This window comes from Methylobacterium sp. AC832, from assembly GCF_979256025.1.
In genome coordinates this window covers 1385877-1441655 of record NZ_CEEDMV010000001.1, presented here as the reverse complement: position 1 = coordinate 1441655, position 55779 = coordinate 1385877, and the positions used below count along the sequence as shown (strand labels likewise).

The following is a 55779-nucleotide window of genomic DNA, read 5'->3' as shown; positions in this document are numbered from 1 at the left end:
ATGAAATGCAGGGCGGGTGCTTCCGTGAAAGGCCGTCGCGCACCCGCGACGAAATCGGCGAGGTCGTTGCCGGCGCTGAACGCGCCCGGCGCCCCGGCGAAGACGATGGCGCCGATGCTCTCCGATGAATCGGCCTGCGCGAGCGCGTCCCGCATGGCGTCGTACATCGCGCCGGTGAGCGCGTTCTTCTTGTCCGGCCGGTCTAGGCGGATCAGGCGGACGCCGTCCGATGTGTCGTGGATCGCGATGTGCTCGGTCATGTGTGTCCTCGCTTTCCGGCGATCTCTCTCCCGTCTGGCCGCTAGTCCCTCTCCCCTCTGCGGGAGAGGGTGGCCCGCGAATGCGGGTCGGGAGAGGGGAGCGCGCCGTCCCGAGAGGTCGTCCCCTTTCCCGCCTACTCCGCAGGCACCCTCCCCCACAGAGGGGGAGGGTCTTCGTACTCATCCCGCCAAGGCCAGCATACCGTCCTGCGTGAACCCACCGCCATCGACGACGCTCTGTTCCAATCCGCTCGCCGCCGGGAGCAGGTTCTCGGCGAAGAACCGCGCCAGGGCGATGCGGGCGCCGTGGGCGGGATCGGTCTCGCCGGTCTTGAGGGCGGCATTCGAGGCGAGCGCCGCAAGGGCGAGGCAGGTCGCGCCTTGTGCGAGGCCGAACAGGCGCAGATACGGCGTCGCTCCGGCCTGGGCCTCCTCCGGACGGTTCGAGGCCAGGGCCTTCAGCAGGAAACTCGTCGCCCGGTCGAGGCTTTCGATCCCGGCGCGCAGGCGCGGACCAAGATGGCCGAAAGCGGGTGTCGCATCCTTCTGGACCGCCTCGGCCACGCGACGCATGGAGGCCAGCTGCGCCCGCACGGTGGCCCCGCCATTCAGCGGCAGCTTGCGCGCCACGAGGTCGATGGCCTGGATGCCGTTGGTGCCCTCGTAGATCGCCAGGATGCGTGCGTCGCGCATGTGCTGGGCCGCGCCCGTCTCCTCGACGAAGCCCATGCCGCCATGGACCTGGACGCCCAGAGACGTGACCTCGTTGGCGATGTCGGTGGAGAAGGCTTTGGCCACGGGGGTCAGCAATGATGCCCGGTCGTTCGCTTGCTTGCCTTCGGGGCCGCGCGCGGCGTCGAGGGCTTCGGCCGTGAGGTAGCAGATGCCGCGGGCGGCCGCCGTATAGGCTTTCATCGTCAGCAGCATCCGCTGCACGTCGGGATGCTCGACGATGGGGCTTACGGGATCGGACGAGCCCGCCGCCTTGCCCTGGCGACGGTCGCGGGCATAGGTCAGCGCCTGCTGGTAGGACCGTTCGGCGACGCCCACCCCCTGCAGCCCGACATTGAGCCGGGCCGAATTCATCATCGTGAACATGCAGGCGAGGCCACGGTTCTCCTCGCCGATCAGCCAGCCCGTGGCGCCGCCGTTATCGCCGAAAGCCATCGAACAGGTCGGCGAGCCATGGATGCCGAGCTTATGTTCCAGCCCCGAGCAGCGCAGGTCGTTGTGGCTGCCGTCGGGAAGGATCTTCGGCACCAGGAACAGGGAGATACCGCGCGTTCCGGCCGGGGCGTCCTTCAGCCGGGCGAGGACAAGATGGACGATGTTGTCCGCCATGTCGTGCTCGCCATAGGTGATGTAGATCTTCGACCCGACGATGCGGTAGCTCCCGTCCTCCGCCGGCTCGGCGCGGCTGCGCAGGAGGGACAGGTCCGAACCCGCCTGGGGCTCGGTGAGGTTCATCGTGGCGGTCCACTCGCCGGAGACGAGTTTTTCGAGATAGCGCCCCTTCAGGTCCACGGAACCGTGTTTCGACAGCGCTTCGATCCCGCCGGCCGTCAGGAGCGGGCACAGCGCGAAGCTGATGCTGCCGGCATTCCACATCTCGCTGCAGGCGGCGTTGAGGAGCAGTGGAAGCCCTTGACCGCCATATTCGGGTTCGGCGCTCAGGCCGTTCCAACCGCCCTCGATCCAGGTGCGATACGCGTCGGGCCAGCCCGGCGACGTGGTCACGGCACCGTCCTCGAGGCGCGCGCCCTGCCGATCCCCGATGGTGTTGAGGGGCGCGATCACGGCGTCGGCCACCCGGCCGGCCTCGTGCAGGATCGCGTCTGCATCCTCCAACGTCAGGTCGCCATGGGCGCCCCAGGCGATGGCGGCATCGAGCCGAGCGACATGGCGCAAGGCAAAGCTGATCTCGGCAACCGGCGTGCGATAGCTCATGGACGTATCTCCCGCGTCGTCTCGAGCGACGCTTCACCCTGTGTTTGGCGCACGAGCCGACCCGGCGACAGGTCGGTCACGTCGTTCGCCGATAGGCATAGGCAAGACCGCATCGCGGGGATAGGCAGTCGCTGGAGCGGGACACCGCACGACGCCGCACGTCATCCGGGCAGGAGATAGTTTAGATATGAACGATCTCGCGTCAATCCCCGGCCAGACCTTGATGCTCGGTATCGACGAGGCTGGAATTGAGCGATCCGCGAATCTCCTTCGCGGGGGCGCTCTGGTCGCCTTTCCCACGGAGACCGTCTACGGGCTCGGCGCCGACGCCACCGACTCCGATGCCGTGGCGCGGATCTACACGGCGAAGAATCGCCCGAGCTTCAACCCCTTGATCGCCCATGTGCCAGGTCTCGACGCGGCCCGGCGCGAAGGCGTCTTCGACGAGATCGCCCTGCGTCTCGCGGCCGCGTTCTGGCCGGGACCGCTGACCCTCGTCGTTCCGGTCGGTCCGGGGGGGACGGTCAGCGAACTCGGCCGCGCCGGTCTTCCCAGCGTCGCCCTGCGCGTCCCGGCCAGTCCCGTCGCCCTCTCCCTTCTGGAGAAGGTCGGGCGACCGGTGGTGGCGCCCTCTGCCAACCGGTCGGGACGTGTGAGCCCGACGCGAGCCGAGCATGTCCTCGCCGATCTCGACGGTCGCATCGCCGCGATCCTCGATGGCGGGAGCACCTCGGTCGGCCTGGAATCCACCGTCATCGCTTGTCTCGACGGTCGGGCACGCCTGCTCCGCCCCGGCGGTGTGACGCGGGAGGTGGCGGAAGCCGTGTTGGGCTTTGCCCTCGATACCGGAGACCATTCTGGCGAGGCACCGATCGGCCCCGGTCTCCTCGCTTCGCATTACGCCCCTCGGGCGGCCGTGCGACTGGATGCGTTGCGGATCGAGCCGGATGAGGCGGTTCTGCTGTTCGGGCGAGATGTACCGCCCGGTACGGACGCAGCGAAAGCGCGCCTCAACCTCAGTGAGACCGGCAGCCTCGAAGAGGCAGCGTCCACGCTTTTCTCCGCTCTACGCCATCTGGACGCCGCCGGCACCGGGACCATTGCGGTCGCTCCGATCCCCCGGACGGGCCTCGGCGAGGCGATCAATGACAGGCTACGCCGGGCGGCGGCGCCCCGCTGAAATTATTTCTCGGTTTCAGGGAACCGAGTCGGCGCGAAGGCGTTCAACGATCACGAAGGTCAGTTCAGCCCCCAAATGACCTTCTCCCTTTCAAGGCTCGGATTCGTCCGAGCCTTTTTTCTTGCGTGCAATTGGTGAACGACCAAACGAGCCTCGCACCATGTGCGAGGCTCGTCCTGGACCCGACGTCGATCAGACGGCGAGCTTGGCGGCGATGCCGGCGACATGCTCGCCCTGGTACCGGGCACCATCGAGTTCGACACCGCTCGGCTGACGGCTTCCATCGCCATCGGCGATCGTCGAGGCACCATAGGGCGTGCCCCCCTTCACTTGCTCGACACCGTTCTGGCCGGGGAAAGAATAGGGCAATCCCACGATGACCATGCCGTGGTGCAGGAGCACGGTGTGGAAGCTGGTGAGTGTCGTCTCTTGGCCGCCATGCTGTGACGCTGTGGATGTGAAGACCGAGCCGACCTTTCCGACCAGCTTACCCTGCGCCCAGAGGCCGCCGGTCTGGTCGATGAACTGCTTCATCTGGGCAGCCATGTTGCCGTAGCGTGTGGGCGTACCGAAGATGATCGCATCATAATCGGCCAGTTCGTCCACGGTGGCGATGGGGGCCTGCTGGTCGAGCTTGTAGTGGAACTGCTTGGCGACCTCGTCGGGAACGAGTTCCGGGACACGCTTCACGCTGACATCGGCCCCGGCTTCGCGGGCACCCTCAGCGACGGCGTTCGCCATCTGCTCCACATGTCCCCAGGACGAGTAATAGAGGACCAGAACCTTCGCCATCATTCTCACTCCAGATCGAAAAACGCCGCAACGCAGTTTTGTGCAGTGGCCGATATCGGTGAGGACGGGCCTTGCGGAAATGCCCTACTCTGCAAAATTCGTCTTGCGTCAATGCAAGGTCGCAACGGTTCGATGGGGTGCTGCGTGGCCGATTGGGACGATTTCCGCCTCGTGCGCGCGATCGCCGAGCAGGGTGGCTTGACCCGTGCCGCCGATCATCTCGGCATCAATCATTCGACCGCGTTCCGCCGCCTTTCTGCCATCGAGTCGTCGATCCAGGCACGGCTCTTCGAGCGGCACCGGTCGGGCTATGCTCCCACTGAGGCGGGTCGCGCCATGATCCTCGCCGCCTGTCGGATGGATGACACTGTCGCGCAGTTCAACCGTGAACTTGCGGGCCAATCGTCGGAGCCTGCCGGTGATGTGCGCATCACCGCACCGGCGGGCCTCGCAACCGGAGTCCTGATGCCGATCTTTGCGGGGTTTCGACGACGCTACCCGCGTATCCGCCTTGAACTCGTTCTGGCCGAGGAATCGCTCAATCTCTGCAAGGATGCCGATGTGGCGATCCGAGCCAGTGATCGACCGCCGCCCAACCTCGTCGGACGACGCTTAGCGACCAGCAACTGGGCCATCTACGGGACACAGGATTACGTGGGTCGCGCTATGGCCGACAGTCCATGGGTCTATCCGAGCGCTGCCGTGGCAGGCGGTCGATTCGCCGCCTTCGCGAAGTCCCGCATCGCGGCGGGAAACGTCGCCATTTCGATCAACACGGTGCTGGGCCTGCGTGAGGCGATCGAGGCCGGGTGCGGTATCGGGCCGCTACCGCGCTGGGAGGCGGATACTCGTCCAAACCTGTTCCGCCTTTCAGAGAACGAACCCGAACTCGCGACCTCGCTCTGGGTTCTGACCCACGCCGAACTGCGTCATGCTCCACGGGTCAGAGCGCTCATGGATGTCATCGCCACCGAAATCGCGGCGATGCGGCCATTGATCGAAGGGATCGGTTCCTAATTCACCCGATGGCTTCGATTTCGATCTCGTGGCCGTTCACCTCGACGGTATCGCCCACGCTTTTCCCCGTCAGAGCCTTCGCCATCGGTGAAACGTAGGAAATCGAGCCCTTGGTCGGATCCGCCTCGTCTTCGCCAACGATGCGGAATTTCTGCTTGGCACCGTCCTCTTTCAGGATCGAGATCGTCGACCCGAAATGGACCGTCTCACCATCCATCGGCTCGACGAGTTCGGCCGAGCCGAGACGCGCGGTCCAATAGGCGAGCTCACGGGTGACACGGGCCTCATCGGCCTTGGCGCCAGGCGTCAGCGCGGAAAATTCCGACTGCAGCCGAGCCACTTCGGCTTCCATCTGGGCGAGACCCTGGGGGGTGACGAAATTGGTGTGGGGCGAGATGGGGCGATCGGGAAGATCCTCGAACGCTTCTCCGCCTTCACGCTCTTTTACAAATGCACTGCTCATGAAGACGGGAATGCTCCGCAAGCATAACGGTTCCGCTCCGGGTCACCCGATGGTGACGACGGTACGGCCACGCGTCCGCCCCTCGAGGATTTCCTCGGCGAGCGTCCCCACCTCCGAGAGTGGCACTGTGCTCGTCATTTTGGCGAGGAGGCTTCGGTCGAGGTCTCGCGCGATCCGCGCCCAGGCTTCCCTGCGCTTTGGCAACGGGGTGGTGACACTGTTGATGCCGAACAGTGTCACGCCGCGCAGGATGAAGGGGGCCACCGAGGTCGGCAGGTCCATGCCTCCGGCGAGGCCGCAGGCCGCGATAGCACCGTCGGCCTTGGTGGACGCGAGGAGATTGGCGAGCGTCGTCGAGCCGACGGCATCGATGCCCGCTGCCCAGCGCTCTTTCGCCAGAGGCTTGCCGGGATTCGCGAGCTCGCTCCGGTCCATGATCTCGGCAGCGCCCAGCGACGTCAGGTAATCCGCCTCGCCCGAACGACCAGTCACGGCGATGACATGCCATCCAGCCTTGGCTAGCAGCGCCACGGCGACTGATCCGACACCGCCGGACGCACCCGTAACGATGGCGGGGCCGTCGGCAGGGGTGAGGCCGTGGGAATCGAGGGCCATGACGCAGAGCATGGCGGTATAGCCGGCGGTCCCCACCGCCATCGCCTCTTCGGGCTTCAGCCCATCCGGCAACGGCACGAGCCAGTCGCCCTTCACCCGCGCTCGCTCGGCATAGGCGCCGAGATGGCTCTCGCCGACGCCCCAGCCGGTGAGCACGACGGCGTCGCCGGACTTGTAGTCGGGATGGTCCGAAGTCTCCACGATGCCGGAAAAGTCGATGCCGGGGATCATCGGGAAACGTCGCACGACGGGCGAACGGCCGGTCATGGCCAATCCGTCCTTGTAGTTGAGGGTCGAATGCGTGACCCGCACGGTGACGTCGCCGTCCATGAGATCTGCTTCGTCGAAATCCGTGAAGCGGAGATTCTGTCCCGCTTCGCTCTTTTCGATCACCCACGCCTTGAACGTCGCCATATCCGCCGGTCTCCTCTCGCCTCGAAGGTGACCTGTGTCGAGGGCGCCCTGAATCAAGACGGCCCCGGGCGGTGAGACGCCCGAGGCCGAGACGATGTCGCCTCGGATCAGATCAATAACCGTCGTAAATGCTGCCGGTGGAGAAGCCGAGGCCGACACCGACATCGGCCGAACTCGCACCGGTGATACCGAACGCATCGGGAATGGAGCCGATCAGAGGAGCGCGGGGGGAGCCGGCATAGCCGCTCCGATAGCCACCTCCATGAGCGGGCACCCAGCCCGACCGGCCGCGCGAGACCAGGACGGTGCGCTGGACGCTGGCATATTCCGCCGGGATCGTCTCGGGGATCGTCTGGCCGGGCTGGGCCAGGATCCGGCGATGGCGCGTTGCGAAGCGCGGCGGAACGTCGACCCAGCAGCCGATCATCTGGCCGTAGGCGTCCCGGCGTGTCTGCCAGACTCGGCCGCCCGGAGAGACCTGGACCTGTTCGGCGACAGTCTCGAACACCGGGGGAATGGAGCGGTAGACGGTCCGCGCCGGGCGGACGAGAACGCGCTCGGAGACGGTGTCGTAGACGGGCGGTGTAGTGACGTGACGGTAGCATTCGGCGCCGCCACAGCCTCCGGCCTGGGCCGATGTCGCGAGAATCGAGGTACCGAGCAAGGCGCCGGCAAGGGCGAAGGCGGACAGCGTGAAATGGGCGACCGGCGCGGTCATGATGAAATCCTCGACTCTAAAACGCGATGTGATTGGCGTGCGGCCCATGACGGCACACACCCCTCGACGTATTAGAGGCGGTCAAGTTGCGCTCGGAGCAAGCTGTATTGCAGATCAGGGTAAAATTAACCCTGGCTTAAGACTACGCAATTTTCACTCTGCTTAAGTAAAGCGTGCGATGTCGATTCACGGGGCGTTAAACCGGATTCAGGTCTGACCGCGCTTGAGCTGGTAGAAGATGTGGCGGCCGATCACGTCCATCTTTTTCAGGCGCCTCGACCAGCCCGGCTTTACGTAATCGGCGTGATAATGCGTGGCGCCACCGACCTCGCTGAGATAGGTCCGCCCCTCGATGACCGCGCTGGCGATGCGGCTGGCGCTCTGCCAGGACGGGCCGTCGGTGATGCGCAGCGATTTGCCTTCGCAAGCGAAGGAGAACTGGCAGCCCATATAGCGATGCCGGTTCTGGTAGACGACACCGCAGACATTCGACGGGTAGAGGCCGCTCTTGACGCGGTTCAGAACCACCTGGGCCACGGCGGCCTGACCGTCCTCGGGCTCGCTCCGGGCTTCGAAATAGACAGCCTCGGCGAGGCAGCGCTGTTCCCGATCGATGGAATCGGGGCCGATCAGGTCGGCATAGCGATGCCGGGCGTCCTCGGGGGTGGCGTCGGCGATGCCCGGTGCAAAGTCTTTCCTTGGCGAGAAGCCGGGGATCATCAGGCTCGCCGCCGCGACTTCGATGGGCGTGGCATCAGCCGGGGCCGGTGTCGTCGACGACAAGGCGACGGCGCGCGGGATGGCGGGTGTGGCACCGTCCGAGGGCTCATCGCCTTCGTCGTCGCTGGCCGCTTCCTGCGGGAGGGTGAAGCCGGAATTCGGCTCCAGGTCTGGCGACCAGATCGCGGAGCCGGGAACCAGCATTCCCGCATCGCTGCCCGAAAGGTTGACGTTGACGACGGGCGCTCTCCCAATCTGGCCGGCGCCTGCCTCGTGGTTCGGATAGAGCCGCTCCGTCGCCTTCGCATCGACACGGCGGCGGATTCCCGGCGTATCGTGGGGGAGCCGCAGGGCGATCCTGGCCACGCCCTGTCCCGTCAGACCGGAGGCGGAAGGGTCGGTTCCGGCGCTTGCCGTGAAGGAGACGATGAAGCCCAGGGCGAGGGTCCAGGGCACCATGGAGGCGCGAAACCAGAGCCGTTGGCTAGGGCGGCGAACGCGTTTCGTACTCACGACCAAACAACCCGGTTAAGGACCTGACCTCACTGTCGCCGCGCATGGGGGAGCAGAAGGTACGATCCAAACTATCGGGCGTTATGGTTGCGAGTGTCTTAAGATGACGCGCGGGATCGCGTGCCGCGAAGACCTTGATCGGCCCGCACGAAAACCTGCAACACGTCTCTTAAAGGCTTCCGGGCCGGCCGTGTGTGACCGCTAGGGCGCCTACGAGAGCATTGATGCTGGAGCGTCCCTTGGTTTCGGCGATGCGCTCTGCGTCAGTATTGCTTTGGGTCGCGACCGCGAAGACGAGAAGGGCGATGGTCGCAACGCCGCCGAGCGCCGAGATGACCCAAAAATAGGCCTGCTGGACGACCCGCGGTACCGGCACGGCATGCGAGGTTTCAGAGAGAAAAACAGGAGGTTGGCTCGAGTCGCTCATGGTCGGCGTTCCCGCGCGTTCAAAGCCATCCCACCCAGCCGGGAGCGTCGTCGCGCTTTGGTCTGGCACTAGCACTCAACGTGCCGAAGCGACATCGGTTCAAGGGGTATTCGGAGATTTATTCAACGACATTTCTCCTGGCGCAGCGCGACGAAAAAGGGCGGCCATCGGCCGCCCTTTCAGGTCTTCCTGTCCTGAAGGACCGGCACTCAGCCGCGAGTCTTGTCCCGCGTCGCGAGGGCTGCCTGGGCGGCAGCGAGGCGCGCGATCGGCACGCGATAGGGCGAGCAGGAGACGTAATCGAGCCCGACCTCCTGGCAGAAATGGATCGAGGCCGGATCGCCGCCATGCTCGCCGCAGATGCCGAGCTTGATGTCGGGGCGGACCGCCCTGCCCCGCTCGACGCCGATGCGAACGAGTTCGCCCACGCCTTCCTGATCGATCGAGATGAAGGGATCGGCGGACAGGATGCCCTTCTGGGTATAGGCCCCGAGGAACGTCGCGGCGTCATCGCGTGAGATGCCGAGGGCGGTCTGTGTCAGGTCGTTGGTGCCGAAGGAAAAGAACTCGGCGGTCTTGGCGATGTCCCCGGCGCGAAGGGCCGCACGCGGCAGCTCGATCATGGTACCGACCTGATAGGACAGCGTCGCGCCGGTCTCTTCGGTGACGGCTTTGGCCATGGCGTCGATGCGCGACTTGACGATGTCGAACTCCATCTGGGTAAAGACCAGCGGAACCATGATCTCGGCGGTGACGGGGGCATCCGTCTCCTTGGCGGCCTGGACGGCGGCCTCGAAGATGGCGCGGGCCTGCATCTCCGCGATCTCCGGGAAGGCGATGGCGAGGCGGCAGCCACGGAAGCCGAGCATCGGATTGAACTCGTGCAGCTCGGTCATCCGGCGGCGGAGCTTCTCCTCGGACACGCCGGTGCTCTTGGCGACGTCCTGCACTTCCGCATCGGTATGCGGCAGGAACTCGTGCAGCGGCGGATCGAGCAGACGGATCGTCACCGGCAGGCCCGACATGATCGTAAACAGCTCGACGAAATCCTGGCGCTGATAGGGCAGGATCTTTGCCAGGGCCGAACGGCGGCCTTCGACGTCGTCGGCGAGGATCATCTCGCGAACGGCGACGATGCGGTCCCCTTCGAAGAACATGTGCTCGGTACGGCACAGGCCGATACCCTCGGCCCCGAAGTTGCGGGCGGCGCGGGCATCGGTGGGCGTGTCGGCATTGGTGCGCACCTTCATGGTGCGGACCTTGTCGGCCCAGCCCATCAGGGTCGCGAATTCACCGGAGAGCGACGGCTCCAGCATCTTCACTTCGCCGAGGAGGACCTGGCCGGTGGAGCCGTCGATGGTGATCTTGTCGCCGGCCTTCAGCGTCGTGCCCGCCACCGTGAGGGTGCCGGCCTTGTAATCGACGCGGATCGTGCCGACGCCCGAGACGCAGGGCTTGCCCATGCCGCGGGCGACCACGGCGGCGTGCGAGGTCATGCCGCCGCGCGTGGTGAGGATACCCTCGGAGGCGTGCATCCCGTGGATGTCCTCGGGGCTCGTCTCGATCCGCACGAGAATACACTTGCGCTCGGCCTTGCGGGCGGCCTCGGCATCCTCGGAGTTGAACACGATCTCGCCGGTGGCCGCGCCGGGCGATGCCGGCAGGCCGGACGCGATGATCTTGCGCTCGGCTTTCGGGTCGATGGTGGGGTGGAGCAGCTGGTCGAGGGCGGCGGGCTCTACCCGGCCGATCGCCTCCTCCTCGGTGATCAAGCCTTCGGCGGCGAGATCCACGGCGATGCGCAGAGCCGCCTTGGCGGTGCGCTTGCCGTTGCGGGTCTGGAGCATCCAGAGCTTTCCGCTCTCGATGGTGAACTCCATGTCCTGCATGTCGCGGTAATGGGTCTCGAGCAGCCCATAGATCCGTACCAGCTCGGCATAGGATTCGGGCATCGCCCGCTCCATTGACGGCTTGTCGGACTTGGCCTCGATCCGTGCCTTCTCAGTGATGTCCTGCGGGGTGCGGATACCCGCCACCACGTCTTCGCCCTGGGCGTTGATGAGGAACTCGCCGTAGAGCGCGCGCTCGCCGGTGGAGGGGTTGCGGGTGAAGGCGACGCCCGTAGCCGAGGTGTCGCCCATATTGCCGAACACCATGGCCTGGACGTTGACAGCCGTGCCCCAGCTCTCGGGGATGCCGTTGAGCTCGCGGTACTTCTTGGCGCGCGGAATCATCCACGAGCTGAACACCGCGCCGATGGCGCCCCAGAGCTGGTCTTCGGCACCCTGCGGGAAGTCGGCGCCGTGCTCGTCGCGGACGATCTTCTTGTAGAGACCGATCATGTGCTTCCAGTCCTCGGCACCGAGTTCGGTATCGAGGCTGAAGCCCTTGGTCTCCTTGTAATGCTCCAGCGCCTCTTCGAAGGCGTGGTGCTCCACATCGAGCACCACGTTCGAGTACATGGTGATGAAGCGGCGGTAGGAATCGTAGGCGAAGCGCGGATCGCCGGAGCCTTCGGCCAGCGCCTCTACGGTGGTGTCGTTCAGGCCGAGATTCAGCACCGTGTCCATCATGCCCGGCATGGAAGCGCGAGCACCGGAGCGGACCGAGACGAGAAGCGGGTTCTTCGGGTCACCGAAGCCGCGGCCGGTAAGAGCTCCGACAGCATCGAGCGCGGCCTGGACCTCGGCCTTCAGTTCCGCAGGGTACTGACGATCGTTGTCGTAATACCAGGTGCAGACTTCAGTCGTGATGGTGAAACCCGGAGGCACTGGGAGACCGAGATTGGACATCTCGGCGAGGTTTGCGCCCTTGCCTCCGAGGAGGTTGCGCATGGAGGATTGACCCTCCGCCTTGCCGTCGCCGAACGAGTAGACCCACTTCGCCATCGCCAATGATCCGCTTGCAACAATCGGGGATGTCATACCCCTAGATGCCCCGTTGAACCATTGCATGCTGCAATGCAAGATGAACGGCCCTTAGGCGGTCATCACGCGTAACGGGCAGCCGGATTTGTCATGCGATCATGACACAGGGTTAAGACATCTTCCTGCCTATGTTCGACGAGCGGGAAGCTGATTCGCCGATTTGTCGGCTCTTGGCTGCTCGCTGACGCAACCCGAAGAGATCGGTTGGCATCATCGAATGACCCGGTGAACATCACCCGTCATTCGCACGAAACCGCATTCCAAAACTCCAGGAACGCGGGTCGAACCCGCCATGCCGACGGCTTGGCTTGGCATTCAGGCGCGATATTTTCCGTTGCGCTTGACCAGCACCCGCGTGCCGACGGGGACGCGCTCGAACAGATCAACGATGTCCTCGTTCAGCATGCGGACGCAGCCGGAAGACATCTGCTCACCGATGCTCCAGGGTTCGTTGGTGCCATGGATGCGGAACAGGATGTCCCGATTGTTCTGGTAGAGATAGAGGGCGCGGGCCCCCAGTGGATTGTCCACCCCGCCCTTGCGGGTCCTCGGCAGGGCGGGGTTGAGGGAGACCATCGTGGTGGTGGGGCTCCAATCCGGCCACACGCCCTTTCGTCCGACCTTCGCTTCGCCTTTCCAGGAGAAGCCGAGCTTGCCGACGCCGATGCCGTATTGCTGGGCCGTACCGTCCTCCTGCACCAGCGCAAGCTGGCGGTTGTCGATATCGACCACGATGGTGCCCGGCTTTTCCGCCCCGGTATAGCGAACGACCTGCCGACGATATTTCGGATCGAGCCGCGACGTATCCACCAGCGGCACGTCGTAAGGCTTATCCGGCATCGAACCCGTATACCAAGCGGCCTCGTCATCCTGCGCCACGGTCATGGGCCCACGAGAATTGCATGCGGCCAATGGAGCGATGACGAGCAGGCTGAGAAGGACACGGCGGATATGCATTGAGGGCTCCACGAAAGTGGTCGTCGGGCGGATCATTGCCCTCATGACTACCGTCCGATGGCCGACGATGTTGTGTCTTTCACGCCGCAGACGGAGGGAACATGCCCGCCATCTCCGCTTTACGAGAGGCAGTGCTCGCGGATTCAGCTCGTCTGGCTCAGCTGATCTTGATCGTTCGGCACGCTGACGCCGAGCCGTTTTCCGTCCCGCTCGCTCGTCTCAAGCTGTGTGCCGGCAGGAAGGCCTGATCACTGGGAATGTCGTTCCGAGCCCGGCCCGCAGGTTCGGGTCTTTCGCGACATCGACCGTCAGGCTGATCCCATCGCTATCGGCCCGCCCACCGAGGACGAGGCTGCGGAGCTACGGAATGTCGAAGGCTGGGCCGCTGTCCCATCTTCACGTTGCGTTGATATCGTGACGAACGATGGTCTCCGGGGCGCCGTACATGCGGACGACAAGCATCGCGATCTCGAGTGTGCCCTGAAACCGAACTTTCGGTTAGGGCTCCCATCCCATCGAGTGGTGTTCCCGGTTGAGTTGCCCTTCTCGAGCTCGATAACTTTATCTCAGGTTGAGTCTGGTCGATGCGGTGAGGCAAGCTGCGTTGCTCCGCCGGGCCGGGCGGGGCATGCTCGACCCCGATGCGGCAGGGCCGCCGGAAACCGAGACGACGCGATGGCCGATACGCAAACCTTCACCACGACCGAGGTCGACGAGCCCCTCGCCGACCTCGCGCCGGCGATTCATCTCGACCATTGCGTCATCCACGTCTCCGATTGGGAGCGCTCGACTGCCTTCTATCGCGACGTGCTGGGCGCGGAGGTGATCGCTCGCGGGAAGGGCTTCGCCTATCGGTTCGGCGGCGTTCAATTGAACGTCCACGGCCCCGGCCTGTCGCCGACTCCGCTGGCCGAACGTCCGGTGATGCCGGGCGGCAGCGATCTTTGCTTTCGGTGGTCGGGGTCCATCGACGACGCGCTCACGCATCTCGCGGCGAAGGGCGTCCCCGTCGAACTCGGTCCTGTCGAGCGCAATGGCGCCGCCGGTACGGGGATCAGCGTTTATTTTCGCGACCCCGATGGTTCGTTGATGGAATTCATCACCTATCCGACGGATTGACGGTGCCGACTCAGCTGCGCCGTTCCGCCAGCTGCTGGTTCGTATGTTCGAGACGCAGGGCGAGTTCACGCATCACCGCGATGCTGATTTGCGGAAACTGAGCCAGCAATTCGAGGAACACCGTCCTGTCGATCCGCAAGGCGGTGATCGCTGTGTCGGCCTGCACGGTGGCGGAGCGCGGCTGGTCGGCCAGGATGCCCATTTCGCCGACCAACGCGTTCGCCCCGAGAAGGGCGAGCCGGAATGGGCCGAACGGCCCGTCGATGGTGACGGCGGCGGAACCGTCGAGAATGAGATACGCGGCATCCGCCACATCGCCGCGGGCGAAGAGCTGTTGCCCCGCTTCGAAGTGCACCCGCTCACTGGTGAAGGCCAGGAGCTTCAGGCGGGACGGTTCTACTCCGCGAAAGAGCGGCACCTGTCGGAGTGACGAGACCTCGGTGTCGAGGGTCATGATGGGACGACCATTCTGAGCGCTCCGCTGGAAGACGCCGACCGATGGGCGCCTTCATCCCGCGCATCCATGCGGTTTGCCCAGGCATTGTCCAGCCCTGCGCATTCTCACGGCGAAGAGGGGCGGCCTCGGGCGCTGACATACGTCACCGTCGATGATTCGTTGCATCTGAGGCGGGTTGTCGCGGTATCCAGGCGCTTTCTCGCAATGACCAGCCGGCATGGATTAAATGGCGGCAGGCATTTGTCTTCAGCAAGGTTGGCCGAGGAACCATCGATATTGGCGAAGGTTGTCATCTTCGAGAACCACATGCTGAGGAGGCGCTGATGGCATCAGGAAATTCTACCTCAAAGCGAGGTTTTGCATCGATGGATCTGGAGCGGCAACGCGAGATCGCGAGCAAAGGTGGACGGAGTGTTCCGGCGGAAAAGCGATCGTTTTCTCAGGATCGCGAGCTCGCTTCGTCCGCGGGACGCAAGGGCGGTCAGTCGACCACACCCGGTCGGTCCGGCGAAGACTAAATTCCATTTATTGGAAGAGACAAGGCGCGTACCGGGATCCGGTGCGCGCCTTTCTTGTTTGAGGCGACCGAGTATTGAGTTCGTCCGCCGTTTTAGGCGCAACAGTAAAAAGCCCTCCGTCATCAACGAAGGGCTTGCGGGTCTCGACGTTCAGTTTCGGTCTGTCGCTTATGCGATGCAGCGGCCTGGGATCATGCGGCGTGCTTCGGGGCCGGCCAAAGAGCTGATTGCTCCCTCGCAGCCATCCCTCATGGTTCGACGAGGCTTCAGCACGGGCTTTTCCGTCGAGACGGTATCCTGGTCCGACGAGAACGCCGGTGCCCTGCGCTCATTCGAGACCGCCGTCGTCACACGGAGCACGGCGATGTCGCTTCCACCGATCTGCGCCGGTGAGTGAATGATGGCCGGCGTCAAGCTCGCGGGAGCCTGCTGGCTCGTCGCAACGGGATGCGACCAGCGGTCTGCTTCGCGCTGAACGACCGGCACGACAAGCATCGTCAGGAGGGCAGCCGGTCCACCGACACTCAGGATCAATCCAGACCGAAGCATTGTCGTAATCTCCAAGCGGAGCTTGACAGGATGCTGGACAACGCGACCTGATCGTCGCAAGTTCCTTGACTGGTCTAAAAACTTTACGGCGAGTAAACGACGGGCTCGTTGTTGCAAACATTTTTCCGGGACCAGGGTACCTCCCGTTAAGGCGCGTGGCGGGAAAACCACGCGCGTGGCAAAAATGGCCGAAGCCGCATTTTTTGGAACCCTGTTGCATCATGTTCGTTACCAAATCACCCGGCCGCCTGGTCCTCCCCCCGCATTCCCCTTGTGCATTGGCCGGAAACTTTTCACGGGTCGGACATTCCTCCGGCCCGTTTTTATTGATCGGTTGACCGAGCGAAAACGGAAAAGCCCCGATCGAGGATCGGGGCTTTCTGATTCACCGGTGATGTCTGTGACTGTCGGACGATCAGGCGGTCTTCTCGCGGCGACGGGCGCTCTGCTGGAAGAACAGGGCTTGGCTGATCACCGCCGAAACGTTGGCGGGCTGGAACGGCTTGGCGATCAGGAAGGCGGGCTCGGGCCGCTCGCCGGTGAGGAAGCGCTCGGGATAGGCGGTGATGAAGATCACCGGCACCTCGAACGTCTTCAACAGATCGTTCACCGCGTCGAGCCCCGAAGAGCCATCGGCAAGCTGAATGTCCGCGAGGATCAAACCAGGACGCGATCCCTCTGATGCGATCTTGATCGCTTCGGTCCGTGTCCGGGCGACGCCGATGACGTTGTGGCCGAGCCCTTCGACCAGGGCTTCCAAGTCCATGGCAATGAGCGGCTCGTCCTCGATGATGAGGATTTCCGTGGCCATGTCGGCCGCCAGTTCGCGTCCCGCTTCGTCGACGAGGTCACGCACCTGTGTCACGTCGACTTCGAGGATTACCGCAGCGTCCTCTTCGGAGAAGCCTTCGAGGCACGACAGCAGGAACGCCTGGCGCGGCAGCGGGGTGATCTGCCCCAGCCGAACTTCGGCCGGTAGATCATGCTGAACCTGATCGCTCTGGCCGTTGACCGAGAGGGAATTCCAGATGCGGGTGTAGACTCGGAAAAGGTCCGCCTTGACGTTGGTGCTGCGTCCGAGCGTGTCCGGCTCGTTGACGAGCGTTTCCAGCGTGGCGGCCACATAGGCATCGCCGGCGACCTGGCTGCCGGTCAGTGCCCGCGCGTAGCGGCGCAGATACGGCAGATGTTGCACGACGAGTTGAGCTGTCGACATTAGATCCCCTTGGCACTGCCGTTCTTTATGGTCGCCACCGCCATAACGCGGTTCGATGGGCTGTGTTCCGCGAGCCCGGAACCGTTTGTATCGCGCTGCGTTGCAGGTGCAGCCATGACTTATGTCAAGCCGCAAAACAATCGCGGCGATGCCACCGCGTGGCATCAAGGGGATAACCGAATGGACGAGGACGAAACGGTCCGCATCTCCCTGGCGGAGACGCGATTGGAGCTGGAACGTGAGCCGAAACTACATAGCCCCGAAACTCACAGCCTGAGTGACCTGACCCAGAAACGGATCGGCATGCATCTGCGGGCCATGTACGACACGATTGTCCAGCAACCCGTTCCGGATCGCTTTCGAGATCTGATCGCCCGGATGGACGATGCCTCCGGTCAGCCCTTAGATGAGAAATAATCTAGCCCACCTGCCTCAGCGCTAAAGTGTGCACCGGCACGGGTGGAGTGTGTGACGGTCTTCGCTCTGTAGAAAAGCCGCCGAAGCAATCCGGCGGCTTTCTTGGTGTCTGGGTTGTCGGTCTGACTGCACCGACACGTCCAATCGTCAGAGTGTCGGCGAGCGGCCGCGCATCAGGCCAATGACGGCCGAGATGGCGAACAGAACGATAGCGACAAAGAAGACGAGCTTTGCGGCTTCCATCGCGGTGCCGGCAATACCACCAAAACCAAGCAGAGCGGCCACGAGGGCCACGACGAGAAATGTTACAGCCCAACCAAGCATGGTCTCGATCCTTGTGAAGCTGGTGCGACCTGTGCCGCGACCTCATGACATCAATAACGCCAAGTTATCCGACCGGTTCCTGACTTTGACACAAAGCGGTCACGATTGGTTACCGAGGCGAAACCAGCGGGTCGCGGAAGCGCAGACAGACACGCCGACGCACCCTGGAAAATATCCGAACATCGTCCTGGCCCGGATTGCGCCGAGACGATCCCTTGCCCAGCGCAGTGCTCGCATGCGTCATATCGGCGAGACTCTTGTCGGTTTCGGGAGTGACGACCCACATAGTGGTTGACGCTGATGTGGAACCCGGTGTCCGATGTAGCGTTCGTCACCTGTTCCCGAACACGGATACATTCTGATGAGAGAGTCGCTGGCCGCATCCCTTGCACGACGCCTTCTCGATGCGGTCGCTGCGGCCGCTCGCGGAGTCGTAGAGGCGATCGAAAATGGGTCGCCCGCTCCTCAGCCCGTACCGGTCCGCGTCCGTCGCAACGAGCGGCGCTGATACAGTGCGCTCAATAGGTGAGTGTGGAGCGTAGTCCGAGCACCACGCCACCTTTGACCCGTTGGTTCGGGCGCGTGGGGTCTGCGATACCCCCGCCGGGATTGATGACGACCTGGATATCCGGTTGGATCGTCCAACCGGGCACCACCACTGCTTGATACGTCAGTTCGATAGAGGCTTCGTAGCTGTGGACCGGGTGGAAGTCAGTGTCGAAAGACAATCGATCCCGATCGTAGCGCTGGGCATGGTCGCCGATACGCGCGTAGATGAAGCTGAGGCCGAAGGTGTCTTCTGGCCGGCCGGGCACCATCCCCGAGAAAACGATGCCGCCATCCGCCCAAAGGCCGATGAGGTTCCGGTCCGACGGGCTGCCGGATAGGCGGGCATAAACGGCCACGCCGTCGGCCTGATCAGCGCCCTCCGGTCGGTAGAGTTGCGCGTCGATCACCGCATAGGCGCCACTCGTTCCACTATGTCGGCGCGGTGATCCGCTGCTATGGATGCTCGCCAGGGAAAGCCCGCTCCGGTCGTAGCGGTAATCGTCGAAACGCCCGAAATGCTGATATCCTCCGAGCTTCAGGCTCCTAGTGAGCCCGCTCGGGCCGGGTACTGCGCGAAGCTGGATCTCGCCCATCAGCAGCGGCGGATCGTTCAGGCGAAAATTCAATCCGGTCCGGTTGACGCTGGCCTGATCGCCGGGGTCGCCGTTGAACACCGCAATAAGCCCGCTCATTGAGGCATTGGGCGTCCAGCGCAGCCGAAGTCCGGGAGTCGATAGGGGATAGGCAGGGCCGCCACTCGGGAGGTTCGCTCCGGTGATGGTCGGCCAATCGTTGCTCAGGAAGATTTTTCCGGTGTCGGAGGCGAAGAACTCGCCATCCGCCACGAGTTGCCCCATCCGAAAGTTGAAGCGCTGGTCCTCCGAGGCATGCTCCAGCCAGAGTTCTGAAAGGCGTGTCGAGGGATAGGCTTCGATATTGCTCACCGTGATCAGGCGATGAAAACTGCGATCACGCAAGCCGCCCGTGTCGTGGATCTGGAAGACGTTGGCGAACGCGCTCCAGCCCCTCCAACCGGCAAAACGGTCGAGATCGACGCTGATCGCCGCCTCGAACTTGCCGGCATGGATCGGCCCTTGCCTCACCCCGCCGCTGACGTTGCCCAGAACCTCGTTCGTATAAAGCAGGTTGTAGGTGATGCCGCGCGGCGCCAGCATTCGGCGGAAGCCGCCGGGATCGCCGAATGCACCGAGTGAGGATTGGATCGAGGGCGGTCTGTCGTCCTCCAGAGCGGCGGACTGCGCCGGGCGATCGTCAAGGGCTCCTGTCGCCGAGGGTTGCGACCAAGCGGGCGAGGCGATCGGGTAAGTGAGGTTCACGGCGAAAGCGCCCGCCAATCCCACCCGCCACCTCCGAAAAGCCCTTCTGCTGATCATCGACGCCTGACCTCGATAGTATAGCCTATGCTATGTTCTTAGATAAAGTTCTCGCGTCCGGGCCCGCTGGGCGGCCCGGTCGGTAACGGTCGGAAACGCTGTACTCCGCCCTTCCCTCGGGAAGACCGGCGATGACTGACTTGGTTCAGGCGCCGCTGACGGTATCCACCAGAAGCTTGACGTTGAGGACCACGATGATCGCGGCGATCACCCAGGCGAGGATTTTCAGCCAAGCGGGAATGACGAGCGCACCCATCTTCTGCTTGTCCGATACGAAGCGGACCAGGGGGATGACGGCGAAGGGCAATTGCATCGACAGAACGACTTGGCTCAGCACCAGCAACCGGGCCGTGCCGTCTTCCCCGTAGAGTCCCGTCACGATCACGACCGGCACGATAGCGATGCCACGTGTGATCAGGCGCCGGGCCCAATCGGGAATCCGCAGGCGCAGGAAGCCTTCCATGATGATCTGGCCGGCCAGCGTCGCGGTGACGGTGGAGTTGAGCCCCGAAGCGAGCAGCGCCACGGCGAACAAGGTGGAGGCGATGCCAGCCCCCAGCAACGGCGACAGCAGCTCATAGGCCTGCTCGATCTCCTGCACGTCCGTTCGCCCGGTGGCATGAAACACCGAGGCGGCCATGATCAGGATCGCGGCATTGACGAAGAGCGCCAGCATCAGCGCGATGGTCGAATCCGTCACCGCGAACCTCAGGGCGCCGCGACGCCCCTCCTCGGTACGCGGATAGGCTCGCGTCTGTACGATGGACGAGTGCAGGTAGAGATTATGTGGCATTACGGTCGCGCCGATGATGCCGATGGCGATGTAGAGCGCGGCCGGATTGGTGACGATCTGCGACGAGGGGATGAAGCCCGCGAGCACCGCCTGGACCGGAGGCGCGGCTAGGGCGATCTGTATGCCGAAGCATACGAAGATCACCAGTAACAGCGCGATGACGAACGCCTCGAGGGCGCGAAACCCGCGGCGCATCAGGAGCAGGATCAGAAAGACGTCCAGGGCGGTGATGATCGCGCCGATGACGAGAGGAATGCCGAACAGCAGCTTGAGGGCGATGGCAGTGCCGATGACTTCGGCCAGGTCGCAGGCGACGATGGCGGCTTCGCAGGCGATCCATAGGACGAAGCTGACGGGCCGTGGATAATGATCACGGCAGGCCTGGGCGAGGTCGCGGCCGGTGGCGATGCCGAGACGGGCCGAGAGGGCCTGCAGTACGATCGCCATTAAGTTCGAGAGCAGGATGACGGCCAAAAGCGTGTAGCCGAACTGCGAACCGCCCGCGATGTCGGTGGCCCAATTTCCCGGATCCATGTAGCCGACGGAGATCATGTAGCCGGGGCCGAGAAAGGCCATCAGGCGTCGCAGCCAGCTCCCGTTCGTGAGAACCGGTACGCTGCCGTTCATGCGACCGAGGCTCGGCTGTTCCTGCGTGTCGCGGCTGAAGCGCCACGCCCGATCCTCGTTGAGCCTGTCCATACCGCGTTTTCCGATGAGCCGAATCACGAATGCCGCACTGCACCCTGCGAGGCATATAGCATCGGCTATAATGGAAAACAAAGGCTAAGATACAGGGGCGTCTCCGCCTCCACCGGTGTGGCAGCGTGTGTTCATGGCGTGCTCCAAAACGCCGTGCCGCGGGACGTCTTTTCGCGACCCGGGAGGTGTCAACTCAACCAAAGGTTTCATGCGGCTCGGTGGTCTGCCCCGTTGCGAAGCCCTTCTCCTCCAGCCTAGGCAGGACGCACGTCCTACCGGATGGTTACTGAAGGATGAGGAAGCGATGCGGGTCGCATACCCACATGTCGCGAGGACGGCCATTGCGCCGCGTCAGCGAGTCGTCGGCCCTCTTATGGCGGGCTTGATCCTCGGCATCGGCGGTGTCGTCGCCGGATCGAGCCTCGTTCGGGCCTCCGAGCAGGGGGGTATCTTCAGCTTCTTCGAGGACATCTTCCTCGGACCGGCCGTAAGGATCCGGCCGGAACCCGTTCCCGTGCCGCGCCCGGCGCGTCCGCGCTATGCGTCCCTGCCCGATACCAACCGTATCACGAGGCCCGCCCCGCCTCGTCACACGCCTCGCATGGTGCGCCTCGACCGGCTATCCGCTGATCGGAAGAGCCGCTCGTCATCGGCTGGCCTGGTCGCCTCGGCGCTCGGGGCCCGTACGGTCTGCGTCCGGGCTTGCGACGGTTACCTGTTTCCGCTCGGGCGGCTGGCCTCGCGCGCCGACATTCCTCTTCACGAGGCAGCCTGTGCGGCGGCCTGCCCCAACGCGGCAACCAGCCTCTACACGCTCGGCGCCCGGCAGAACGAACTGGACCGGGCCGTCAGCCTCGACGGGCAGCCCTACCGAGTTCTCAAGGTCGCCCTTCTCTACCGCAGGAAGCTCGTCGACCAATGCTCCTGTCAGCTCGAAGGCGTGGCGGCGACGCCGCTGCCGATCGAACGCGATCTGACTGCGCAGGTGGGCGACGTGGTCGCAACCCCATCGAGCGCCCGTGTGGTGGTCTCCACGCGGCCTGGTGGCTTCACGATGGTGGATTTCCGCGATGCGGGCATCCTGTCCCGCCATGAGCGTCGCCTGATCGGCCGCAAGATCGACGTCGTCCGGCGCGAGGCGGATGCCCGCGCCTCCGATGGGGATACTCGGCAGGCCGGGCGGGCGTTTGACGGCGCGCCGCGCGTCCGGGTGGCCCAGATGGGTACCACGGCTGGGATAGGCGGCTTCGGTGAAGTCCAGCGAAGACCGGACCGCGCGGAGGGCTTCGCCGACGTCCGCGTCGTGGTGTCCTCGCCTTTCACACGCTGAGACCGGCCTCGGGCACGGCTCGGGGTGCGTTGTGGCTCGGTCCGCTATGGCGTAGGGCCGGACGAGAGTGTGATCGTTCCGGGTGCCGCATGACCAAGACCAGTGACGACGGCGAGGCAGGAACGGATCCGCGTTTCGACGGCGCCGCGCCGGCAAACGGCGAGACGGTGAGCCTCTCGCCGTTGGTACGCCGGCGGATCTGTCCCAATGCCAGCCCGTTCACGTCCAGCGGCACCTGCAGCTATATCGTCGGACGGGGCGAGGTCGCGATCATCGATCCGGGTCCGGCCGATTCCGGTCACGTGGCGGCTCTGATCGCCTCCATCGCCGGGGAGCGGCTCGCCGCCATCGTCGTCACCCATACCCACCGCGACCACTCCCCCGGCGCGCGCCTGCTGCAAGCGGAGACGGGTGCGCCCATCGTCGGTTGCGGGCCCCATCGCGCCGCGAGGGATCTGGCGGAGGGCGAGTTTCCGCATCTCGACGCCAGCGCCGACCGTGACCACCGACCCGACCGTCAGATGGGAGAGGGCGACACACTCGAGGGGCCGGGCTGGACGCTTCAGGCGGTCGAAACGCCCGGCCACACCATGAACCATCTCGCCTTCGCCCTGCCGGAGGAAGCGACCTTGTTCTCGGGCGACCACGTCATGGCGTGGTCCACCACCATCGTAGCGCCACCCGATGGATCGATGCGTGCCTACATGGCGTCGCTCGAGGCGTTGCGCGGACGTGACGAGACGATCTATTGGCCCGGCCATGGCGGTCCGGTCCGCGATCCGCGGCGCTTCGTCCGGGGCCTCGCCGCCCATCGGCGCCAGCGCGAAAATGCGATCCGCAGCCGGATCGAGGCGGGCGACCGCGACATCCGCTCCATCGTCGGCACGATCTATCAGGGCCTGAGCCCGGCCCTGCAGGGCGCCGCGGCTTTGTCCGTCTTCGCCCATCTGGAAGACCTGGTTGAGCGCGGGCTCATCGTCACCGATGGTCCGGCCAGGCTAGAAGGTGTCTACGCGCCGGCCTGACCACTCACTTGACGGCGATGGCGAGGTTCGCGACCTCGTCGAGATAGGCCCGGATGGTGTCGGCATTGGCGCCGAAATCGCGGTCGCCGATGCGGGACGCCGAGCGCACGTCGATCCGGGCTCCGTCCGCCCGCGGTCGCACTCTCACCGTGATGTCGCTGGCGAGGTTGAGGATGAGGCCGCGCGTCACGGCCTCGATCCGGCCATTGCCGATCCTGCCACCGGGGCGGATCGCCTCGACGATCTGCCATTTACGGTTCACAGCTGCTTTGCGAGCCAGCTCGAACGCGGCGTTGGCGTCGAGGTCGAGGGTAAGTGGGGCGACCTGCAGATAGGTGGCGCGCTGTGCCGTTCGCGCTTCCGGCCCGGGATCGGGAGGATAATGCCCTTCGCGGGCGGCGAAGGCGGCATGCGAGCGCGAGAAGGCAGGTGGGTTCTCGGTATCGGTGGTGACGTCGGTGATGGCGGGAAGGCGCAGGCTGCGCAGCCCGACGAAGCCCGGATATCCGAGGAGTATCACCGCGAGGAAGAGACCCGCGATCGCTCCGCCCAAACCGCGCGCACCCTCGCGCCACACCCGGACGAAGGCGAAGAGGGCAAAGCCGATCGCCAGCACCGCCAGGAATAGGCCGGACCCGAGCGTGACCAGCGCGGGCCCTTCTTCCGCCCGCGGATCACGCACCAGAACGAGGGCGAACAGGGTGACGAGGACCGACAGGATCGCCGTGCCGCGCGAGAGCGGACCGGCGCGGGTGATGGGCTCCTCGATAAGCGAACGACGCATGATACGGATGAAATCGCTGTTCGGGAGATCGCCGCGCCGCAGGGGGGTCGTGCCCGCGCGCCTGAGCGATGAGCTTTACCGGGCCTCGCATGGCGACGCCACCCGCGAGTTACGTCGTGCTTTCGATGCCGCCTGCTTCTGCTATAGCGGCGTCGACATGAACTTTACCGCAGCGACCGGAAATCCCGTGACCGATGCTCGATCGGACGACCCGCTGCGGGTCTGGTTCCGCTTCATCCGCCTCAACCGGAGGGTGACCGCCGCGATGGCGACCGAGCTGCGCGGCCTCGGGCTCTCCATTCCGCAATTCGACGTCCTCTCGACCCTCACCGAACGCGAGGGGCTGACACAGCAGGATCTCGCCGCGCGGCTCTACGTCACCAAGGGCAATGTCTCGGGCCTCATCGACCGCCTCGTCCAGGCCGGTTTCGTCGAGCGCCACGCCATCCCGGGTGACCGGCGCTCGCATGCGCTCCACCTTACCCCGGCGGGTACGGAGATCGCAGCCCGTGGGATTTCCGCGCAGAAAGCCTATGTCGCCCGAACCCTCGGGACGCTGCCTCCGGACGATATCGCGGCTTTCGAGCAGCTCGTGTTGAAATGGCGCGACGTCGCCCGCGCCGATTCCAGCGGCTGAGTTACTTCGGTGTCCCTCCGTCAGAGCCTCTGACGGATCACCGGGCGGCCTTCCGCCTGGACCAGCGGGTCGATCTGCCGGGCCGCTCGCAGGCCCGCGTCGATCGCCCCCTCGACCCAGCCGGTCTTCAGGCTGGTGAAATCTCCGGCGAAAGACAGCGTCTTGCCGCCATCGCCGAAGTGGCCGGATAGGCCGGGCCTGTCGTCGGGAAGCGACACGGGCAGATGTGACGTTTCCGGGTAAATATTCCCCTTCCATCCCGGACGGCCGGATCGGTGAAGGCCTCACTTACCGTTCAGGTTGCGACCCGTCTGCACTCGCTCGTTCCTGATCGGCGATCCTGGCGAGCAAGTCGGCGAGATCGCGGATCGAGGCGACCACATGGTCGGCGAGCGGCGTCATGATCTCGCGGGCTGCCTCACCCATGGGCCCGCTCAGGACGGCGACGGTCATGGCACCGGCTGCGCGCCCGGCGACGAGGTCGTATGGCGAATCGCCGATCATGGCGATGCGGCACGGGGCGACGCCGAGTTGCGCGGCGAAGGCGCTGACCATGCCGGATTCCGGCTTGGACCCATGCCCGGAATCGTAGCCCGCGACGTAGGAGAGATGGGGTGTGAGGCCGAGGGCATCAGCCTGCGCCCGCGCCGAGGCTTCGGCATCGTTGGTGGCGATGCCGAGCGCGTAACCGGCACCGACGAGATGGCGTGCCATCCCGGCCGGATCACCGATCGGGCATAGATGCGCCAGCCCTTCGCGGCGAAACAGCCTGTCCATCTCTCCGTAGAGATCAGGTCCGGCAGGCCGACCGAGAACCTTTGCCCAGAGCGGGCCATAGGCGGCGGACGAGCCGGCGATGAGGGGCGAGGTCGACATGAAGCGTCGCTCCTCCTCGATGTAATGGCTCACCGCCATCAGGTCTTCCAAGCGAGTACGGTCGCCCCCGGACAGGCAATCCATGACCGCATGGACCGCTGGCCCCCAGGTCCGGTCGAAATCGATGAGCGTGCCGTCCTTGTCGAACAGGATGCCGGCGAGACGGCGGGGACGCGTCGCGCTCACGCGCTGGCTCCCACCTTCTCGACGTCGAAGGTTCCGGCGCGATCCCGCCGCACGATCCTGTCGCCGGGCTCGAACACCCCCAAGGCTACGTCACGGTCCGGCAGGATGACGGTGGTGGATTTGTTGAGATGGACGAGGACGAGGCGGTCCTGCGCCAGCGATGCGGCGGCCCAGCGCCGCAGCTGCCCGTAATACGGCTCGCGCCGCCACGCGTTCGGTTGGCCGGGATCGACCTGTACGTTCATGTTCTTCGTCACCGGATCGAGCGCCAGCACCATCTTGGCCTTCTCCGGCTTCCACTCGGCACCGAGCCAGGCTTCGGTCATCCAGAGGCAATGGAAGGCGCGGCAATGGTCCGGCCGCGTCGGATGGATGGCGCAGCCCCTGCCCTGCTTGGTGTGCCGGCACCATTGGCCGGCGACGCTCTCCACGGCGGGAACATCGTAGACCTTGCAGCACAGGGTGCAGGTTCCGCAAACGCGGCCTGGCGCCGGATGGGCCACGAAAGTAGCGGGATCGAGCATGCGCGGGACAATCGGTGCGGAAGACGGGGCGGCGATGCGTTGTGCGGACGGGTTTCTACCGACGGTCCGGGTCGCTAGTGTGGCATCGCATGAACACGGGGCCGAACCGGCCCGCTTCCACAGGTAACGGCAGGCCCATGCTCTCGAACCTCGCGACCCGCGACGTCGAAACGCTGATCCATCCCTACACCAACCTTTCCACCTTTCGCGAGACCGGCCCGCTGGTGCTGGAGCGCGGCCACGGTGTCTGGGTCTATGACAGCGACGGTCGGCCCTATCTCGAAGGCATGGCCGGCCTGTGGTGCACAGCGCTCGGCTATTCGAACGAGGAATTGGTGGAAGCGGCGAGCGAGCAGATGTCGCGCCTGCCCTTCACCCATCTGTTTTCGGGCCGTAGCCACGATCCGGCGATCGAGCTCGCGGAGACGCTCAAGGAGCTGATGCCGATCCCGACCTCGAAGATCTTCTTCACCTCGTCCGGGTCGGAGGCCAACGACACCCAGGTGAAGCTGACTTGGTATCTCAACAACGCCCTCGGCCGCCCGGCCAAGAAGAAGATCGTCTCGCGGATCAAGGGCTACCACGGCGTCACGGTCGCGACCGCCTCCATGACCGGCCTCACCGCCAACCATGCCGATTGGGACCTGCCGCTGCCAGGGTTCCTGCATGTGGGATGCCCGCACCACTATCGTTTCGCCGAGGCCGGTGAGACCGAGGAGGCATTCTCGCAGCGCCTCGCCGACGAACTCGAAGCCCTGATCCTGCGCGAGGGGCCGGATACCGTCGCGGCCTTCGTGGCCGAGCCGGTCATGGGAGCGGGGGGCGCCATCGCCCCGCCCGCCGGTTATTTCACCAAGATCCAGGCCGTCCTCGACCGCTACGACGTGCGCTTCATCGCCGACGAGGTGATCTGCGGCTTCGGCCGGCTCGGCACTTGGTTCGGTTCCGAAGCCCTGGGAATGCGCCCCGACAGCCTGTCTTTCGCCAAGGCGGTGACCTCGGGCTACATGCCGCTCGGCGGCATCAGCATCGACGAGCCGCTCTACAAGGCGCTGGTGACGCAGAGCGCCAAGCTCGGCACGTTCGGCCACGGCACCACCTATTCCGGTCACCCCGTCGCCTGCGCCGTCGCGCTGAAGACCATCGAAATCTACAAACGCGACCGCATCGTCGAAGGCGTTGCCGAGAAGGCCCCTCATTTCCAGGCCCGGCTCTCGGCCTTGGCCGACCACCCCATTGTCGGAGAAGCGCGAGGGATCGGTCTCATCGGTGGGCTGGAGATCGTCGCCGACAAGGCATCCAAGCGTCAGTACGAGCCGAAGACCGGAGTCGCGGCCCGCTGCGTCGCGTTCGCGCAGGCCGAGGGCCTGATCGTGCGATTCCTCGCCGGTGACCGGGTCGCGGTCTGCCCTCCCCTGGTCATCTCGCACGAGGAGATCGACACGTTGTTCGACCGCCTCGCCCGTGCCCTGGATCGAACCGAGGCCTGGATCGCGTCGGAAGGTCTGAGGCCCGTGGTTTAGGGCGGCTTCGCCACAGAAAAGTCTAGATCTTTCGCAGTGCGTGCGAGATTAGATTGCACTGCGGAATTGAATTTTTTATATTTCCACTATTCCTTGACTGTGTCGAAAGTCACTCAGCGACGATGTTGGACAACTCTATCCTGCTCATCTCTGGCTAGCCTTAAGCTCCCGTTCATGATCCTTCGCCGCATATGGATCTCGTGCCGCACAGCGTCGGTCCGGGTCGAACCTCTTGAGGGTGCCCGAGAGACCGGCGTGATCGCCAACCAGACAAACGAGGATCTGGTGGCGTTCCGACACCGTGAAACAGGACCCGTTCCCATGTCCCGCCCCGAACAGAACCAGCGCGCAGCCATTTCGTCGACGCCCCGTGCGTCCGGTCTGGTAACCGATCGCGAAGGTTTCCGCCCCGTGGCACTGCCCGCCCTCGCCGCAGCGGTTCACGTCTCGGCATCCGCTGCCAAAGAGGCGGCCCGGAAGATTGCCGCTCGTCGGCAGCTCTCCCGCTTCCAGCACGAGGATGCGCCCCTCGTCTGAGGCCAATCCTTCTTAAGACGAACGCCGTCCGGCCAAACATTGCGACCAAGCCTTCACGGGCTTGGTCACCGACGTCGAACCATCGGAACTTGGCTGCGCTGGATGTGTAGTCGCCCCGGGACGATGGATCCGCATCGACTCTGCCGCCGGGGACGATGACATGCTGATTCTGCCGACAAGACGGCAGCTCCTAACCGGGATCGGTGCGAGCACGGCCCTGGTGGCCTCGGCGGGCGCCTATGGCTTCGTGATCGAGCCGCGCCACCGTCTCGTCGTGACGCGATACGCTCCGGTTCTGCCTGGCTGGACACATGGGTTGAGCCTGAAAGTCGCTGTCCTCGCCGATTTCCATGTCGGCGAGCCGACCATGCCGCTCGACCGGATCGCCGAGATCGTCGATGCGACGAACCGGCTCGAACCCGATCTCATCCTGCTGCTCGGCGATTATCCATCCGGTCCCAGCGTGACGACACGCAAGGTGCCGCTGGTCGAGTTCGCCCGCATCGTGGACGGCCTGCGGGCGCCGCTCGGCGTTTACGCCATTCTTGGAAATCACGATTGGTGGGACGACACCATCGCCCAAACGACGCGGCGCGGGCCGGTCGAATCCCAGCGCGTGCTGGAAGCTCGCGGCATCCCGGTCATGGAGAACATCGCTCGGCGGCTGGAAAAGGATGGCTATCCGTTCTGGATCGCAGGGCTTGGGGACCAAGAGCCGTTCCTACTGCGCGGCGATCGCCGAGGACGGGACGATCTCCCCGGCACGCTGGTGCAGGTCACGGACGATGCGCCGGTCATCCTGATGGCGCACGAGCCCTACATCTTCCCGCGTGTGCCCGAGCGTGTCTCCCTGACCCTGGCCGGCCATACCCATGGTGGCCAGATCCGGTTTTTCGGTGCCTCGCCGCTCGTACCCTTCGTGCGTGGCAAGGACCTTTCCTACGGCCATGTGGTCGATGAGGGACGACACATGATCGTGTCCGGCGGGTTCGGCGTGAGCCGCGTCCCGATCCGTATCGGGGTGCCGCCGGAAATCGTACTGCTCGAACTTGGCCGAACCTTGCCAGATCCCGGCCCGAAAGCCACGCCAGGCGGCGTATAGCCGGCCTGACGGGGCTGTGGGTCTTACTTCTTGGCGCCGATGCTTACGGTGCCCTTGGTGGAGGGGGCAGCGGCGATCGTCTTGACGACGGGCTTCTTCGGCTTCTTCGCTTCGCGGCCACCGCGTGGTTTCTCAGTCGCCATCATCGTCTCCTTGGGTCGTAGGGCTGGGAGCATGGCACGAAATCCGCCGATGGCCCCATGAAATCGCGCGACCCACCGACGCGCCGATCGATCACCCGCCGGACAGCCGCGAAACCACGGCAATCGCTTCCGCGATGGTGACCTCGGTCGGGTCGATCCGGCAGCGATAGGCATGGATTTCGACTCCGCCCGCCATGGCAGCGGTGAAGGCACGGTCGAAGGCCGGATCGAGATCGCGGGCCACATCGAACCGGTCTGCCTGCATCTGCACCACGACGATCAGCATCGCGCGCCCGCCCTGAGCGACGACCTCCGTGAGATCGACCATATGCCGCGCGCTGCGGGCGGCCACGCAGTCGGGAAATTCGGCGAGGCCCGGTTGGCGCAGGAGGTGGCAGTTCTTCACCTCCACATGACAGGGTGGCACGCCCTCCCCGGTCGCCAGGAAATCGACCCGGCTGGCGCGTCCGTAACGCACCTCGGGGCGCAGGGAAGCGTATTCCGAAAGTGGTGCGAGGCGACCTTCGGCGAAGGCCTCCGCGACCAGCGCGTTCGGACGCATCGTATTGATGCCGACCCATTGCAGGCCGCCGGGCAAGTCGGCTTCCACCAGTTCCCACGAAAAGCCGAGCTTACGCGCCGGGTTTGTCGAAGCGGAAAGGAGGACGCGCGAACCGGGTTGGTTGAGGCCGAGCATCGCGCCGGGATTGGCGCAATGCGCCGTGACGAGGCTGCCATCCGCCACTTCGATATCGGCGAGAAAACGCTTGTAACGTCGGACCAGCCGGCCCTCGATCAGCGGACCGGGGAATCTCATCGGCAGGACCTCCTGACGGGAATGGCACGCGAAACGGCTACGACGCCGTGCGCCTATCAGCTGGCGCCGACGCAGGCCAGGGAGCCCGCCATGGTCAGTTCGGCATCGTCGCGCTAGGTCAGGGGTATCACCGCCTCGCGCTCGCCACGGACCACGATGACTTCCCCCACTTCCCCTACCATCACTGCCGCCATTCTGGTGATCGGCGACGAGATCCTGTCCGGCCGCACCAAAGACCGGAATATCGGCACCATTGCCGATTATTGTACGGCCATTGGCATCGACCTGCGGCAGGTCCGTATCGTCCCGGACGAGGCGGAAGAGATCGTCGACGCGGTCAATGCCCTTCGGACCCGCTACACCTACCTCTTCACCACCGGCGGGATCGGCCCGACCCATGACGACATCACCGCCGATTGCGTGGCCGCCGCCTTCGGCGTGACCATCGATGTCGATCCACGGGCGAAGGCAATGCTGCTGGAGCGCCACAAGCCGGAAGATCTCAACGAGGCCCGGCTACGCATGGCGCGCATTCCGGCGGGTGCCGATCTCATCGCCAACCCGATTTCGAAGGCGCCGGGCTTTCGCATCGGCAACGTGTTCGTCATGGCCGGCGTGCCGGCGATCATGCAGGCCATGCTCGACGAGATCGGCCCTACCCTCGAGACCGGCGCGCGCGTGCTGTCGGAGACGATCGAGGCCGGCAACCTGCCCGAAGGCAATTACGCTTCGGCCCTGGCCGAGATCGCCAAGGTCCATGACGGCGTATCCATCGGCTCCTATCCGTCGATGACGCAGCAGGGATTCGCCAATCGCATCGTAGTGCGCGGAAAAGATGCCGAAGCGGTGGCGAGGGCGAAGGCAGATGTCCATTCCCTCGTCGCCCGGCTCAAGGACGGAACCGTCGCCTGAGTCCATGGCTTCCTTGTCGAAGGCGGGAATAGAGCCCGTTTTCAGGAGGTCCCTCGAATGGGGCAGCGAGACGAAGGCTCCACGCGGGATGAGGCGGTCGAGCGGGAGGAATCCGTAGCGGAAGGCCTGCGGCCCGACGCCTTCATCCTACACGAGGTGATCCGCCGGGAGGGTGACGAGGAGCTTCGGCGCACGGGCGGGGCGCTGTTCCTCTCGGCTTTCGCCGCGGGATTGACCATGGGCTTCTCGCTCATCGTCCCCGGCGTGCTGAAGGCTCATCTCCCGGAGGCTCAATGGGCCGGACTCATCACCAGCTTGGGATACGCGACCGGTTTCCTCATCGTCGTCCTCGGCCGCCAGCAACTCTTCACCGAAAACACGCTGACGCCGATTCTGCCTCTGCTTCATGACCGGAGCGTCGCCACCCTCATGCGCGTCCTGCGCCTGTGGGGCATCGTTCTGGCCGGCAACATGGTCGCCACCGCTGCCATCGCCGCGGTCCTAGCCTATTCGGATGCGTTCGCATCCGAGATCCACACCGCCTTCGCCGCGATCAGCCACCATACGATCGAGTCGGCGTTCTGGACGACTCTGATCAAAGCTGTGTTCGCGGGCTGGCTCATCGCCCTGATGGTGTGGATGCTGCCTGCCACCGGCTCGGCGGCGCCGTTCATCGTCATCCTGATGACCTGGCTCGTGTCGATGTGCGGCCTCGCCCATATCGTGGCCGGATCCGTCGACACGTTCTATCTCGTCTTCAGCGGCCATGCCTCGATGGGCGATTACGTCTCGCGCTTCTTCATTCCGACTCTTCTCGGCAACGTGTTCGGCGGGACCGCCCTGGTCGCCGTCCTCAACTTCGGGCAGGTCGCGCCCGAGGTGGAGAAGCAGAAGGCTGCCGACGGCGAAAATTGAGCGTCGAGGTAAGCCGGTCGTTGGCGCCATCGCGGCACGCGTCCAGATGAATACTTTCCGAGTGGTGGCGTCTGCTCTGGTTCAGCGGTTCGGCTGCAGGATGATCCTGTGCCGCATACCCATGGCGGGGGCGGTCATCTCTCCGGAGACGTTCCGTGGCTGCAAACCCGTTCCTGTCCGTCGCTACGCGCCGTAGGCCGCCTATCTTCAGCGGCCTCCTAGCCCTGGCGCTCTGTGGCATCCCTGCGCTCGCCGCCGATTTCCCGGAGCCCTATGGAGCGCCGCGCGAATTCCCGGGAGGGCGCCGACCCCCTCCCCCGGTCGAGGATTTCCGCCCCGGACGCGAACCGTCCCGCCTCTCGGAGCCGTGCCGGACCGTCATCCGACGCCGGATCACGCCGGAGGGAGAGGAAATCATCAAGCGGGTGACGATCTGCGAGGAGCATCCGGACCGCTTCAGATCCGAGCGCGAGCCGGAGGGTGGATACGGTGAGCCGAGGCCTTACCGGCGGCCTCCGATTCCACCTCGGGAAGTTCCGTTTGCCGACGAGGCTCGTCCGGATCAGCGTGGTTACGTCGGCGGCGAGCCCCCTGCGGAGGGTCTCGCCGGCGAGGAGCGACTGTCCGAAGAGCCGCCCTTGGAGGGACGTGGACGCGATCCGCGCTACTGAAGCGGTCTCGCGTCCGACGCCATCGTGTCAGGCCCGTACGACGGGCCGGGCCTTCACGGCTGCGGCCAAGGCCTTCAACTGGCGGTTCAGATCCGCCAGTTCGTTGAGGGCGATGGTCCGGTGGCCGTCCTTGACCGCACGCTCGATGTCGGCGACCTGCGCATTGGCCATGCGCTTCAGTTCGGCGGCGAGTTGGTCCCGGGTCATCGGCGCTCCTGTCACGGCTCGGGGTGATGCGACCGTGATAGGGCGCGCATGCTTAACCGACGGTATTCATCGCGTGCGCTGCACCCGATGCGCGTCGTCGGTTTCGCCGGTTCAGGTCCGCCAGGGGTGGGCGGGCAGCTCGGTCGCGCCGACGGCGCTGGCGCCGGCCAGAGCCACCGCGTGGTCGTTTTCGACGCTCGAACCGCTGACGCCGATGGCGCCGGACATCTCGCCGTCCTTGTCGACGATCGGGATGCCGCCGGGGAAGGTGATCAGGCCGTCATTGGAATGCTCGATGCCGAAGAGCGGGCCGCCGGGCTGTGACAACTGGCCGATCTGACCGGTCATCATGCCGAAAAAAACCGAGGTCTTGGCCTTCTTCTGAGCGATGTCGATGGAGCCCACCCAGGCCCCGTCCATGCGGTAGAACGCCTTCAGGTTGCCGCCGGAATCGACGACCGCGATACACATCTGGGTATCCAGCTCGACAGCCTTGGCGCGGGCGGCCTCGATGGCCTTGTGAGCGTCTTCGATGGTCACATGCATGGTGGTTTCTCCCTGTCGATCGACGAGATCGGAGCCGTTTGGCTGTCCTGCCCTAGGGGGAAGACGTAGCCCCGGCGCCTGTTCTCCCGGCGATACGCTGCGGACGATAGGACATTTCAGGCCTAAAGCGAGGACGGCCGCCCCTTTCGGAAGCGGCCGTCCTGCTTAGCGATGTCTACGAAGCGACCCGATCAGCTGGCCGACATCGCGTTGGCCTTCTCGATCAGTGCCTCGGCCATGCGGATCGAGGCGATGTCGATGAGGCGGCCGTCCAGCGACACGGCGCCTTTGCCGGCCTTGGCGGCCTCTTCCATGGCTTCGAGGATGCGGCGGGCCTTGGTGACTTCGGCTTCCGAGGGGGTGAACACTTCGTTGGCGAGATCGATCTGCGAGGGGTGGATCGCCCACTTGCCTTCGAAGCCGAGAGCGGCGCAGCGGCGCGCAGCGGAGGTGTAGCCATCCGGATCGGAGAAGTCGCCGAACGGGCCGTCGATCGGACGCAGGCCGTAGGCGCGGCAGGCGATCAGCATGCGGTTCTGGGCGAACAGCCAGGGATCCTGCCAATGGGTCTCGCGGTTGCCGGCCTCGTCCTTGTCGGTGAGCACCGAGAAGTCCTTGTTGACGCCGCCGATGACGGTGGAGCGGGCGCGGGTCGAGGCGGCGTAGTCGGCGACACCGAAAGACATGGCTTCCAGGCGCTTCGACGACGTGGCGATTGCCTCTACGTTGGCCATGCCCAGAGCGGTCTCGATCAGCACCTCGAAGCCGATCTTCTTCTCGCGCTTCTTGGCCTGCTCGATCTGGGTCGTCAGCACGTCGATGGCGTAGACGTCGGCCGGCACGCCGACCTTGGGGATCAGGATCATGTCGAGGCGCGGACAGGCTTCGACGATGTCGACCACGTCGCGGTACATGTAGTGGGTGTCGAGACCGTTGATGCGGATCATCATGGTCTTGGTGCCCCAATCCAGGTCGTTGAGCGCCTGGATGATGTTCTTGCGGGCCTGCTCCTTGTCATCGGGGGCGACGGCGTCTTCGAGGTCGAGGAAGATCACGTCGGCCTTGGAGGAAGCGGACTTCTCCATGAAGGTCGGGTTGGAGCCGGGAACGGCAAGTTCCGAGCGGTGCAGGCGCGGGGTGGCCTGCTGGATCAGGGTAAAGCTCATTGGGGAATCCTTCCTTTGGGTTCGTGTTCTGGTCGTTGGTGAGAGACCGCAAAACGCGGTCCACCATACCGGTCGGGATACGCTTTCGCGCCTGTCCCAGGGCCGTGCCCGGCCCTCGGTATCCTTACAAAACCGTCAGCCCGTCGCACCGAAGCCGACGGCGATGCAGTTGATCGAGAGCAGCAGGGCAGATTTCACCGCCTCGCGCTTGTCCTCATCCTCTTCCGCGCGGAAGCGGCGAAGCAGCTCCACCTGTTCGCGGCTGACCTGGTTGATCGTGGGCAGGCGGCCGTTGAGGCGATCGCGGAACAGGGGAAAGCGTTCCGCGAGTTCGGTGCCGCCGCTGACGCGAAGCGCCATCTCGCGGGTCAACTCATACTCGGCCTGGATCAGCGGGAAGATGCTGGCGCGAGCCTTCTCGTCGGCTACGAGACCGGCATAGTCGCGGGCGATCTCGAGATCGACCATCAGCAGCGTCTTCTCGACCTCGTCGAGGATGAGGCGGAACGGCTTCGATTCGGCGAAAAGCCGCTTCAGCTGTTCCTCGCCCTGCGCGCCACGCACGTCGAGGAAGCTCTTCAGGCCGGACCCGACACCGTACCACCCGGTGATGACGTGCCTGTTCTGCGACCATGCGAAGACCCATGGGATCGCGCGCAGGTCCGCCAGGGACCGGGCGCCGAACCGCCGCGCGGGGCGTGAGCCGATGTTGAGGAGCGCGATCTCGTCCAGCGGGCTCGCGGCCTGGAAATAGGTCACGAGGTCGGGATGCTGGATCAGGTTGACATAGGCCGCGCGCGACGCGCCGGACAGGGCTTCCAGCGAGTCGTCGAACTCGTTGCGCGGGACCTTGATGGCTTCCCGCTCGGATTTCAGCGCGTGGTCGAACACCGACGACGCGAGAAGCTCCATCTGGTAGGCCGCCGTGCCCCGGTTGGCGTATTTGAACGAGACGACTTCGCCCTGTTCCGTGGTGCGGAAACGCCCGTTGATCGAGCCCGGCGGCTGGGCCGCGATGGCTCGCGCCGTCGGCGCACCGCCTCGGCTCACGGAACCGCCGCGGCCGTGGAAGAAAGCGATCGGCACGCCGGACGACTTCCCGAGTTGGGTCAGCTTGTCCTGCGCCTTGTAGAGCTCCCAATTCGAGGCGACGAAGCCGCCATCCTTGTTCGAATCCGAGTAGCCGATCATCACCTCTTGCACGCCGCCCTGCCAGCGGGTGGAGCGGCGGACCACCGGGATCGAGAACAGCTCTTTCATGATCGCGGGCGCGGCGCGGAGATCGTCGATGGTCTCGAACAGCGGCACGATCGGCAGGCAGCAGATTTCGGTGCCGGTGGCATCGAGGAAGTTGCCGGCTTCCTTGGCGAGGAGATACGCACCGAGGATGTCGGGGACCGAACGGGTCATCGACAGGATGAAGGAGCCGAAGGCCTCGCGGTCGAGCTGCTCGCGCATCTCGCCGACGAGGGCGAAAGTCTCCAGCGTCTCGCGGGCGTCGTCGGGCAGGCTCTCGAACGAGCGCTCGCCGTGCATAGGCCTCGCCAGTTCGGCCAGCAGCCAGTTCTTCCACTCCGCCGAATCGAGGGCGGGCGGCGTCTTGTTCTGGCCGTTGGCCTGGTGCCAGAGCGCGTGCAGGGTCTTCGTGGTGCGCGTGGTGTTCTCGCGCAGGTCGAGGCGCACCGTGGAGAATCGGAAGATTTCCACCATGCGGCGCACCGGGCGCACGAGGTCTGTGGCCAGCGACGGGCAATTGGCGTCGGCGAGCCCGGCCTCGAGGTGGCGCAGGTCGTTGATGAGCCCATCGGCGCTGGGATAGTCCGGGCCGGTCGAGCGTAAGCCTTTGTTGCGCGCGATCGTCGCCTCGATCTTGCGCAGGATGCAGGTGAGGAACTGGCGATAGGCCTCGCCGGGATTGCGGCTGGCGATGGCGCGCCCGTCGCCGCTTTCGGTGAGCAACTGGGCCAGTTCCGACTTGAACGATGCCGGCACGGGGAGCGAGCGCTCGGTGAGGGAGAGCGTGCGGCCGAGTGCGGTGACGCCATCGCGATAGCGCCGAAGGGAGGCGAGCGCATTGCGTTGAAGTGTGGCGCGCGTCACCGACGAGGTGACGTAGGGGTTGCCGTCGCGGTCGCCGCCGATCCACGAGCCGAACTGGAAGAAGGCCGGCACCTCGAACTTCTCGTCCGGGTAATATTCGGCCAGGGATTCCTCCAGCGAGTAGAGGACTTCCGGCAGCATCTCGAACAGGGTCTCATCGAAGAAGTGCAGGCCCCAGGCCACCTCGCGCTCGACGGTGGCCTTCTCCAAATGGAGTTCGCCGGTCATCCAGACGAGCTCGATCTGGTCCCGAAGCTCGTTCATCAGGCCGTTGCGCTCACGCTCGGTCCAGCGCGGCAGTTCGAGCTCGCGCAGGACGAGATAGATGCGGCGGAACTTCTCCAGCACTGTCACACGCTTTCCCTCGGTGGGGTGCGCCGTGATGGTCGGCCGAATGCGCAGGTCCTTCAGAAGGGCGTGGATCTCGGGCGCCTTGATGCCGTTCTTGACCGCATCCGCCAGGACCGCGCTGAAGCTGCCGGAGAGTTCCGCCCGCCCCTTGCTGCGCTCCACATGACGACGCCGGCGCATGGCGGCATTCTGCTCGGCGATGGAGAGGAGTTGGAACCAGATGCCCTGGACCTGAAGCGCGCGGGCAAGAAGCTCCGGCGAGAAATCCGAGATGTTGGCCGTGCCGAGGAGGACGGCTTCGAGTTCCGGCTCGTGGCGGCGGGCGACTTCGAGCAGGGCGTGGAAGAGTATGTCGAGCGCTTCCTTCGACGAGGTGCCGGTGATGACCGGCGGCGCGAAGGGGTGGTCGAGCGATCCGACCGGGGCGTGGAGAGTATCGGTCATCGGATGGCCACCTCGAACAGAGTTGAGCCGATGGCCGCCGACATCGTGCGGGCAACGGTGAAGAGCAGCCGCTTCGGCAGCATGGAACGCAGCGCCGGAGCGATCAAGGGGGTGGTCTGGCGGGTTGGGCGAGGCGAGCAACGCTTTACCGGAAGTGGCGGCGCTGCCCCTCACTTCCGCTCGCTCAGTGACCACCCTCCCCCGCTCAGGGGAGGGTTCGTCGGCTCACGCCGCGATCTTGCGCATCACCTGTTCGACCGTCGAACCGAAATCGCCGGGGCTCGGGGCGACGGTCAGGCCGTAGGTGCGCATGATCTCGGCCTTTTCGGCAGCGCTGTCGCCGGTGGCGGAGATGATCGCGCCGGCATGGCCCATGCGGCGACCCTTCGGGGCGGTGAGGCCGGCGACGAAGCCGATGACGGGCTTCGTCATGTTCTCCTTGATCCAGGCCGAGGCCTCGGCCTCCTGCGGACCGCCGATCTCGCCGATCATCAGCACGGCCTTGGTCTCGGGGTCCTGCTCGAACAGGGCGAGATGGTCGAGGAAGGACGAGCCGTTGATCGGGTCACCGCCGATACCCACCGAGGTCGTGATGCCGATGCCCCGCTCCTTCATCTGAGCGGCGGCCTCGTAGCCGAGGGTGCCGGAGCGCGAGATCACGCCGACATTGCCCTTGAGGTAGATGTGGCCGGGCATGATGCCGAGCATCGACTTGCCCGGCGAGATGATGCCGGCGCAGTTCGGGCCCACCACCATGGTGCGCTTGTCCTTGGGGTAGCGGCGCAGATACCGCTTCACCCGCATCATGTCCTGCGCCGGGATGCCGTCGGTGATCGAGCAGATCAGCGCGAGGCCGGCATCGGCCCCTTCCATGATCGCATCGGCCGCGAAGGGCGGAGCGACGAAGGTGATCGAGGTCGTGGCTCCAGTGGCCTCCACGGCCTCCTTGACGGTGTTGAACACCGGCACGCCGAGATGGGTCTTGCCGCCCTTTCCGGGGGTGACGCCACCGACGACGTTGGAACCGTAATCCAACATCTCCTTGGCGTGGAACGTACCCTTATCGCCGGTGATGCCCTGGACGATGATCGGGGTCTTCTCGTCGATCAGAATGCTCATGACGTATCCTCCCCTCGTCTCAGTGGCTGCGCTTGGCGGCGTCGCAGGCGGCGACGGCCTTGGTGGCGGCGTCCGACAGGCTGTCGGCGGTGATGAGGTCGAGGCCGCTCTCGGCCAGGATCTTCTTGCCCGCCTCGACATTCGTGCCGGCGAGCCGGACGATGAGCGGCACGTCGATCTTCACTTCCTTCGCCGCCTGGATCACGCCCTGGGCGACCCAGTCGCAGCGGTTGATGCCGGCGAAGATGTTCACCAGGATCGCCTTGACGTTGCGGTCCGAGAGAACGAGGCGGAAGGCGGTGGCCACGCGGTCGGGGCTGGCGCCGCCGCCGACATCGAGGAAGTTGGCGGGCTCGCCGCCCGCATGCTTGATCATGTCCATGGTCGCCATGGCGAGGCCGGCGCCGTTGACGATGCAGCCGATTTCGCCCTCGAGGCCGATATAGCTGAGGTTGTGCTCGGCGGCCTGGGCCTCACGCGGATCGCCCTGCGAGGGATCGTGCATGTCGGCAATGTTGCGGCGACGGAACATGGCGTTGTCGTCGAAGGACATCTTGGCGTCGAGCGCCAGGACGCGGTCGTCCTTGGTGACGACGAGAGGGTTGATCTCCAGCATGGTGCCGTCGCAATCGCGGAACGCCCGGTAGGCGTTCATGATCGTCTTCACGGCCGCCGAGACCTGCTTGATGTTCAGGCCGAGCTGGAACGCGATCTCGCGGGCCTGGAACTGCTGCAGACCGACGGCCGGCTCGACCACGACCTGGATCAGGGCTTCGGGCTCGTTGGCGGCGATCTCTTCGATATCCATGCCGCCGCGCTGCGAGGCGATGACGCGGACGCGCTCGGCCTTACGGTCGAGGACGTAACCGAGATAAAGTTCGCGCTCGAACGGATCGGCGGTCTCAATGTAGACGCGCTGAACCGGCTTACCCTCGGGGCCGGTCTGGAGCGTCACGAGGCGCTTGCCGAGGAGATCCTTGGCCGCGTCGCGGACCTCGTTGTAGGTCCGGCACAACTTGATGCCGCCGGCCTTGCCGCGCGCACCGGCATGGATCTGTGCCTTCACCGCCCAGAACGAGCCGCCGAGTTCGGTGGCGGCGTAGACTGCCTGGTCGGGGCTGAAGGCCACCGCGCCCTTCGGAACCGCAACGCCGAATCCGGCGAGCAGCTCCTTGGCTTGATACTCATGCACGTCCATGTGCGTTCTCCTCGGCGTTTTTCCCTGGGACAGACACTCTCGTAAATTTCACTTCACGGAAAGAGCTTCTGCTGTAATATTTTTTTACATTCTCTTTCACTCCGCCTTTAATGGCGGCTGGAATGTATTTTGTAGACAAAAAGGCCGGCTGAGTTTGTTCTCGCCGGCCTGTCGTCGATCTTAGTTCACCTTGGCCTTTACGACCTCGTAGATCTTTTCGTTCAGTGGTCCTGCCGGCCCGAGCAGTTCTTCGAGTTGCTTCAGGCGCTCGTCGGCAAATCCGCGATCGTCCAGACCCTTGGCGTTGACATAGACGTTGAGCGCGGCGCTGCGCAGGCCGGCATGAGCGGAGAGAACCGCGACCCCAGCATCGGAGATGACGTTGAGATTGCCTTTCTCAGCCACGGCCTCGGCTAGGTCGATGACCTCGCGGCAGGCGCGGCAGCAGGCGAGCGGCACGTCGGTGGCGACCTTGAGGGCCTCCTGGATCTTGGCGGCGCGAGCCGCTTTCTCCTCATCGGTGCCCTTGGGCAAGCCGTAGGCACCCATCACGGCATCGAAAGCCTCCACGTCATCGGCGATCATGCCGGTGAGTTCGGCCCGGAGCGCTTCCGACTTGCCGAGGATCTCCTTCAGCTCGCCTTCGACCTCGACGTATTTCTTCTTCCCGATGGTGAGGTTGCACACCATGCTGAGAAGTGCGGCACCCATGGCACCGGAGATGGCGGCGGCTCCACCGCCTCCCGGGGTCGGGGCAGAGCTTGCGAGCCCGTCGAGAAAGCTCTGGATGGTTTCGTTGGCAGGCGACGTCTTCTCGGTCATCGGTTAGGCCATCGTCTTGGCGAGGGCGTAGATCTCCTCAGCGTCGAAGACCTTCTCGGCGCTGTCGAAGAGCTGGCCGACGCAGGCGCGGTGCAGCTTCAGCTTTAGGCCGCCGATGCCAAGGGCGCCGAACACCTTCTTGCCATGGCGCTCCTTGCCCTTGTCCATGGCGTCGATACCGCCGAAGCCGAGGGGCGGCTGGGCGTTGTAATCGGCAATGAACTCGATGCTGGCCTCGTCCTTCCAATCGGCTTCGGCCAGAAGCTCGAGGCCGATGGCGCCGGCGGAGAAGACCAGGTTCTGGCCCTTGACGATGGCGGCGCGAGACGCGGCGTCCGGCGTGGCGGCGGCGCTGATCTGGACCTTGAAGCGCTTGTTGATGGAATCGGCGGCAGCCTGAGCCTTATCGAGAGAGCGACCGCACAGAACCACGGTGGCGCCTTCCTGAGCGAGGAGTGCGGCCGAGCGCATGCCCACCGGACCGGTGCCGGCCAGAACGACGGCCTTCTTCCCCTGAAGCGAGCCGGCAGCCTTCTGAACCAGAGCGACGCCTGCGGCGGCCGTGGTGTTCGAGCCGTTCGAATCGAGCATGATCGAAACGCGGAAGGGGCCGAAGAAGCGCTTCTTCACCGCCTCGAACACGGCCTCGCCAGCCGCCATGCTGCCGCCGCCCACGAAGATCGCCGTGGACTTCTTCTCGGAACCGCCGCGGGTGTAGATGGTCCCGTCCACCAAGGCGCCGACATTGTCGGGCGTCACGTTGCCGTAACCGGTGATGCGATCGGCGCCACCATCGTAGCCGACGACCACGTCGAACACGCTCGGAACGGTATCGGTATCGAATTGGAACAGCAGCTTCTTGGTCATGTCGTTTCCTCTGCCCGCGTCGCTGCGCGGCTGACGTATCGTTGTCATTGGCGCGTCTCGTCATATCGCGCGATGGACCGTCCCCATCGTCGTGGGGCGCCGCCGGCGAGACCGTAATTCCGGCTCGCCCTCGGTGCGGACTCGATCGGCGTCCGCATTCATGGTGTCCGGGGTATCGCCTTGCGACCCCCGAATGATTACGGCTCCGGGGAGCCGACTCGTCGTCGCGTTCAGCCTTCGACCACGTTCTGCGGTTTGCCCGCAACATAGGCCTCGACATTATCCACGAGCTGGTCGGCCAGGATCTGCATCGCTTCCTTGCTCGCCCAGGCCACGTGCGGCGTGACGATGAGGTTCGGCAGGTCGAGCTCGCACAGGATGTTGCCGTTCTTGGGCGGCTCGGTCATCACCACGTCGAATCCGGCGCCACCGATCGTTCCGGCCTTGAGCGCCTCGGCGAGAGCTTCCTCGTCGACGAGGCCGCCACGCGCCGTGTTGATCAGGATGGCGTGCTTCTTCATCTTGGCCAGCTGCTCGGCGCCGATCATGTTCCGGGTCTCCGGCGTCAGCGGCGCATGCAGGGTGATGACGTCGGATTCGGTCAGGATCGTCTCGAAATCCACGAGGCCTTCCTGCGGGAACACATCGTAGGCAATGACCTTCATGCCGAGCGCTTCCGCGCGCTTGGCGATCGACTTGCCCAGAGCCCCGTAGCCGACGATGCCCAGCGTCGAGCCGGCTATGTCGTGGATCGGATAATCGAAGTAGCAGAACTGGGTGGACTTCGCCCAATCGCCCCGGCGTACCGAATTCGCATAGGGCACGATGGCGCGCCGCAGGGCGAACATCAGGCCGATCACGTGCTCGGGGACGGTGTTGAAAGCGTAATTACGGATATTGACGACAGTGATGCCGAGTTCCTTGGCGGCCTTCTTGTCGACGACGTCGGTGCCGGTGGCGGCGACAGCGATGAGCTTGAGATCGGGCAGCTGCTTCAACGTGTCGGCGCGCATGGGCACCTTGTTGATCAGTGCGATCTCGGCACCCTTCAGGCGCTCGACGATCTCTTCCGGCGTCCAGGTCGACTCGTATTCGGTATATTCATGCGGGAAATTGAATTCGCGCACCTTGGCATCGAGGGATTCACGGTCGAGGAAGACGATTTTGTGCGCCATTGGAACCCTCAAGCGACGTTCCGCGCCAAGCGCGACGTTACGCGATACACACTTCTATAGACGATGCCCCGAGGCCGGCGAGAGGCCGGCCCCGGGAAATCACGGTGATCAGGACTTCGCGAGCGGGTTTTCGCGCAGGTAGCTGGAGGCAGCGGCGACGCCGGAGCCCGGCTGCACCTTCACGCCGTTGTCGAGCATGGCCATTTCCGCGCCCGCGATGGCGCCGAGGAGCGAGAGCTCGTTCAGGTCACCCACGTGGCCGATACGGAACACCTTGCCGGCCACCTGGCTCAGACCAGCGCCGAGGGCGAGGTTGTAGCGCACGAAGGCGTGCTTGATGATCGCGGCGGCATCGACGCCTTCGGGAACGAGGATCGCGGTCACCGTGTCGGAGTTCCACTTGGCTTCCTTGGCGCAGGTCTTGAGACCCCAGGCCGCCACGGCCTGACGGGTCGCCTCGGCGAGCACGGCATGGCGGTGGTAGACGTTCTCGAGACCTTCTTCCCGCAGGCAGGCGAGTGCCTCGCGCAGGCCGTAGAGAAGCGGCAAAGCGGGGGTGTAGGGGAAGTAGCCGGCGCCGTTCTGCTTCTGGTGGTCGGCCCAGTCGAAGTAGACATGCGCGAGGCGATCGTTCGGACCCGACGACGACTCGGCAGCCTTCAAAGCCTTCTGGCTGACGCAGATCACGCCGAGGCCGGCGGGGAGCATCAGGCCCTTCTGCGAGCCCGCGATGGCGCAATCGACCTTCCACTCGTCGGCGTAGAACGGCAGCGAGCCGATCGAGGACACGCCATCGACGAAGAGAAGTGCCGGGTGGCCGGCCGCGTCGATCGCCTTACGCACGGCACCGATGTCGCTGGTGACGCCGGTGGCGGTCTCGTTATGGACCGTCATGACGGCCTTGATCTCGTGGTTCGTGTCGGCGCGCAGCGCCTCCTCGATCCGCTGCGGGTTCGCACCCGTGCCCCACTCTTCTTCCTGAACGATCACGTTCAGGCCGAGGCGCTGGGCCATGTCGATCCAGAGGTGGCTGAACTGGCCGAAGCGCGAGGTCAGAACCTTGTCGCCACGGTGCAGCGTGTTCGTCAGCGCGGATTCCCAGATGCCGGTGCCGGACGCGGGGAACAGGAAGATGGTGCCTTCGGTGGAGCCGAAGACCGCCTTGGTCTCTTCGAACAGGGGCTTGGTCAGCGTCGGGAAATCGACCGAACGGTGATCTTCCGAGGGGACGATCATCGCCCGCTGAACGCGGTCAGGAATGTTCGTCGGGCCCGGAACGAACAGATGATTCCGACCCGGTCGTCTCGTTGCCGCCATGTTGTGTCTCCGGTTCTTCTTTGGTTCGCGTGCACGCAGCGCACGACGCTGGGTTCGAATACGGTGGTCTAAGGTCGCGATCCGGCTTGGGTCGACGCCAGTGCGGTTCCTAAGCTTTGGATGAGGATACGACAACGTTGCCGAACGCCCGGCTCACGTTTTTCCGGCCGGATGCGATGGCATGGTCCGCGTCAATCGACGGGTGGCGTGAGGCCAGCCCCGAGGCATCTTCGATGCCCGCGAGATCCGGAATGCTCGACGCAACCGCCTTCGACTGAATCAAGCCTCTCTCCGTTGGCCGGGGCGCGCGGTGTTCGCACACTCCCATGGCCGTGGACGTCGTTTCTCACCTCGTCGGCGACCTTGATTTTGCCTCGTGCGGGCTCCGGACACACGCTTTCCAGCGCGATCCGGTGGGTCACCTTGGACCTGACTATGCCGAGGTTCGCGGTCGAAGGAAAATGCAAAAAACTTCGTCGCCACTCAAAAAATTTGTGGAGCAACGCAGCATCTCTGCGCCTTGCTTGAAAGGGGTCCGCTGCGAAGCGAGCAGAGGTCGCGTCATCAAACTGATACGGGAATCCGGTTTGGCTCAACGCACCGAAGCCATTCGGAGTGGGTCGTGGGCGAAGATACAGAGAAGACGATCCGCGTGAGGACGCTCTTCCTGTCCGATATGCATCTGGGCACGAAGGGCTGTCAGGCAGGGTTACTGCTGGAATTCCTGCGGGATTACGACGCCGATGAGATCTACCTCGTCGGCGATATCGTCGACGGCTGGCAGCTCAAATCGGGCTGGTTCTGGCCGCAGAGCCACAACGACGTGGTGCAGAAGCTGTTGCGCAAAGTGCGCAAGGGCTCGACGTTGATCTACATCCCCGGCAACCACGACGAATTCCTGAGAGATTATCTCGGCATGACGTTCGGTGGGATCGAGGTGGTGGACGACCGGATCCACGTTGCGGCAGACGGCAAGCGCTACCTCGTCATCCACGGCGACCAGTTCGACATGGTCGTTCGGCATGCCAAATGGATCGCCTTCCTGGGCGACGGAGCCTACACGTTCGCGCTCTTCATCAACACGCATCTGAACACGATCCGGCGCCGCCTCGGCCTCGCCTACTGGTCACTCTCGGCCTGGGCGAAGCTGAAGGTGAAGAACGCCGTCAATTTCATCGGAAAGTTCGAGGAGCTTTTGAGCGCGGAGGCGAAGCGCGTGGGCGCCGACGGCGTCATCTGCGGACATATCCACCATGCCGCTCACCGCCAGATCGCCGGGCTGACCTATCTGAACACCGGGGATTGGGTGGAATCCTGCACCGCCATCGTCGAGCATTACGATGGCACCATGGAGGTGCTGCATTACCCGAGCGTGCTGCGGGCACGCGCTGCCGCCGAAGAGGCGGAACGAGGCGCGGTCCTCTCGAATCCGGCAAGGGCGGTCGCGTGAGGCTGCTGATCGCCACCGATGCTTGGCACCCGCAGGTCAACGGGGTGGTCCGTTCGCTCGAGAACATGGCCAGCGCCGGCCGCGAGCTCGGGTTCGAGACGGTGTTCCTGACCCATCAGGATTTCGCTTCGGTGCCGCTTCCGGGATATCCCGAGATACGGCTTTCCTATGCCACGAAGGGCAAGGTCGCACGCCTCTGGGCCGATCTTGCGCCGACCCATGTTCATGTGGCGACCGAGGGGACCGTCGGCTACGCGACACGCCGCTATTGCCTCTCGCATGGCCGCCCGTTCACCACGAGCTACCACACGCGCTTTCCCGAATATCTCGCCGCCCGCGCGCCCGTTCCGGAGAGTTGGAGCTACGCCTGGCTGCGGCGTTTCCACGGCGCAGCGAGCGGTACGATGGTATCGACCCCATCCCTCGAGCGTGACCTCGCCTCCCGTGGGTTCGGTAACCTGATGCGCTGGACGCGGGGAGTCGATACCGACCTCTTTCGCCCCGTTGGGCCGGATGACGTCCTGCCGGATACCCTGGTCGGGTTGCCCGGACCGTTCTTTCTTTTCGTCGGCCGGCTGGCGGTGGAGAAGAACGTCGCGGCCTTCCTCGATCTCGACCTGCCGGGCACGAAGGTTGTGGTGGGAGACGGACCGGACAGGGCGCGTCTCGCCGGCCTGTATCCGCAGGCGTGCTTCCTCGGCACCCTCACCGGGGCGGCGCTCGCCCGGATCTATGCGGCGGCGGACGTCTTCGTGTTTCCGAGCCTGACCGACACGTTCGGCATCGTGCTGCTCGAAGCCCTGGCCTGTGGCGTACCGGTGGCGGCCTACCCGGTGACCGGACCACTCGACGTCATCGGTGGCACCGGCGCCGGAATTCTCGGGCCCGACCTGCGCGAGGCCGCGCTTGCCGCCCTGTCGATTCCTCGTGAACGCTGTCGCGCGGAAGCCCTGCGCTATACCTGGAGCGAGAGCGCGCGCCAGTTCTTCACCAACATCTCGTTGGCGCACGGCACCGGCCTTCCCGTCCCCCGGCGCCGATCGTTCCGGGCCGCACCGGCCGTGTGATCAGGCGACAAGGGATGGCTCCGTGATCCCGCTGGTAGAAGAGATCGGCCTCCCACACGTTTCTGCCCGTCCATCCCGTGACCGTCGGACGGGACGGGTGTAGGCAGACGGCCTGATGCCCAGACCGTTCACCGATTCCGTCGCCCGCACCCTCCCCGCTCTCATCGGTTGCGACGAGGTCGGGCGGGGCGCTCTATCCGGCCCCGTGGTCGTGGCGGCGGTGTGGTTCGATCCGGCCGTGTTCCCGGCCTCAGTGCTCGCCTGCCTCGATGATAGCAAGAAGCTCGACCGGGCGACGCGGGAGCGCCTGACTCCTTTGATCAGGGAACATGCCGAGGTTGCGGTCGCCGCCGGCTCGCGCGCGCTCGTGGACCGGATCAATGTCCGCGCCGCGACCCTCGACGCCATGAAGAGAGCCGTCGAGAAACTCGGGCTCGATAAGCCCGTGGCCGTCGATGGCCGCGACAGCATTCCCGGCCTTGCTCTTCCGTGCCGGGCGGTGATCGGTGGCGACCGGCTCGTACCGCAGATCGCCGCGGCCTCCATCGTCGCCAAGACCCTGCGGGACGATCTCATGCGGGCCCTGGCCACCCGTCATCCGGCCTATGCCTGGGATCGCAATGTCGGATACGGGACCGCTTCCCACCTTGCCGGCCTGGAGAGAATGGGCCGTTCGGCCCATCACCGGGTGAGCTTCACCAAGCGTTTTGCTTCATCACCCGCGGTAGTCACAACAGGCTGAGCTGAGCCCCGGTCGCGGCCGTGCGGTCGAAGAGATCCGTGCGCAGGGTGATGCGTGCATCTGCATAGCCGAGACGCTGCTTTGCGAGCCGCATGCGTTGGGCGATGAGGTCGGCATAGGCGCCGCCGCCGGTCATCCGCCGGCCGAAAGTCGCATCATAGGCTTTGCCGCCGCGGGCCTCTCGCACGAGCGACATCACATGGCGCTGGCGTCCAGGATAATGTTCGGCGAACCAGTCGTTCACGAGGTCGTCGAGTTCGAGAGGCAGCCGTAGAAGGACATGCCGCGCCTCGACGGCACCGCATTCCCGCGCCCGCTCCAACACCGCCTCGATCTCATGGTCGTTCAGCGACGGAATGACCGGTGCCATCATCACCATGACCGGGATGCCGGCGCGGCTCAGCTGGCGGATCGCATCGAGGCGCCGAGCCGGATGGGGGGCGCGTGGCTCCATGCGCCGGGCGAGGACCGGGTCGAGAGTGGTCACCGACATCGCCACTTTGACGAGTCCGAGTTCGGCCATCGGCGCCAGAATATCGATATCGCGGGCGACGAGATTCGATTTGGTGACGATACCGACGGGATGGCGGAAACGCGCCAGCACGCCGAGCACGGCGCGGGTGATGCCGTGGTCGCGTTCGATGGGCTGGTACGGGTCCGTTGCCGTCCCGAGTGCGATCGTTTCCGGCATGTAGCCCTGCACCGAGAGCTCCCGCTCCAGCAACTCGGCCGCGTTCGCCTTGTGGAACAGCTTCGTTTCGAAATCGATGCCCGGCGAAAGGCCCACATAGGCATGGTTGGGCCGGGCGAAGCAGTAGACGCAACCGTGCTCGCAGCCGCGATAGGGATTGATCGAGCGATCGAACGGCAGGTCCGGCGAAGTATTCCGTGTCAGGATGCTGCGTGCGCGCTCGGGAAGATCTTCCGTCGGCAGGCGCCGGACCGCGTCATCCGAAGCCCAGCCGTCGTCGAACGTCTCGCGCCGCGCCGGCTCGTAGCGACCGCTAGGGTTGGCCGTCGCCCCACGTCCCTTGCGTGCGCTTGTGGGGAAGGTGCTTCCCGCGAGCCGCCGAGCGGGGACGGCGATTGGGTCATCGCATTCGCCGCCACCATCCTTCACCGCTCGGACCACGCTGCGAGTTCCGTCCCGGCCGGGTCCGTGAAATGAAAGCGACGGCCGCCGGGAAAGGTGAAGATCGGCGCTACGATCGTGCCACCTGCCGCCTCGATGCGGGCCTGCATGGCTTCTAGATCCTCGGCGTAGAGCACGGGCAACGGCATCGCTCTCGGTGCATCGGCATCGAACCCGCCATCGAGGCCCTGTTCGAAGGCGGCATAGCGAGGGCCGTAATCGACGAAGCTCCACCCGAAAGCCCTCCCGTAGAACGCTTTCACCCGGTCGAGATCGCCGCCCGGCAATTCGAGATAATCGATCTTACCATCCTGTCGCATCCGTGACCCCCAATTCGCCCTGACGCCAAAACCATACAGCGACTTTAGCCTTCGCTTTCGCCACCCGTCCTTACGATCCGAACATATCAGGAACACGACGGCTGGCGCTGCCCTTATTTCGAGCAATCGCCGGCTTATGACGCCCCGGAACGGTTTCTTGCGGAGCTTTCGCGGCCACCTGGCTTTTCCCACGCTGAAAATACGCTATGCGCGCGCATGATTTCGGCTCTGATCCATGTGGCGAGGCCGGCCGACCCCTTGGCGGTCGACCAGCTCGCCGACACCCTGGGGGCTCTCGTCGAGGGCGTTGCTGCCGGGCTCGTCGGCGATGCGGTGATCATCGCCCCAACCCATAACGCAGCGATCGATGCCGTCGCCGAGGCAACCGGCGCGACCTTCGTGGTCCGTTCGGGTGGTACGCCCCCTTGGTCGGCTGGCGCGAAGGCCGCGCGGCGGGAGTGGGTCCTCTGCCTCGAAGCAGGCGACGTTCCGGCCGAGGGCTGGATCCGCACGATCGATCGGTTCATCGGCACGGCGCGGCCGGAAATGGTCCTCGGGCGATTGCGCCGGCCGCATGCCGGGCTGCCGTCGCGTCTTGCGGCGCAGGGTGAGTCCGTGATCGGTGTCCGTGCGCCCCGCGCAGGGGACCTCGTGCGCCGCGACCGCCTGATCGCAAGCGGCGTCTTCTCGACCCGCCTGCATCCGCGACGGGTGAATGTGCGGCTCAACCGAGGGTGATCAGACCGGGATCGAAGCGCCGCGTCGAAGGTGTTCGTCCAGGCGTGGCATGATCTCGACGAAGTTGCAGGGCCGGTGCCGATAATCGAGCTGAGCCGAGAGAATGCCGTCCCAAGCGTCGCGGCAGGCACCCGGCGATCCCGGCAGGACAAAGACGAAAGTCGCGTTCGCGAGTCCTGCCGTGGCCCGCGACTGGAGGGTGGACGTCCCGATCTTGTCGTAGGAGATACGGTGAAAGACCGCCGAGAAGCCGTCCATCCGTTTCTCGAATAGCGGCTCGATCGCTTCCGGCGTCACGTCGCGTCCAGTAAAGCCGGTGCCGCCGGTGGTGATCACGACGTCGACCAACGGATCCCGCGTCCAGGATTCCACTTGTGCCCGGATCGCAGCTACTTCGTCGGGCACGATGGCTCTGCCAGCGAGGCTGTGGCCGGCCGCGACGAGTCGCTCACACAGCGTGTCGCCGGAGCGGTCGTCTTCGGCGACACGTGTGTCGGAGACGGTCAGCACCGCGATGGAAAGCGGGATGAAGCTACGGGTCTTGTCTGCGGCGACCATGGCTAGGTGCTCTCGGCTCGGCGATAACGCTACGTTCTACCCGTGAATGGGCCCGATGGTCGATCCCGACATATGAGCGTCCTCGGCCGCTGCCCAGTGCGGACACGATACCGTGCCCGGCTCTTGTCGCAGCTGCCGCCTCAGTTCCGCGCCGCGCGGAACGTATCGCAGGACTTGGTCTGGCCGCTCTTGTAGCCTGTCATGAACCACCGCATCCGCTGGTCCGACGAGCCGTGCGTGAAGGAATCCGGCACGGCGTAGCCCTGCGACTGCTTCTGGAGCTTATCGTCGCCGATGGCACTAGCTGCCTGCATGGCTTCCTCGATGTCACCGGGCTCCAAAGAGTTATACTTGTCGTTTGAGTTCTTGGCCCAGACGCCGGCGAGGCAATCGGCCATCAACTCCACGCGTACCGACAACTGGTTAGACTCGGCCTTGCTGGATGCCGCCTGCTGGCGACCCTGGACCTTGCCCAGAATGCCCAGTTCGTCCTGCACGTGGTGGCCGACTTCGTGAGCGATCACATAAGCATAGGCGAAATCGCCTTTGACCCCGAACTTCTGCTCCATTTCCTTGAAGAACGACGTGTCGAGGTAGACCTTCTTATCGAGCGGACAATAGAACGGCCCCATCGCGGCCTGCGCCGATCCACAGCCGCTGCGCGTGCCTCCGGTGTAAAGCACCATGCCGGTTGGGCGGTACTGCTTGCCGGTCTGGTTCGGGAGAATCTCCTTCCAGACGTCCTCGGTATTACCGAGGATCGCAGCCGCGAAACGTCCGCTCTCGTCCGCCGGCTTTGTCTTGCGCTGGGCCTGGGTCTGCGGATCGACACGCTCCTGGCGCGGTTGTCCGCCGCCGCTCATCTGCTCGGCGCCACCGATCAGGATCGCGGGATTGATGCCTGTGACCCAGCCGATGATGCAGAGGATGACGATGGTGCCGATGCCGAGCCCGCCGGCACCGCCACCCGGAAAGCCTCCGCCGCCTCCACCGCCCTCGCCACGGCGGTCCTCGACGTTGTCCGAAGAGCGGAAATCTTCCCAGCGCATGATCTCGTCACCCTTCGTGGCGTAGCCCTACCGGAACCCGGTCGCCACGCGCATCACTGTCTTCGGTCCCGTGTGCCCGAACTAATCCCGCGGTGAAAGATACGGTTCCGCTTCCACCCCGGCTTTCGCCCTACGCCTTGCCGTCGAGGGTTGCCCTCAGCAGGCGGAAATCCCGCCACGCGAGACGTTTTTGAAGTGGCTGGCGTAGGAGATAGGCCGGGTGGAGGGTCGCCAGAGCCTTCACCTCCCGGTCACCCACCCGATAGGGATAGAACCGTCCTCGCACCTTCAGGATACCGTCTTTCGTGCCGGTGATCGCCTGTGTGGCCGGACTGCCGAGGCAGACGATGATGTCCGGGTCAGCGAGTTCGATCTGGCGTTCGATGAAGGGTTTGCAGATCGACACCTCTTGTGGTGTCGGGTTGCGGTTTCCCGGTGGTCGCCATGGCACGATGTTGGTGACGTAGGCTTTTGTCCGGTCGAGACCGATCGCCGCCATCATCCGGTCGAGCAGTTGACCCGAGCGGCCCATGAACGGCTTGCCGACGCGGTCCTCGTCCGCTCCCGGTGCCTCACCGATGAACATGAGTTTCGACGCCGGGTTTCCGTCGGCGAAGACGAGATTCTTGGCTGTGAACTTGAGGGGGCAACCATCGAATGTGGCAAGCAGTGCCTCAAGCTCTTCGAGGGAGGCGACGTCGCGAGCCCGCGCCCGAGCGTCGCCCGCAGCCTCTCCGGGTTTCGCTGCCGCGGATTGTCCATAGGTCCGCGCCGGCGGGGCCGACGGCGCCTGCCCTCGCGCCGGCAACTCGCGGCGAGGCGGCACCGGATCGGCCTGCGGCCCCTCGTGAGACAGCTCGGCCCGCTGCGACGATACGGGGGATGGCGATCCGCGCTGTATCGTCGCCGGGCGCCAGGGCGCGGGATCGTCGGTTTCGGAGAAGCGATCGTGCGGGCGTTCGTCGAGACAAAGATCGACGCCGGATTCCACATGGAAGTCCAGTTCGGCGATCACGTCGCGCTGGTGGTCGGGGCCTTGGCTCATGGTTCTCGATGTGGCTCTTGCGGAGCCTGTGGACAACACTTCGCGGGGCGGGATCTACCATCGTCTGCATGGCTGCGGGACGGCCAGAACAAAGCTGAGACCATCCGCAGGCTTGCGTTCCCAGCTTGGAATGGGTTGAGAGTGTTCGCAATCATAACATCGCGCATTCGACGGCTGGTCTCGATCGGTTTCGGGTCGCGCGGCAGGAGGAGTTTATAGGATGGCGTTGCCCGAGCGCGAGGGTATGGATTTCGACGTGGTGATCGTCGGTGCGGGGCCCGCTGGCCTTGCCGCCGCGATCCGCCTCAAGCAGATCGCCGCCGATCTCACCGTCGTCGTGGTCGAGAAGGGGTCCGAGGTCGGCGCGCATATCCTGTCCGGCGCCGTGATCGATCCGCTCGGGCTCGACCGACTGCTCCCCGATTGGCGTCAGGACGAGGCCCGGCCGCTCAAGACCGAGGTCGAGCGCGACGAGTTCCTGTTCCTGACCAAGAACAGCGGCATCGCGCTGCCGAACTTCGCTTTCCCGAAATTCATGTCGAACCACGGTAATTTCGTCGGCTCGCTCTCGAACATGACGAAGTATCTCGGCGCCAAGGCCGAGGAACTCGGCGTCGAGATCTATCCAGGCTTTCCGGCCTCGGAAGTGCTCTACGACGATGCCGGTACCGTCATCGGCGTGGCCACCGGGGATCTCGGCATCGGCAGGTCCGGCGAACCGCGGGACGACTACACCCGCGGTATGGAGCTGCGCGGCAAGTACACGATCTTCGGCGAGGGCGCGCGCGGCTCGCTCACCAAGACGCTGATCGACCGCTTCCAGCTCAACCGGGACAGCGATCACCAGAAGTATGGCCTCGGCGTCAAGGAACTCTGGCAGCTCAAGCCGGAGACGTTCGAGCCGGGTCTCGTGCGCCACACCATGGGCTGGCCGCTCTCGAACAAGACCGGCGGCGGCTCCTGGCTCTATCATTTCGACGATCACCTGCTCTCGGTCGGCTTCGTCACGCATCTGAACTACGAGAACCCGACCCTGTCGCCGTTCGAGGAGTTCCAGCGCTTCAAGACCCACCCGATGATCCGCGACGTGTTCGAGGGCGCCAAGCGCATCGGATACGGTGCCCGCGCGATCATGGAAGGCGGCTGGCAATCGGTGCCGAAGCTCGTCTTCCCCGGCGGCTGCCTCGTCGGCTGCTCGGCCGGCTTCGTCAACGTCCCGCGCATCAAGGGTTCGCACAACGCCGTGCTCTCCGGCATGCAGGCGGCCGAGGCCATCGCGGCCGCCCTCACCGCCGGCCGGCAAGGCGACGAACTCACCGATTACGAGACGGGCTGGCGCGACAGCGACATTGGCCGCGACCTCAAGCGCGTGCGCAACGTCAAGCCGCTCTGGTCGAAATACGGCACGCTCGTCGGCGTAGGCCTCGGCGGCCTCGACATGTGGTCGCAGACGATCCTCGACGCCTCGCCCTTCGGCACACTCAAACACGGCAAGCCCGATCACCTCGCCACGAAGCCGATCTCGGACGTGACGCCGATCGTCTATCCGAAGCCCGACGGTAAATTGACCTTCGACCGGCTCTCCTCGGTCTATCTTTCGAACACCAATCACGAAGAAGACCAGCCGCCGCATCTCAACGTCAAGGACGCGGCGCTCCAGAAGTCCTCGGAGCACGACGTCTATGGCGGCCCCTCGGCGCGCTACTGCCCGGCGGGCGTCTACGAATGGGTGCAGGAGGGCAATGGCGTGCGCTACCAGATCAACGCGCAGAACTGCGTCCACTGCAAGACCTGCGATATCAAGGACCCCAACCAGAACATCAATTGGGTGACGCCGGAGGGGCCGGGCGGGCCGAACTATCCCAACATGTGAGGACGCACCGGACCCTAAGTGCCCGCCATCCTTTCGCCTTGCGAGGATGGCGGGAAGAGTTCAGTGTCCCCGCCCGATCGGCATCGGTCCCTGACGGACGATGCGCTACAAACGCGACTGGTGCCCATGAACGGAAACGCCGCGACCCGCCGGACCCTCTCGGCTCTCGCCCTGTGCCTCGCCGCCTCCGTGGCGACGTCGGTCACGGCCCTGGCCGCCCAGCCCCGGGAATCGGCTCCGGTGACGGAGTACGAGCCGGCCGAGTCGCTGGAGGGCAACTTCCTGTCCGCCTATATCGCCGGCGCGTCCAAGGACACCTCCGCCGCCGCCAGCTTCTACCGCGAGGCCGTGAAAGCGGACCCGCGCAATGCGGAACTGCTCGAGCGCGCCTTCGTGTCGCTTCTCGCGGACGGAGCACTGCCAGACGCCTTCCGCGCGGCCGAGCGCCTCACCGCCCGCGATGGATCGAACGGCCTCGCCCAGCTCAGCCTTGGGGTTCGCCAGATCAAGGCCGGCCAGTTCGCGCAGGCCCGCCAGAACTTCGCCCGCAGCGGACGGGGTGCTGCAGCTGATCTCACCAGCACCCTCCTGACCGCTTGGGCCTATGCCGGTGCCAATGACGGAAAGCGCGCGCTCGAAGTGGTGAACAAGCTGAAGGGCGAGCGCTCCTACAACACTTTCCGCGACTTCCATGCCGGGTTGATCGCCAACCTCGTCGGCGATCAGGCGGAAGCGGAGCGCCGGCTCAAGGCCGCCTACGACGCCGACCAGAATACCCTGCGCATCGTCGATGCCTATGCCCGGTTCGAAGCGCAGGCCGGGCGGACGGACCTCGCGATCCAGGCCTATACCGCCTTCGACCAGCTTCTGCCGCGCCACCCGATCGTGCGTGACGCCCTCGACAAGCTTAAGGCCGGCAAGCCCCTGACCCGCCTGGTCAACACCGCTCAGGAGGGCGCCGGCGAGGTACTCTACGGGCTCGGCTCGGCCGGATCGACCCAAGGCGACGAGTTGCCCGCCGTGGTCTATCTGCGCCTCGCCCTCTATCTCGCCCCCGAACACGCCCTCGCCCGCCTGACCCTCGCCGACACGCTCGACCGGATGAAGCAGACCGAGCGCGCCAACGATGCTTATGCGCAGATGCCGGCATCTTCGCCGCTGAAGCTCAACGCCGATATCCAGATCGGCCTCAACCTGGAGCAGATGGGCAAGGGCGAGGAGGCGACCCAACTCCTCGACGCCGCCATGAAGGAGCATCCCGACAGCATCGACGTCGTGACCGCCCTCGGCAACGTGCAGCGCTCGCGCAAGAAATACGAGGAAGCCGCAGCCACCTACAGCCGTGCCATCGAGCTCATCGGCAAGCAGCCGGCGTCCAATTACTGGACGACCTTCTACTTCCGCGGCACCGCCTACGAGCGGGCCAAGCAATGGCCCAAGGCCGAGGCGGACCTCAAGAAGGCGCTGGAACTGGTTCCGCCGAACCAACCGGCGGCGCGGGCGCAGGTGCTTAACTACCTCGCCTA

57 protein-coding genes (2 of these 57 running past the window's edge) are annotated in these 55779 nt (G+C 65.0%); 20 read left to right on the top strand and 37 right to left on the bottom strand.

Annotated elements, in window-relative coordinates:
- Positions 1-260, bottom strand: partial view of an enoyl-CoA hydratase-related protein gene (locus AC0IXR_RS06725; protein WP_471760134.1) — the 5' end (the start) only. Its footprint begins 499 nt before the window's first position; 260 of the gene's 759 nt are visible here — the first part of the coding sequence; it begins with the start codon at positions 258-260; its stop codon lies beyond the left edge, outside the window.
- A 180-nt stretch (positions 261-440) separates the two neighbouring features.
- A complete protein-coding gene (locus AC0IXR_RS06720; protein ID WP_471760133.1) occupies positions 441-2207 on the bottom strand; it encodes an acyl-CoA dehydrogenase in 1767 nt (588 codons plus the stop codon).
- A gap of 187 nt (positions 2208-2394) precedes the next feature.
- Between AC0IXR_RS06720 and AC0IXR_RS06715 the strand changes: the two genes are divergently transcribed.
- Positions 2395-3387 (top strand): L-threonylcarbamoyladenylate synthase, encoded by a 993-nt coding sequence (locus tag AC0IXR_RS06715; RefSeq protein ID WP_471760132.1) that lies wholly within the window; start codon positions 2395-2397, stop codon positions 3385-3387.
- A 192-nt stretch (positions 3388-3579) separates the two neighbouring features.
- Here the strand turns inward: AC0IXR_RS06715 and wrbA are convergent, their stop codons facing one another.
- Positions 3580-4179 (bottom strand): NAD(P)H:quinone oxidoreductase, encoded by a 600-nt coding sequence (gene wrbA / locus AC0IXR_RS06710; protein ID WP_471760261.1) that lies wholly within the window; start codon positions 4177-4179, stop codon positions 3580-3582.
- Positions 4180-4323: 144 nt separating this feature from the next.
- Here wrbA and AC0IXR_RS06705 point away from each other — a divergent pair, with 144 nt between their 5' ends.
- Positions 4324-5196, top strand: a complete 873-nt coding sequence (locus AC0IXR_RS06705) for a LysR family transcriptional regulator (RefSeq protein ID WP_471760131.1) — start codon at positions 4324-4326, stop codon at positions 5194-5196.
- Position 5197: 1 nt separating this feature from the next.
- On the opposite strand, the gene greA is transcribed toward AC0IXR_RS06705, so the two are convergent.
- The 7 genes from greA to AC0IXR_RS06670 all read right to left on the bottom strand — a co-directional run bounded on the left by greA (position 5198) and on the right by AC0IXR_RS06670 (position 12986).
- Positions 5198-5659 carry a transcription elongation factor GreA gene (greA, locus tag AC0IXR_RS06700; protein ID WP_471760130.1) on the bottom strand — a complete coding sequence of 154 codons (462 nt, stop codon included), beginning with the start codon at positions 5657-5659 and terminating at the stop codon, positions 5198-5200.
- A gap of 42 nt (positions 5660-5701) precedes the next feature.
- The gene (gene acuI / locus AC0IXR_RS06695; protein ID WP_471760129.1) at positions 5702-6688 is read right to left on the bottom strand and encodes an acrylyl-CoA reductase (NADPH); all 987 of its coding nucleotides are present in this window, start codon (positions 6686-6688) and stop codon (positions 5702-5704) included.
- Positions 6689-6800: 112 nt separating this feature from the next.
- On the bottom strand, positions 6801-7406 hold the full coding sequence (locus AC0IXR_RS06690) for a hypothetical protein (RefSeq protein ID WP_471760128.1): 606 nt from the start codon (positions 7404-7406) through the stop codon (positions 6801-6803).
- A gap of 207 nt (positions 7407-7613) precedes the next feature.
- Positions 7614-8585 (bottom strand): cell wall hydrolase, encoded by a 972-nt coding sequence (locus tag AC0IXR_RS06685; RefSeq protein WP_200919155.1) that lies wholly within the window; start codon positions 8583-8585, stop codon positions 7614-7616.
- Positions 8586-8808: 223 nt separating this feature from the next.
- Positions 8809-9066, bottom strand: a complete 258-nt coding sequence (locus tag AC0IXR_RS06680) for a hypothetical protein (protein ID WP_471760127.1) — start codon at positions 9064-9066, stop codon at positions 8809-8811.
- A 209-nt stretch (positions 9067-9275) separates the two neighbouring features.
- Positions 9276-11954: a pyruvate, phosphate dikinase gene (gene ppdK, locus AC0IXR_RS06675; protein WP_471760125.1), complete on the bottom strand. Its 2679-nt coding sequence runs from the start codon at positions 11952-11954 to the stop codon at positions 9276-9278.
- Positions 11955-12308: 354 nt separating this feature from the next.
- Entirely contained in the window at positions 12309-12986 is a 678-nt protein-coding gene (locus AC0IXR_RS06670; RefSeq protein ID WP_471760260.1) for a L,D-transpeptidase, read from the bottom strand.
- A gap of 639 nt (positions 12987-13625) precedes the next feature.
- On the opposite strand from AC0IXR_RS06670, the gene AC0IXR_RS06665 reads away from it, so the two are divergent.
- The gene (locus AC0IXR_RS06665) at positions 13626-14069 is read left to right on the top strand and encodes a VOC family protein (protein ID WP_056430142.1); all 444 of its coding nucleotides are present in this window, start codon (positions 13626-13628) and stop codon (positions 14067-14069) included.
- Positions 14070-14079: 10 nt separating this feature from the next.
- Here AC0IXR_RS06665 and AC0IXR_RS06660 read toward each other — a convergent pair whose 3' ends face one another.
- Positions 14080-14523 (bottom strand): cyclic nucleotide-binding domain-containing protein, encoded by a 444-nt coding sequence (locus tag AC0IXR_RS06660; protein ID WP_056430138.1) that lies wholly within the window; start codon positions 14521-14523, stop codon positions 14080-14082.
- Positions 14524-14849: 326 nt separating this feature from the next.
- Here AC0IXR_RS06660 and AC0IXR_RS06655 point away from each other — a divergent pair, with 326 nt between their 5' ends.
- A complete protein-coding gene (locus tag AC0IXR_RS06655) occupies positions 14850-15044 on the top strand; it encodes a con-10 family general stress protein (protein WP_082470393.1) in 195 nt (64 codons plus the stop codon).
- A 964-nt stretch (positions 15045-16008) separates the two neighbouring features.
- On the opposite strand, the gene AC0IXR_RS06650 is transcribed toward AC0IXR_RS06655, so the two are convergent.
- Positions 16009-16809: a response regulator gene (locus tag AC0IXR_RS06650; protein ID WP_056430130.1), complete on the bottom strand. Its 801-nt coding sequence runs from the start codon at positions 16807-16809 to the stop codon at positions 16009-16011.
- A gap of 9 nt (positions 16810-16818) precedes the next feature.
- Between AC0IXR_RS06650 and AC0IXR_RS06645 the strand changes: the two genes are divergently transcribed.
- A complete protein-coding gene (locus AC0IXR_RS06645; protein ID WP_471760124.1) occupies positions 16819-17226 on the top strand; it encodes a NepR family anti-sigma factor in 408 nt (135 codons plus the stop codon).
- A gap of 147 nt (positions 17227-17373) precedes the next feature.
- Here AC0IXR_RS06645 and AC0IXR_RS06640 read toward each other — a convergent pair whose 3' ends face one another.
- The 3 genes from AC0IXR_RS06640 to AC0IXR_RS06630 form a co-directional block, all read right to left on the bottom strand.
- On the bottom strand, positions 17374-17550 hold the full coding sequence (locus AC0IXR_RS06640; RefSeq protein ID WP_003599466.1) for a DUF1328 domain-containing protein: 177 nt from the start codon (positions 17548-17550) through the stop codon (positions 17374-17376).
- 518 nt (positions 17551-18068) lie between these two features.
- Positions 18069-19460, bottom strand: coding sequence for a carbohydrate porin (locus AC0IXR_RS06635; protein WP_471760123.1), 1392 nt, complete (start codon positions 19458-19460; stop codon positions 18069-18071).
- A 178-nt stretch (positions 19461-19638) separates the two neighbouring features.
- Positions 19639-20985, bottom strand: a complete 1347-nt coding sequence (locus AC0IXR_RS06630) for an Nramp family divalent metal transporter (protein ID WP_471760122.1) — start codon at positions 20983-20985, stop codon at positions 19639-19641.
- 373 nt (positions 20986-21358) lie between these two features.
- Here AC0IXR_RS06630 and AC0IXR_RS06625 point away from each other — a divergent pair, with 373 nt between their 5' ends.
- Both AC0IXR_RS06625 and AC0IXR_RS06620 read left to right on the top strand, forming a co-directional pair.
- Complete coding sequence (locus AC0IXR_RS06625; RefSeq protein WP_471760121.1) at positions 21359-22315, top strand: DUF2865 domain-containing protein; 957 nt, start codon at positions 21359-21361, stop codon at positions 22313-22315.
- 89 nt (positions 22316-22404) lie between these two features.
- Positions 22405-23340 carry an MBL fold metallo-hydrolase gene (locus AC0IXR_RS06620; protein ID WP_471760119.1) on the top strand — a complete coding sequence of 312 codons (936 nt, stop codon included), beginning with the start codon at positions 22405-22407 and terminating at the stop codon, positions 23338-23340.
- 4 nt (positions 23341-23344) lie between these two features.
- Here the strand turns inward: AC0IXR_RS06620 and AC0IXR_RS06615 are convergent, their stop codons facing one another.
- Positions 23345-24124 carry a DUF1499 domain-containing protein gene (locus tag AC0IXR_RS06615; protein WP_056430118.1) on the bottom strand — a complete coding sequence of 260 codons (780 nt, stop codon included), beginning with the start codon at positions 24122-24124 and terminating at the stop codon, positions 23345-23347.
- Between the two features lie 157 nt (positions 24125-24281).
- Here AC0IXR_RS06615 and AC0IXR_RS06610 point away from each other — a divergent pair, with 157 nt between their 5' ends.
- Positions 24282-24761, top strand: coding sequence for a MarR family winged helix-turn-helix transcriptional regulator (locus AC0IXR_RS06610; RefSeq protein ID WP_207410777.1), 480 nt, complete (start codon positions 24282-24284; stop codon positions 24759-24761).
- Positions 24762-24781: 20 nt separating this feature from the next.
- On the opposite strand, the gene AC0IXR_RS06605 is transcribed toward AC0IXR_RS06610, so the two are convergent.
- The 3 genes from AC0IXR_RS06605 to AC0IXR_RS06595 form a co-directional block, all read right to left on the bottom strand.
- Entirely contained in the window at positions 24782-24979 is a 198-nt protein-coding gene (locus AC0IXR_RS06605) for an FAD-dependent oxidoreductase (RefSeq protein ID WP_471760118.1), read from the bottom strand.
- Positions 24980-25049: 70 nt separating this feature from the next.
- On the bottom strand, positions 25050-25823 hold the full coding sequence (locus tag AC0IXR_RS06600; RefSeq protein ID WP_471760117.1) for an HAD family hydrolase: 774 nt from the start codon (positions 25821-25823) through the stop codon (positions 25050-25052).
- Positions 25820-26347 (bottom strand): hypothetical protein, encoded by a 528-nt coding sequence (locus AC0IXR_RS06595; RefSeq protein WP_461224747.1) that lies wholly within the window; start codon positions 26345-26347, stop codon positions 25820-25822. The genes AC0IXR_RS06600 and AC0IXR_RS06595 overlap by 4 nt, the downstream gene beginning before the upstream one ends.
- Before the next feature lie 137 nt (positions 26348-26484).
- On the opposite strand from AC0IXR_RS06595, the gene AC0IXR_RS06590 reads away from it, so the two are divergent.
- From AC0IXR_RS06590 to AC0IXR_RS06580, 3 genes are all read left to right on the top strand, one after another.
- The gene (locus AC0IXR_RS06590; protein WP_471760115.1) at positions 26485-27870 is read left to right on the top strand and encodes an aminotransferase; all 1386 of its coding nucleotides are present in this window, start codon (positions 26485-26487) and stop codon (positions 27868-27870) included.
- 321 nt (positions 27871-28191) lie between these two features.
- Entirely contained in the window at positions 28192-28407 is a 216-nt protein-coding gene (locus AC0IXR_RS06585; RefSeq protein ID WP_056453941.1) for a hypothetical protein, read from the top strand.
- Between the two features lie 160 nt (positions 28408-28567).
- Positions 28568-29509, top strand: a complete 942-nt coding sequence (locus AC0IXR_RS06580; RefSeq protein ID WP_471760114.1) for a metallophosphoesterase — start codon at positions 28568-28570, stop codon at positions 29507-29509.
- Between the two features lie 23 nt (positions 29510-29532).
- On the opposite strand, the gene AC0IXR_RS06575 is transcribed toward AC0IXR_RS06580, so the two are convergent.
- Together AC0IXR_RS06575 and sfsA are read right to left on the bottom strand one after the other, a co-directional pair.
- Positions 29533-29685: a hypothetical protein gene (locus tag AC0IXR_RS06575; protein ID WP_419951498.1), complete on the bottom strand. Its 153-nt coding sequence runs from the start codon at positions 29683-29685 to the stop codon at positions 29533-29535.
- A 58-nt stretch (positions 29686-29743) separates the two neighbouring features.
- Positions 29744-30469: a DNA/RNA nuclease SfsA gene (gene sfsA / locus AC0IXR_RS06570; RefSeq protein WP_471760113.1), complete on the bottom strand. Its 726-nt coding sequence runs from the start codon at positions 30467-30469 to the stop codon at positions 29744-29746.
- Positions 30470-30625: 156 nt separating this feature from the next.
- Here sfsA and AC0IXR_RS06565 point away from each other — a divergent pair, with 156 nt between their 5' ends.
- From AC0IXR_RS06565 to AC0IXR_RS06555, 3 genes are all read left to right on the top strand, one after another.
- Positions 30626-31381, top strand: a complete 756-nt coding sequence (locus tag AC0IXR_RS06565; RefSeq protein ID WP_471760112.1) for a competence/damage-inducible protein A — start codon at positions 30626-30628, stop codon at positions 31379-31381.
- Between the two features lie 57 nt (positions 31382-31438).
- Positions 31439-32296, top strand: coding sequence for a formate/nitrite transporter family protein (locus AC0IXR_RS06560; protein ID WP_471760111.1), 858 nt, complete (start codon positions 31439-31441; stop codon positions 32294-32296).
- Between the two features lie 155 nt (positions 32297-32451).
- Entirely contained in the window at positions 32452-32967 is a 516-nt protein-coding gene (locus tag AC0IXR_RS06555; RefSeq protein ID WP_471760110.1) for a hypothetical protein, read from the top strand.
- 27 nt (positions 32968-32994) lie between these two features.
- Here the strand turns inward: AC0IXR_RS06555 and AC0IXR_RS06550 are convergent, their stop codons facing one another.
- The 11 genes from AC0IXR_RS06550 to AC0IXR_RS06500 form a co-directional block, all read right to left on the bottom strand.
- The gene (locus tag AC0IXR_RS06550) at positions 32995-33174 is read right to left on the bottom strand and encodes a hypothetical protein (protein WP_056430086.1); all 180 of its coding nucleotides are present in this window, start codon (positions 33172-33174) and stop codon (positions 32995-32997) included.
- 111 nt (positions 33175-33285) lie between these two features.
- On the bottom strand, positions 33286-33720 hold the full coding sequence (locus tag AC0IXR_RS06545) for a GlcG/HbpS family heme-binding protein (protein ID WP_471760109.1): 435 nt from the start codon (positions 33718-33720) through the stop codon (positions 33286-33288).
- Positions 33721-33911: 191 nt separating this feature from the next.
- A complete protein-coding gene (locus tag AC0IXR_RS06540; protein ID WP_018042403.1) occupies positions 33912-34886 on the bottom strand; it encodes an HpcH/HpaI aldolase/citrate lyase family protein in 975 nt (324 codons plus the stop codon).
- Between the two features lie 135 nt (positions 34887-35021).
- Positions 35022-37781, bottom strand: a complete 2760-nt coding sequence (locus AC0IXR_RS06535) for a phosphoenolpyruvate carboxylase (protein WP_056430083.1) — start codon at positions 37779-37781, stop codon at positions 35022-35024.
- 225 nt (positions 37782-38006) lie between these two features.
- Positions 38007-38900, bottom strand: a complete 894-nt coding sequence (gene sucD, locus AC0IXR_RS06530) for a succinate--CoA ligase subunit alpha (protein WP_471760108.1) — start codon at positions 38898-38900, stop codon at positions 38007-38009.
- Between the two features lie 19 nt (positions 38901-38919).
- Positions 38920-40098: a malate--CoA ligase subunit beta gene (locus AC0IXR_RS06525; RefSeq protein ID WP_056430078.1), complete on the bottom strand. Its 1179-nt coding sequence runs from the start codon at positions 40096-40098 to the stop codon at positions 38920-38922.
- Between the two features lie 180 nt (positions 40099-40278).
- A complete protein-coding gene (gene fchA, locus AC0IXR_RS06520; RefSeq protein ID WP_471760107.1) occupies positions 40279-40920 on the bottom strand; it encodes a methenyltetrahydrofolate cyclohydrolase in 642 nt (213 codons plus the stop codon).
- A 3-nt stretch (positions 40921-40923) separates the two neighbouring features.
- Positions 40924-41787 carry an NADP-dependent methylenetetrahydromethanopterin/methylenetetrahydrofolate dehydrogenase gene (locus tag AC0IXR_RS06515; protein ID WP_056430072.1) on the bottom strand — a complete coding sequence of 288 codons (864 nt, stop codon included), beginning with the start codon at positions 41785-41787 and terminating at the stop codon, positions 40924-40926.
- A gap of 230 nt (positions 41788-42017) precedes the next feature.
- The gene (locus AC0IXR_RS06510; protein WP_056430070.1) at positions 42018-42962 is read right to left on the bottom strand and encodes a D-2-hydroxyacid dehydrogenase; all 945 of its coding nucleotides are present in this window, start codon (positions 42960-42962) and stop codon (positions 42018-42020) included.
- Between the two features lie 108 nt (positions 42963-43070).
- A complete protein-coding gene (locus AC0IXR_RS06505) occupies positions 43071-44279 on the bottom strand; it encodes an aminotransferase class V-fold PLP-dependent enzyme (protein WP_056430067.1) in 1209 nt (402 codons plus the stop codon).
- A gap of 109 nt (positions 44280-44388) precedes the next feature.
- Positions 44389-44562 carry a hypothetical protein gene (locus AC0IXR_RS06500; protein WP_156467843.1) on the bottom strand — a complete coding sequence of 58 codons (174 nt, stop codon included), beginning with the start codon at positions 44560-44562 and terminating at the stop codon, positions 44389-44391.
- Positions 44563-44901: 339 nt separating this feature from the next.
- On the opposite strand from AC0IXR_RS06500, the gene AC0IXR_RS06495 reads away from it, so the two are divergent.
- The 3 genes from AC0IXR_RS06495 to AC0IXR_RS06485 all read left to right on the top strand — a co-directional run bounded on the left by AC0IXR_RS06495 (position 44902) and on the right by AC0IXR_RS06485 (position 47538).
- Positions 44902-45729 (top strand): UDP-2,3-diacylglucosamine diphosphatase, encoded by an 828-nt coding sequence (locus AC0IXR_RS06495; protein WP_056430064.1) that lies wholly within the window; start codon positions 44902-44904, stop codon positions 45727-45729.
- Positions 45726-46796 carry a glycosyltransferase family 4 protein gene (locus AC0IXR_RS06490; RefSeq protein ID WP_471760105.1) on the top strand — a complete coding sequence of 357 codons (1071 nt, stop codon included), beginning with the start codon at positions 45726-45728 and terminating at the stop codon, positions 46794-46796. Before AC0IXR_RS06495 ends, AC0IXR_RS06490 begins: the two co-directional genes overlap by 4 nt.
- 115 nt (positions 46797-46911) lie before the next feature.
- Positions 46912-47538, top strand: coding sequence for a ribonuclease HII (locus tag AC0IXR_RS06485; RefSeq protein ID WP_471760104.1), 627 nt, complete (start codon positions 46912-46914; stop codon positions 47536-47538).
- Here AC0IXR_RS06485 and AC0IXR_RS06480 read toward each other — a convergent pair.
- Positions 47525-48625, bottom strand: coding sequence for a PA0069 family radical SAM protein (locus AC0IXR_RS06480; RefSeq protein ID WP_471760259.1), 1101 nt, complete (start codon positions 48623-48625; stop codon positions 47525-47527). The genes AC0IXR_RS06485 and AC0IXR_RS06480 overlap by 14 nt on opposite strands.
- Before the next feature lie 29 nt (positions 48626-48654).
- Positions 48655-48990: a VOC family protein gene (locus AC0IXR_RS06475; RefSeq protein WP_056430053.1), complete on the bottom strand. Its 336-nt coding sequence runs from the start codon at positions 48988-48990 to the stop codon at positions 48655-48657.
- 216 nt (positions 48991-49206) lie between these two features.
- Between AC0IXR_RS06475 and AC0IXR_RS06470 the strand changes: the two genes are divergently transcribed.
- The gene (locus AC0IXR_RS06470) at positions 49207-49728 is read left to right on the top strand and encodes a hypothetical protein (RefSeq protein ID WP_207410715.1); all 522 of its coding nucleotides are present in this window, start codon (positions 49207-49209) and stop codon (positions 49726-49728) included.
- Here the strand turns inward: AC0IXR_RS06470 and moaB are convergent, their stop codons facing one another.
- The 3 genes from moaB to AC0IXR_RS06455 form a co-directional block, all read right to left on the bottom strand.
- Positions 49729-50286 (bottom strand): molybdenum cofactor biosynthesis protein B, encoded by a 558-nt coding sequence (gene moaB / locus AC0IXR_RS06465; protein WP_461232949.1) that lies wholly within the window; start codon positions 50284-50286, stop codon positions 49729-49731. It lies immediately after the preceding gene.
- A 140-nt stretch (positions 50287-50426) separates the two neighbouring features.
- Positions 50427-51335 carry a KPN_02809 family neutral zinc metallopeptidase gene (ypfJ, locus tag AC0IXR_RS06460; RefSeq protein WP_471760103.1) on the bottom strand — a complete coding sequence of 303 codons (909 nt, stop codon included), beginning with the start codon at positions 51333-51335 and terminating at the stop codon, positions 50427-50429.
- Between the two features lie 130 nt (positions 51336-51465).
- Positions 51466-52380, bottom strand: coding sequence for a uracil-DNA glycosylase (locus AC0IXR_RS06455; RefSeq protein WP_471760102.1), 915 nt, complete (start codon positions 52378-52380; stop codon positions 51466-51468).
- A 220-nt stretch (positions 52381-52600) separates the two neighbouring features.
- Between AC0IXR_RS06455 and AC0IXR_RS06450 the strand changes: the two genes are divergently transcribed.
- On the top strand, positions 52601-54253 hold the full coding sequence (locus AC0IXR_RS06450) for an electron transfer flavoprotein-ubiquinone oxidoreductase (RefSeq protein ID WP_471760101.1): 1653 nt from the start codon (positions 52601-52603) through the stop codon (positions 54251-54253).
- A 126-nt stretch (positions 54254-54379) separates the two neighbouring features.
- Positions 54380-55779: the 5' portion of a tetratricopeptide repeat protein gene (locus tag AC0IXR_RS06445; RefSeq protein ID WP_056430037.1), read on the top strand. 457 nt of this gene lie beyond the right edge of the window; only the first 1400 of its 1857 coding nucleotides appear in the window; the start codon lies at positions 54380-54382; its stop codon lies beyond the right edge, outside the window.

Bases quoted from the DNA above. Each gene is read 5' to 3' on its own strand.
- AC0IXR_RS06450 (WP_471760101.1), top strand. From the start codon at position 52,601: ATGGCGTTGCCCGAGCGCGAGGGTATGGATTTCGACGTGGTGATCGTC.
- AC0IXR_RS06565 (WP_471760112.1), top strand. From the start codon at position 30,626: ATGACTTCCCCCACTTCCCCTACCATCACTGCCGCCATTCTGGTGATC.
- AC0IXR_RS06525 (WP_056430078.1), bottom strand. From the start codon at position 40,098: ATGGACGTGCATGAGTATCAAGCCAAGGAGCTGCTCGCCGGATTCGGC.
- AC0IXR_RS06510 (WP_056430070.1), bottom strand. From the start codon at position 42,962: ATGGCGCACAAAATCGTCTTCCTCGACCGTGAATCCCTCGATGCCAAG.
- AC0IXR_RS06715 (WP_471760132.1), top strand. From the start codon at position 2,395: ATGAACGATCTCGCGTCAATCCCCGGCCAGACCTTGATGCTCGGTATC.
- AC0IXR_RS06610 (WP_207410777.1), top strand. From the start codon at position 24,282: ATGAACTTTACCGCAGCGACCGGAAATCCCGTGACCGATGCTCGATCG.
- AC0IXR_RS06470 (WP_207410715.1), top strand. From the start codon at position 49,207: ATGATTTCGGCTCTGATCCATGTGGCGAGGCCGGCCGACCCCTTGGCG.
- AC0IXR_RS06505 (WP_056430067.1), bottom strand. From the start codon at position 44,279: ATGGCGGCAACGAGACGACCGGGTCGGAATCATCTGTTCGTTCCGGGC.
- AC0IXR_RS06475 (WP_056430053.1), bottom strand. From the start codon at position 48,990: ATGCGACAGGATGGTAAGATCGATTATCTCGAATTGCCGGGCGGCGAT.
- AC0IXR_RS06660 (WP_056430138.1), bottom strand. From the start codon at position 14,523: ATGACCCTCGACACCGAGGTCTCGTCACTCCGACAGGTGCCGCTCTTT.
- AC0IXR_RS06685 (WP_200919155.1), bottom strand. From the start codon at position 8,585: ATGGTGCCCTGGACCCTCGCCCTGGGCTTCATCGTCTCCTTCACGGCA.
- wrbA (WP_471760261.1), bottom strand. From the start codon at position 4,179: ATGGCGAAGGTTCTGGTCCTCTATTACTCGTCCTGGGGACATGTGGAG.
- fchA (WP_471760107.1), bottom strand. From the start codon at position 40,920: ATGACCGAGAAGACGTCGCCTGCCAACGAAACCATCCAGAGCTTTCTC.
- moaB (WP_461232949.1), bottom strand. From the start codon at position 50,286: ATGGTCGCCGCAGACAAGACCCGTAGCTTCATCCCGCTTTCCATCGCG.
- greA (WP_471760130.1), bottom strand. From the start codon at position 5,659: ATGAGCAGTGCATTTGTAAAAGAGCGTGAAGGCGGAGAAGCGTTCGAG.
- AC0IXR_RS06720 (WP_471760133.1), bottom strand. From the start codon at position 2,207: ATGAGCTATCGCACGCCGGTTGCCGAGATCAGCTTTGCCTTGCGCCAT.
- AC0IXR_RS06515 (WP_056430072.1), bottom strand. From the start codon at position 41,787: ATGACCAAGAAGCTGCTGTTCCAATTCGATACCGATACCGTTCCGAGC.
- ppdK (WP_471760125.1), bottom strand. From the start codon at position 11,954: ATGGCGAAGTGGGTCTACTCGTTCGGCGACGGCAAGGCGGAGGGTCAA.
- AC0IXR_RS06690 (WP_471760128.1), bottom strand. From the start codon at position 7,406: ATGACCGCGCCGGTCGCCCATTTCACGCTGTCCGCCTTCGCCCTTGCC.
- AC0IXR_RS06580 (WP_471760114.1), top strand. From the start codon at position 28,568: ATGCTGATTCTGCCGACAAGACGGCAGCTCCTAACCGGGATCGGTGCG.
- AC0IXR_RS06455 (WP_471760102.1), bottom strand. From the start codon at position 52,380: ATGAGCCAAGGCCCCGACCACCAGCGCGACGTGATCGCCGAACTGGAC.
- AC0IXR_RS06585 (WP_056453941.1), top strand. From the start codon at position 28,192: ATGTCCCGCCCCGAACAGAACCAGCGCGCAGCCATTTCGTCGACGCCC.
- AC0IXR_RS06680 (WP_471760127.1), bottom strand. From the start codon at position 9,066: ATGAGCGACTCGAGCCAACCTCCTGTTTTTCTCTCTGAAACCTCGCAT.
- sfsA (WP_471760113.1), bottom strand. From the start codon at position 30,469: ATGAGATTCCCCGGTCCGCTGATCGAGGGCCGGCTGGTCCGACGTTAC.
- AC0IXR_RS06625 (WP_471760121.1), top strand. From the start codon at position 21,359: ATGGCGGGCTTGATCCTCGGCATCGGCGGTGTCGTCGCCGGATCGAGC.
- AC0IXR_RS06620 (WP_471760119.1), top strand. From the start codon at position 22,405: ATGACCAAGACCAGTGACGACGGCGAGGCAGGAACGGATCCGCGTTTC.
- AC0IXR_RS06485 (WP_471760104.1), top strand. From the start codon at position 46,912: ATGCCCAGACCGTTCACCGATTCCGTCGCCCGCACCCTCCCCGCTCTC.
- AC0IXR_RS06540 (WP_018042403.1), bottom strand. From the start codon at position 34,886: ATGAGCTTTACCCTGATCCAGCAGGCCACCCCGCGCCTGCACCGCTCG.
- AC0IXR_RS06575 (WP_419951498.1), bottom strand. From the start codon at position 29,685: ATGCTCCCAGCCCTACGACCCAAGGAGACGATGATGGCGACTGAGAAA.
- AC0IXR_RS06670 (WP_471760260.1), bottom strand. From the start codon at position 12,986: ATGATCCGCCCGACGACCACTTTCGTGGAGCCCTCAATGCATATCCGC.
- AC0IXR_RS06650 (WP_056430130.1), bottom strand. From the start codon at position 16,809: ATGTCGACAGCTCAACTCGTCGTGCAACATCTGCCGTATCTGCGCCGC.
- AC0IXR_RS06535 (WP_056430083.1), bottom strand. From the start codon at position 37,781: ATGACCGATACTCTCCACGCCCCGGTCGGATCGCTCGACCACCCCTTC.
- acuI (WP_471760129.1), bottom strand. From the start codon at position 6,688: ATGGCGACGTTCAAGGCGTGGGTGATCGAAAAGAGCGAAGCGGGACAG.
- ypfJ (WP_471760103.1), bottom strand. From the start codon at position 51,335: ATGCGCTGGGAAGATTTCCGCTCTTCGGACAACGTCGAGGACCGCCGT.
- AC0IXR_RS06630 (WP_471760122.1), bottom strand. From the start codon at position 20,985: ATGGACAGGCTCAACGAGGATCGGGCGTGGCGCTTCAGCCGCGACACG.
- AC0IXR_RS06640 (WP_003599466.1), bottom strand. From the start codon at position 17,550: ATGCTTGGTTGGGCTGTAACATTTCTCGTCGTGGCCCTCGTGGCCGCT.
- AC0IXR_RS06560 (WP_471760111.1), top strand. From the start codon at position 31,439: ATGGGGCAGCGAGACGAAGGCTCCACGCGGGATGAGGCGGTCGAGCGG.
- sucD (WP_471760108.1), bottom strand. From the start codon at position 38,900: ATGAGCATTCTGATCGACGAGAAGACCCCGATCATCGTCCAGGGCATC.
- AC0IXR_RS06615 (WP_056430118.1), bottom strand. From the start codon at position 24,124: ATGCGTCGTTCGCTTATCGAGGAGCCCATCACCCGCGCCGGTCCGCTC.
- AC0IXR_RS06590 (WP_471760115.1), top strand. From the start codon at position 26,485: ATGCTCTCGAACCTCGCGACCCGCGACGTCGAAACGCTGATCCATCCC.
- AC0IXR_RS06545 (WP_471760109.1), bottom strand. From the start codon at position 33,720: ATGCATGTGACCATCGAAGACGCTCACAAGGCCATCGAGGCCGCCCGC.
- AC0IXR_RS06595 (WP_461224747.1), bottom strand. From the start codon at position 26,347: ATGCTCGATCCCGCTACTTTCGTGGCCCATCCGGCGCCAGGCCGCGTT.
- AC0IXR_RS06665 (WP_056430142.1), top strand. From the start codon at position 13,626: ATGGCCGATACGCAAACCTTCACCACGACCGAGGTCGACGAGCCCCTC.
- AC0IXR_RS06550 (WP_056430086.1), bottom strand. From the start codon at position 33,174: ATGACCCGGGACCAACTCGCCGCCGAACTGAAGCGCATGGCCAATGCG.
- AC0IXR_RS06655 (WP_082470393.1), top strand. From the start codon at position 14,850: ATGGCATCAGGAAATTCTACCTCAAAGCGAGGTTTTGCATCGATGGAT.